Annotated in this window: 44 protein-coding genes (2 of these 44 only partly in view); 17 read left to right on the top strand and 27 right to left on the bottom strand. The window is 63.3% G+C overall.

From position 1 onward, the window contains the following. On the top strand, nucleotides 1-560 hold the 3' portion of the coding sequence (locus tag NAV27_RS11150; protein ID WP_102828356.1) for an SDR family oxidoreductase. 208 nt of this gene lie to the left of the window's left edge; 560 of the gene's 768 nt are visible here — the last part of the coding sequence; its start codon lies beyond the left edge, outside the window; it ends in the stop codon at nucleotides 558-560. A gap of 64 nt (nucleotides 561-624) precedes the next feature. Here the strand turns inward: NAV27_RS11150 and NAV27_RS11155 are convergent, their stop codons facing one another. After that, complete coding sequence (locus NAV27_RS11155; protein WP_102828355.1) at nucleotides 625-1,269, bottom strand: hypothetical protein; 645 nt, start codon at nucleotides 1,267-1,269, stop codon at nucleotides 625-627. A 198-nt stretch (nucleotides 1,270-1,467) separates the two neighbouring features. Between NAV27_RS11155 and NAV27_RS11160 the strand changes: the two genes are divergently transcribed. Then, nucleotides 1,468-2,256 carry a TSUP family transporter gene (locus tag NAV27_RS11160; RefSeq protein ID WP_102828354.1) on the top strand — a complete coding sequence of 263 codons (789 nt, stop codon included), beginning with the start codon at nucleotides 1,468-1,470 and terminating at the stop codon, nucleotides 2,254-2,256. Here NAV27_RS11160 and nudC read toward each other — a convergent pair. The 7 genes from nudC to NAV27_RS11195 form a co-directional block, all read right to left on the bottom strand. Then, entirely contained in the window at nucleotides 2,224-3,057 is an 834-nt protein-coding gene (gene nudC, locus NAV27_RS11165; protein WP_008567872.1) for an NAD(+) diphosphatase, read from the bottom strand. The two genes, NAV27_RS11160 and nudC, sit on opposite strands and share 33 nt — an antisense overlap. Beyond that, entirely contained in the window at nucleotides 3,057-4,739 is a 1,683-nt protein-coding gene (locus tag NAV27_RS11170) for a FimL-related protein (RefSeq protein ID WP_102828353.1), read from the bottom strand. Before NAV27_RS11170 ends, nudC begins: the two co-directional genes overlap by 1 nt. A gap of 37 nt (nucleotides 4,740-4,776) precedes the next feature. Then, nucleotides 4,777-5,589: a crotonase/enoyl-CoA hydratase family protein gene (locus tag NAV27_RS11175; RefSeq protein WP_102828352.1), complete on the bottom strand. Its 813-nt coding sequence runs from the start codon at nucleotides 5,587-5,589 to the stop codon at nucleotides 4,777-4,779. A gap of 204 nt (nucleotides 5,590-5,793) precedes the next feature. Then, on the bottom strand, nucleotides 5,794-8,046 hold the full coding sequence (locus NAV27_RS11180; protein ID WP_102828351.1) for an Orn/Lys/Arg family decarboxylase: 2,253 nt from the start codon (nucleotides 8,044-8,046) through the stop codon (nucleotides 5,794-5,796). Between the two features lie 66 nt (nucleotides 8,047-8,112). After that, nucleotides 8,113-8,841 carry a DNA polymerase III subunit epsilon gene (gene dnaQ, locus NAV27_RS11185; protein WP_008567878.1) on the bottom strand — a complete coding sequence of 243 codons (729 nt, stop codon included), beginning with the start codon at nucleotides 8,839-8,841 and terminating at the stop codon, nucleotides 8,113-8,115. A gap of 12 nt (nucleotides 8,842-8,853) precedes the next feature. Continuing rightward, a complete protein-coding gene (rnhA, locus tag NAV27_RS11190; RefSeq protein WP_008567879.1) occupies nucleotides 8,854-9,309 on the bottom strand; it encodes a ribonuclease HI in 456 nt (151 codons plus the stop codon). Nucleotides 9,310-9,366: 57 nt separating this feature from the next. Then, the gene (locus tag NAV27_RS11195; RefSeq protein WP_102828350.1) at nucleotides 9,367-10,122 is read right to left on the bottom strand and encodes a class I SAM-dependent methyltransferase; all 756 of its coding nucleotides are present in this window, start codon (nucleotides 10,120-10,122) and stop codon (nucleotides 9,367-9,369) included. A gap of 107 nt (nucleotides 10,123-10,229) precedes the next feature. Here NAV27_RS11195 and gloB point away from each other — a divergent pair, with 107 nt between their 5' ends. Beyond that, entirely contained in the window at nucleotides 10,230-11,009 is a 780-nt protein-coding gene (gene gloB, locus NAV27_RS11200; protein WP_102828349.1) for a hydroxyacylglutathione hydrolase, read from the top strand. Nucleotides 11,010-11,109: 100 nt separating this feature from the next. Next, a complete protein-coding gene (locus NAV27_RS11205) occupies nucleotides 11,110-12,660 on the top strand; it encodes a lytic transglycosylase (protein WP_180981423.1) in 1,551 nt (516 codons plus the stop codon). 7 nt (nucleotides 12,661-12,667) lie between these two features. On the opposite strand, the gene NAV27_RS11210 is transcribed toward NAV27_RS11205, so the two are convergent. Further along, a complete protein-coding gene (locus tag NAV27_RS11210) occupies nucleotides 12,668-14,113 on the bottom strand; it encodes an HDOD domain-containing protein (RefSeq protein ID WP_102828347.1) in 1,446 nt (481 codons plus the stop codon). A gap of 142 nt (nucleotides 14,114-14,255) precedes the next feature. Here NAV27_RS11210 and NAV27_RS11215 point away from each other — a divergent pair, with 142 nt between their 5' ends. The 6 genes from NAV27_RS11215 to fabI are packed head-to-tail and all read left to right on the top strand — an operon-like array spanning nucleotide 14,256 to nucleotide 22,460. Further along, a complete protein-coding gene (locus NAV27_RS11215) occupies nucleotides 14,256-16,082 on the top strand; it encodes an extracellular solute-binding protein (protein ID WP_102828662.1) in 1,827 nt (608 codons plus the stop codon). Further along, nucleotides 16,079-17,941 (top strand): extracellular solute-binding protein, encoded by a 1,863-nt coding sequence (locus tag NAV27_RS11220; protein WP_102828346.1) that lies wholly within the window; start codon nucleotides 16,079-16,081, stop codon nucleotides 17,939-17,941. Before NAV27_RS11215 ends, NAV27_RS11220 begins: the two co-directional genes overlap by 4 nt. Nucleotide 17,942: 1 nt before the next feature. After that, nucleotides 17,943-19,016, top strand: coding sequence for a microcin C ABC transporter permease YejB (locus tag NAV27_RS11225; RefSeq protein WP_102828345.1), 1,074 nt, complete (start codon nucleotides 17,943-17,945; stop codon nucleotides 19,014-19,016). Nucleotide 19,017: 1 nt separating this feature from the next. Then, a complete protein-coding gene (locus tag NAV27_RS11230; protein ID WP_043295650.1) occupies nucleotides 19,018-20,037 on the top strand; it encodes an ABC transporter permease in 1,020 nt (339 codons plus the stop codon). A gap of 1 nt (nucleotide 20,038) precedes the next feature. Next, on the top strand, nucleotides 20,039-21,685 hold the full coding sequence (locus NAV27_RS11235; protein ID WP_102828344.1) for an ABC transporter ATP-binding protein: 1,647 nt from the start codon (nucleotides 20,039-20,041) through the stop codon (nucleotides 21,683-21,685). Continuing rightward, complete coding sequence (fabI, locus tag NAV27_RS11240; protein ID WP_102828343.1) at nucleotides 21,666-22,460, top strand: enoyl-ACP reductase FabI; 795 nt, start codon at nucleotides 21,666-21,668, stop codon at nucleotides 22,458-22,460. Before NAV27_RS11235 ends, fabI begins: the two co-directional genes overlap by 20 nt. Before the next feature lie 63 nt (nucleotides 22,461-22,523). Here fabI and NAV27_RS11245 read toward each other — a convergent pair whose 3' ends face one another. The 9 genes from NAV27_RS11245 to moaA form a co-directional block, all read right to left on the bottom strand. Then, nucleotides 22,524-24,368: a SurA N-terminal domain-containing protein gene (locus NAV27_RS11245; protein WP_102828342.1), complete on the bottom strand. Its 1,845-nt coding sequence runs from the start codon at nucleotides 24,366-24,368 to the stop codon at nucleotides 22,524-22,526. A 201-nt stretch (nucleotides 24,369-24,569) separates the two neighbouring features. Next, nucleotides 24,570-24,842 carry a nucleoid-associated protein HU-beta gene (hupB, locus tag NAV27_RS11250; protein ID WP_003282502.1) on the bottom strand — a complete coding sequence of 91 codons (273 nt, stop codon included), beginning with the start codon at nucleotides 24,840-24,842 and terminating at the stop codon, nucleotides 24,570-24,572. A 133-nt stretch (nucleotides 24,843-24,975) separates the two neighbouring features. Further along, the gene (gene lon, locus NAV27_RS11255; RefSeq protein WP_102828341.1) at nucleotides 24,976-27,372 is read right to left on the bottom strand and encodes an endopeptidase La; all 2,397 of its coding nucleotides are present in this window, start codon (nucleotides 27,370-27,372) and stop codon (nucleotides 24,976-24,978) included. Between the two features lie 123 nt (nucleotides 27,373-27,495). Next, on the bottom strand, nucleotides 27,496-28,776 hold the full coding sequence (clpX, locus tag NAV27_RS11260; RefSeq protein WP_008567895.1) for an ATP-dependent Clp protease ATP-binding subunit ClpX: 1,281 nt from the start codon (nucleotides 28,774-28,776) through the stop codon (nucleotides 27,496-27,498). 97 nt (nucleotides 28,777-28,873) lie between these two features. Next, nucleotides 28,874-29,512, bottom strand: coding sequence for an ATP-dependent Clp endopeptidase proteolytic subunit ClpP (gene clpP / locus NAV27_RS11265; RefSeq protein WP_037019733.1), 639 nt, complete (start codon nucleotides 29,510-29,512; stop codon nucleotides 28,874-28,876). An 88-nt stretch (nucleotides 29,513-29,600) separates the two neighbouring features. After that, a complete protein-coding gene (gene tig / locus NAV27_RS11270) occupies nucleotides 29,601-30,911 on the bottom strand; it encodes a trigger factor (RefSeq protein ID WP_102828340.1) in 1,311 nt (436 codons plus the stop codon). A 193-nt stretch (nucleotides 30,912-31,104) separates the two neighbouring features. Further along, nucleotides 31,105-31,926: a cell division protein ZipA gene (gene zipA / locus NAV27_RS11275; protein WP_102828339.1), complete on the bottom strand. Its 822-nt coding sequence runs from the start codon at nucleotides 31,924-31,926 to the stop codon at nucleotides 31,105-31,107. Nucleotides 31,927-32,116: 190 nt separating this feature from the next. Beyond that, entirely contained in the window at nucleotides 32,117-35,605 is a 3,489-nt protein-coding gene (gene smc, locus NAV27_RS11280; protein WP_102828338.1) for a chromosome segregation protein SMC, read from the bottom strand. A gap of 197 nt (nucleotides 35,606-35,802) precedes the next feature. After that, nucleotides 35,803-36,798, bottom strand: coding sequence for a GTP 3',8-cyclase MoaA (gene moaA / locus NAV27_RS11285; RefSeq protein ID WP_008567902.1), 996 nt, complete (start codon nucleotides 36,796-36,798; stop codon nucleotides 35,803-35,805). 170 nt (nucleotides 36,799-36,968) lie between these two features. Here moaA and NAV27_RS11290 point away from each other — a divergent pair, with 170 nt between their 5' ends. After that, nucleotides 36,969-37,382 (top strand): CopD family protein, encoded by a 414-nt coding sequence (locus NAV27_RS11290; RefSeq protein WP_102828661.1) that lies wholly within the window; start codon nucleotides 36,969-36,971, stop codon nucleotides 37,380-37,382. Nucleotides 37,383-37,434: 52 nt separating this feature from the next. Here NAV27_RS11290 and NAV27_RS11295 read toward each other — a convergent pair whose 3' ends face one another. After that, nucleotides 37,435-37,902 carry a DUF2231 domain-containing protein gene (locus NAV27_RS11295; protein WP_102828337.1) on the bottom strand — a complete coding sequence of 156 codons (468 nt, stop codon included), beginning with the start codon at nucleotides 37,900-37,902 and terminating at the stop codon, nucleotides 37,435-37,437. Nucleotides 37,903-38,049: 147 nt separating this feature from the next. Here NAV27_RS11295 and coxB point away from each other — a divergent pair, with 147 nt between their 5' ends. From coxB to NAV27_RS11315, 4 genes are read left to right on the top strand one after another with little or no spacing between them, the layout of a single operon-like run. Then, nucleotides 38,050-38,940: a cytochrome c oxidase subunit II gene (gene coxB / locus NAV27_RS11300; protein ID WP_102828660.1), complete on the top strand. Its 891-nt coding sequence runs from the start codon at nucleotides 38,050-38,052 to the stop codon at nucleotides 38,938-38,940. Continuing rightward, nucleotides 38,937-41,465: a cytochrome c oxidase subunit I gene (ctaD, locus tag NAV27_RS11305; RefSeq protein WP_102828336.1), complete on the top strand. Its 2,529-nt coding sequence runs from the start codon at nucleotides 38,937-38,939 to the stop codon at nucleotides 41,463-41,465. Before coxB ends, ctaD begins: the two co-directional genes overlap by 4 nt. Beyond that, complete coding sequence (locus tag NAV27_RS11310) at nucleotides 41,465-41,824, top strand: hypothetical protein (protein ID WP_043295669.1); 360 nt, start codon at nucleotides 41,465-41,467, stop codon at nucleotides 41,822-41,824. The genes ctaD and NAV27_RS11310 overlap by 1 nt, the downstream gene beginning before the upstream one ends. Continuing rightward, nucleotides 41,815-42,639, top strand: coding sequence for a cytochrome c oxidase assembly protein (locus NAV27_RS11315; RefSeq protein ID WP_369805848.1), 825 nt, complete (start codon nucleotides 41,815-41,817; stop codon nucleotides 42,637-42,639). The genes NAV27_RS11310 and NAV27_RS11315 overlap by 10 nt, the downstream gene beginning before the upstream one ends. Here NAV27_RS11315 and NAV27_RS11320 read toward each other — a convergent pair. From NAV27_RS11320 to NAV27_RS11335, 4 genes are read right to left on the bottom strand one after another with little or no spacing between them, the layout of a single operon-like run. Then, on the bottom strand, nucleotides 42,627-44,090 hold the full coding sequence (locus NAV27_RS11320; RefSeq protein WP_102828334.1) for an efflux transporter outer membrane subunit: 1,464 nt from the start codon (nucleotides 44,088-44,090) through the stop codon (nucleotides 42,627-42,629). The two genes, NAV27_RS11315 and NAV27_RS11320, sit on opposite strands and share 13 nt — an antisense overlap. Further along, nucleotides 44,087-47,191: an efflux RND transporter permease subunit gene (locus NAV27_RS11325; RefSeq protein ID WP_102828333.1), complete on the bottom strand. Its 3,105-nt coding sequence runs from the start codon at nucleotides 47,189-47,191 to the stop codon at nucleotides 44,087-44,089. The genes NAV27_RS11320 and NAV27_RS11325 overlap by 4 nt, the downstream gene beginning before the upstream one ends. 31 nt (nucleotides 47,192-47,222) lie before the next feature. Continuing rightward, a complete protein-coding gene (locus tag NAV27_RS11330) occupies nucleotides 47,223-50,303 on the bottom strand; it encodes an MdtB/MuxB family multidrug efflux RND transporter permease subunit (protein ID WP_102828332.1) in 3,081 nt (1,026 codons plus the stop codon). Beyond that, nucleotides 50,300-51,541 (bottom strand): MdtA/MuxA family multidrug efflux RND transporter periplasmic adaptor subunit, encoded by a 1,242-nt coding sequence (locus NAV27_RS11335; RefSeq protein ID WP_077683415.1) that lies wholly within the window; start codon nucleotides 51,539-51,541, stop codon nucleotides 50,300-50,302. The genes NAV27_RS11330 and NAV27_RS11335 overlap by 4 nt, the downstream gene beginning before the upstream one ends. 273 nt (nucleotides 51,542-51,814) lie before the next feature. On the opposite strand from NAV27_RS11335, the gene murJ reads away from it, so the two are divergent. Further along, nucleotides 51,815-53,281 carry a murein biosynthesis integral membrane protein MurJ gene (gene murJ / locus NAV27_RS11340; protein WP_102828331.1) on the top strand — a complete coding sequence of 489 codons (1,467 nt, stop codon included), beginning with the start codon at nucleotides 51,815-51,817 and terminating at the stop codon, nucleotides 53,279-53,281. 12 nt (nucleotides 53,282-53,293) lie between these two features. On the opposite strand, the gene NAV27_RS11345 is transcribed toward murJ, so the two are convergent. From NAV27_RS11345 to pedF, 4 genes are read right to left on the bottom strand one after another with little or no spacing between them, the layout of a single operon-like run. After that, nucleotides 53,294-54,226 carry a quinoprotein relay system zinc metallohydrolase 1 gene (locus tag NAV27_RS11345; RefSeq protein ID WP_102828330.1) on the bottom strand — a complete coding sequence of 311 codons (933 nt, stop codon included), beginning with the start codon at nucleotides 54,224-54,226 and terminating at the stop codon, nucleotides 53,294-53,296. Nucleotides 54,227-54,268: 42 nt separating this feature from the next. Beyond that, a complete protein-coding gene (locus NAV27_RS11350) occupies nucleotides 54,269-55,018 on the bottom strand; it encodes a quinoprotein dehydrogenase-associated SoxYZ-like carrier (protein WP_102828329.1) in 750 nt (249 codons plus the stop codon). A gap of 46 nt (nucleotides 55,019-55,064) precedes the next feature. Continuing rightward, nucleotides 55,065-55,982, bottom strand: coding sequence for a substrate-binding periplasmic protein (locus tag NAV27_RS11355; protein ID WP_102828328.1), 918 nt, complete (start codon nucleotides 55,980-55,982; stop codon nucleotides 55,065-55,067). After that, a complete protein-coding gene (gene pedF, locus NAV27_RS11360) occupies nucleotides 55,982-56,419 on the bottom strand; it encodes a cytochrome c-550 PedF (protein WP_077683417.1) in 438 nt (145 codons plus the stop codon). The genes NAV27_RS11355 and pedF overlap by 1 nt, the downstream gene beginning before the upstream one ends. A gap of 322 nt (nucleotides 56,420-56,741) precedes the next feature. On the opposite strand from pedF, the gene exaA reads away from it, so the two are divergent. Continuing rightward, nucleotides 56,742-57,671, top strand: the 5' end (the start) of a protein-coding gene (gene exaA / locus NAV27_RS11365) for a quinoprotein ethanol dehydrogenase (RefSeq protein WP_102828327.1). It continues 930 nt past the right edge of the window; the window shows 930 of its 1,860 coding nt (coding positions 1-930); it begins with the start codon at nucleotides 56,742-56,744; the stop codon falls past the right edge of the window.

Below are 57,671 nucleotides of genomic sequence, written 5' to 3' on the forward strand. Positions count from 1 at the left end.
GCGAAATGGAGCAGATTCAGGCAGTCTTCGCCAGGATTCGCGAAGAGTTCGGCCGTCTCGACATACTGGTGAACAACGCGGCCACCAACCCGCAGTTCTGCCACATCCTCGATACCGACGTGGCGGCGTTCCAGAAGACCGTCGACGTCAACGTGCGCGGCTACTTCTATATGTCCGTCGAGGCCGGCAAGCTGATGCGCCAGCAGGGTGGCGGCAGCATCATCAACGTCGCCTCAATCAATGGCGTCTCGCCGGGTGATTTCCAGGGCATCTATTCGATCACCAAAGGCGCTGTGATCAACATGACCAAGGCCTTCGCCAAGGAGTGCGCGCAGTTCGGCATCCGCTGCAACGCCCTGCTGCCAGGCCTGACCGACACCAAGTTCGCTTCGGCACTGGTCAAGAATGACAGCATCCGCGAGGCGGCCTTGCAGCACATCCCCCTGCGCCGCGTTGCCAATCCCAGCGAAATGGCCGGCGCCGTGCTGTACCTCGCCAGCGACGCGTCCAGCTACACCACCGGTGTGGCACTCAACGTCGACGGCGGCTACCTGGCCTGATCGGCGATACAACAACAACAAAAAAGGGAGCGATCAGGCTCCCTTTTTTGTTGCGCGTTGCGCGCTACCAGTCTTTCAGCGCCTGGCGCGCTTCGGCGTTCACTGGCGATGCGAGCAAACCGGTCGCCGTCTGTTCGATCTGGAAGGCCGCGCCATCAACCAGCGGCATGAAACTCACGCGCTGTGTCTGCGGCTCGATGAACGGGACGCTCCAGTCCAGGCTCCTTAACCAATCCCAGACCGGCACGGCTGTACTGTTTGACAGCGGTACCCGCGTATGGCGCGCCTGTTCCTGCTGCTCCACCGAGAGATAGCGCCCTGACAACGCCTGCAGCCGATAACCTGGCTCCAGCCCGATCAGCGCAGCCAGTCCGCTCCAGCGCAGCATGTGCACCTCCAGTTGCCACAAGTCCCCCTCTACAACCGCCGAGCGCTGCTGGGTGGCCTGCTGAAGCTCAACCTCGTAGCGCTGCTTGCCCTGTGCATGGAAAACGACTGTCGCCAGCGGAGTGCCGTTCGCTATGGCCTGGTAGTCGCGAACTTCGTACGCGATGAGGCCGATCATTGCAGTGAGTACGACCAGCAGCATGCCGAACGTGCCTCGCAGCCAGCCGAGCAGCCAACTGCCACCAAACAGCACCCGCAACGCCACCAACAGAACCACCAGCGCGAGTAACGCCACCACCAACGCAAGCCCGAGATATTGCATGAATGCTGCCTCTCCCAACGAGTGCGGCATTATCCGCAGCGTTCGGGCAGGCATCCAGCATGGTGGTGGGACATCCATCACGCCTCGGCAACTTCGCTGCGTGCGATCTCAGCCCATCGTCGGTATGGGTCTATTCGCTGACTTGTTGCAGGCATCGTCTTATGCTGGAGGCCCTTTTCCCGGCCTCACGAGTACCCGATGCCATTCGCGTTCGAACTCGCACTCGATCCTCTTTCCCTGCTGCCACTGATTGTCGTGGCGTTCATCGCCGGCTTCATCGATGCGATCGCTGGTGGCGGCGGGCTGCTGACCATTCCTGCGCTGCTAACCGCAGGGCTACCACCGCATCTGGTGCTGGGCACCAACAAGCTCTGCGCAACCTTCGGTTCAGCCACGGCAAGCTACACCTTTTATCGGCGACGCCTGTTCGATCCGCAGCTCTGGCGACGGGCGCTGCTCGGCACGGCAATCGGAGCCACGCTTGGCGCTGCCGTTGCCCATCGGTTGCCGGCAAGCTGGTTGAATCAGATGCTGCCGCTGGTGGTCTGTGGCTGCGGCTTGTACCTGCTGTTCAGTCGTACGCCAACCGGTACGGCCGCGACTACCCCGCTACTCATCGCTCCGCGTCGCCAATGGCCGCAAGGCTTGGGGCTGGGTTTCTATGACGGTGTCGCGGGGCCAGGCACCGGGGCATTCTGGACGGTCAGCAGCCTGCTGCTTTACCCACTGGATCTGCTGCGCGCCAGTGGTGTGGCGCGCAGTATGAACTTCGTCAGCAATGCTGCTGCCCTTGGCGTATTCATCGTTGCCGGACAGGTCGCCTGGGTGCTGGGCATCGGCATGGGGCTTGCCCTGATGAGTGGGGCGTACTTCGGCGCACGCACAGCCATCCATGGCGGCGCAAAGTTCATCCGTCCGGTGTTCATTCTGGTGGTGCTGGCGCTGAGCGTGCGTCTAGCCTGGCAGCACTGGGTCATCGCGGCCTAGGCGCCGCGCGAGGTAGAGCTCGATCAGATAACGGGCAATCGACTGGCGCGCCGGCAGTTCCGGCAGGCGGTGGATGGAAAACCAGCGCGCATCCTCGATTTCTTCGGGCTGCGGAACAATCTCGCCCGCCGCGTATTCGGCGTGGAAACCCAGCATCAACGAATGCGGGAACGGCCAGCCTTGGCTGGTGATGTAGCGTGGCGAGTGGATCGACACACCGACCTCTTCGCGCACCTCACGCTCGACGCATTGCTCGACCGACTCACCCGGCTCGACGTAGCCGGCCAACGTGCTGTACACCCCAGGAGCAAAACGCGGCGAGCGCGCGAGCAACAACTCGTCACCACGCGTGATCAGCACGATCATGCTGGGTGAAAGACGCGGGTAATGATGGATGCCGCAGTCCGGGCAATGCATGGCGCGCTCGCGTGCATGCTGCTGCATACGCGCCCCGCAATGACCGCAGAAGCGATGCTGCGTCGCCCAGGTTCCGATTTGCGCGGCGTAGCCAAGCATGCGAAACAGATCGCGGTCGTCGTTGTGCAGCATGAACTGCCGCAGTCCCTGCCAGCTCGCACCCGGTACGGCGACCGGGCGGTCCAGCTCGAAAAGGAACACCGCATCGCCATCGAAGTAGCCCAATCCCTGCTCGCTCAGCAGCGGCAGCTCCAGGCGCTTGAGCCAATCACGCGGAAACAGCACGCCGTTGCTGTCGAAAAGGAACTGCTGCTGGCAATGCACCACGGCCCAGCCTCCCGGCGTAGCGGGATCGAGCAAGGCAGCGTGCCAGCGCAAGCTCATCAGGCGGCGACCGGCATTCCAAGCGCCCGGACGCTTTCGCTGGCCAGATCGAGCACGCTGGCGCGCGAATCGTCACGGCGCAGTATCGCACCGCCGTCCAGATAATATTCCAGACTGGTCAAAGCGTCGGCGAGCGTCTCGAGCATCTGTTCGGCCGGCATCTGAGTGGATTCGAGCATCTGTTTCTGGATGAAATCCGCGCATGCGCCGATCAGCTCTGCGGCACGCTCCTGCTCGAGAAAGCGTAGGCCTCCACGCACGGCCTGCAGACTGAAGGGCACATTGGCCAGGTGCAGTTTTTCACCGTTGGATTCCAGATAGGCGGTGATCGCACGTTTCGCCAATGCCAGACCGGCGGACGCCTCATCGATAACCACGATGTACGCCTCGGTCAGCTGGTGATTCGCAAACGCCTCGGCCTCAAGACCTGGCGCCACCGGCGGCAGCCGCCCCTCCCGGCGCTCACCCTTCTCCAGGCTGGCGACCATGCTTTCCACGTAGAGCACCGCGTCGGCCAAGCGAAGCAGCTCCTGCGCCTGCGCAGGCTGCTCCTGCGTCCAGCCCAAGACCACGGCAAGCTGCGCATGCAGCGTGTTGGCGGCCGAAGACAAACCGACCATGCCGAGCGTCTTGGCCAGTTTGCCAAGCAGCGTGTGCAGGTTGGCGAAGGCCTCGGCGGGTGCCGTCCCGCGTTCAATGAGATCCAGCAAATCCTTCAGGCTGGCCAGCTCTTCGCGGATGGCGGAGGACAGCGAACGCATAACCCCCTGACCGGGGCCAGCCAGACGCTGGGACTCTTCCTCGAGCATGTGATCGGTGAACGGCAACGCCCCGAGCGCAAACACCTCTCGCACCTGCATCGCGAGCGGCCCGGCGCTGTCGGCCAGCGCAACCAGATACAGCAACTCCTTGAGCAGGCTGCGCGAGGTTTCATAGTCAGGATTGCCGAGCAGCTGCTTGAGCTCACGATCCAGACGGGAAAACAGCTGCTTGCGCGATTTGCGCGGCAGTAACTGGCCGTCGAGCTGACTCTCAAGCGCCGCACCACCGATCCAGCACAATCGTCCGGCCGGCAGGTGGGCATAGAGCTGCTCAAGCCGCCCTAGCGCCCGGGCCATCAATCTCAGGCTGGCAGCCAGGTTCTCCTCGCGGAGGAAACCTAGCAGACCGATCTGGTACATGTGCCGCATGCGTCGCGTCTCGGCATTCAAGTCCGCGACAGGCCGCGCGTGCGACAGGCTCACCGGACGCGCATGATCCAGGCGCGCACTGAAAAAGAAGCTCTCTGGCAGCAGCGGTTGCGAAGCCGCCAGGCGCAAGGCATTGATCGCCGGAAGCAAGAGCTCGGGCATCTCCTGCCGGCTCGCATCGACACTTTCGAGATAGCGCCGCAGCACATACAGGCCGTTGCTCATCGCCGCCATCTGGCTGTCACGCTCTTCGCTCGCCCCTACCGGGATGTCCATCGCGAGCTGCAGCACTTCCTGTGCCAGCAGCTCCGCTCCGACCAACTCGATGAGGTTGAGCGTTCCACGAACCTGCTTGAGATTCTCCACCGCCTGCTGCAGCAAGCCGCCATTGTTGCGATCGATGATGAAGTGTTCGAGGCTCTGCTCCGCCTCTTCCATCGTGGCGAACAGTTCGTCGCGAACCAGACCGAGCGATGTAGCTCCAGTAACCATGCCTAGTGCGCCTCCCGCGCAGCGTTGTTGTGACGCATCAGTCGGCAAAGTCCGGCTTCTGTTTGGTCATGTGGGCGGTGACCGCGACCCGAAGATCGGCCGCCTGCAGCATTGCGGCGTTCCAGGTGGCAATGTACTCCAGGCCGTCATCGACCCGATGGTCGCGCATGTAGCGGATCATCTCCTTGGTGCCGCGAATCGCCAGAGGCGACTTTTCCGCAATCTGTCGCGCCAAGTCCTGCACGCCGTCCTGCAATGCCTGCTGATCGGCGTAGCTACGGTTGACCAGGCCAATCGAGCGCGCCTCTTCACCATTGATGGTGCGGCCGGTAAAGGCGAGTTCGCGCATCATGCCGTCGCCGATGATGCGCGGGAGCCGTTGCAAAGTACCGACATCGGCCGCCATGCCCATGTCGATCTCCTTGATCGAGAACTGCGCATCGCTGGTGCTGTAGCGCATGTCGCACGCGGAGATCAGGTCAATCGCACCGCCCAGGCAGTAGCCCTGAATCGCCGCGATGACCGGCTTGCGACAGTTGTCGACCGCGTTGAACGAAGCCTGGAGCGAGAGAATCTTGCGCCGCAGTTTTTCGGCGTTGCGCCCGACATCCTTGCCCAGCTCGCCACCCACCTGCGCCAGCAACTGCAGATCGATACCCGAGGAAAAATGTGCGCCCGCTCCGCTGAGCACCACCACGCGAACGTCGTCGGTTTCGTCGATCCACTTGAAGATATCGATGATCTCGGTCCAGAAGGCCGCATTCATCGCATTGATCTTCTCCGGCCGATTGATTACGACATTTGCGACTTTATCAGCCAGCTCGACACGAAAGGCTTGGTATTGGTTCACGCAATGATCCTCGGCAGCCGATGCAGCAAGCGCGGCAGGCGGCATGGAAACTTTTTGTCTGACGGCCCGTTTCTAGCGGCGCAACTATAACAAGCAGCCCGCAGGCCGGTGCATGTCGATGCGGACGATGTGAAACAGACCACGCATGCTCAGCGCCCAATGAACGCTAGCCATAACCTACTGAACAGCTTGTAAAAAAGCCGCTCAAGCTTCGCGCACGCAATCCACGGTATACAAGGTGCCCGTCGCAGCCTGCTCTTTCTGCAGACCATGCACATCGGCATCGAAGCCCGGGAAGCGCTCGGCGAACGCGCGAGCGAAGCGAAGATATTCCACAATCGAACGGGTCTGCGGCGTAAAGCGTTCGCCTGGCATGATCAGTGGGATTCCCGGCGGATACGGCACCAGCATGACCGCACAGACACGCCCTTCCAGTTCGTCTATGGACACCGCTTCGACCTCCCCGCGTACCAGCTTGTCGTAGGCATCGGCAGGCTTGAGCGCGAGCTCCGGCAGAACCGTGTACATCCGCCGCATCGCCCGCGCAGTGGCATTCTCGCGATAACAGCGATGCAGTTCGTCGCACAGATCGCGCAACCCCATGCCCTCGTAGACGACGCCCCCGGCACGCGCGATGGAAGGTAGCGCCTCGCAGAGCGGACGATTGGCGTCATAGTGACGCTTGAACTCCAGCAACTCGGTCAGCAAGGTGCTCCACTTGCCCTTGGTGATTCCCATGGAGAACAGCACCAGCATCGAATACAGGCCGGTTTTCTCCACCACCAGGCCGCGCTCCCAGAGGAACTTGCTCACCACCGCTGCAGGGATGCCCCGGTCGCTCAGCATGCCGGCGGCATTGAGGCCCGGAGTCGCCAGCGTCACTTTGATGGGATCGAGCAGCACGTAGTCCTCTGCCATCTCGCCGAAACCGTGCCACTCGGCCTCCGGCTCCAGCAGCCAGTCGGCCGTTGCCGGCGCTTCGGCGCCGTCGACCTTGGGCGGCTGCCAGATGGTGAACCACCAGTCGTCCTTGGCAATGTGCTGGCGCAGGTTGGCCAGTGCACGGCGAAAGCTCAGCGCTTCATCGAAGGTTTCCTGGATCAGCGACCGCCCCGCCGGCCCTTCCATCATGGCCGATGCCACGTCCAGCGATGCAAGGATGCCGTACTGCGGCGAAGTGGAGGTGTGCATCATGAACGCCTCGTTGAAACGGTCACGATCAAGCTGCCGTGTGCGGCTGTCGAGCACGTGAATCATCGAGGCCTGGCTGAATGCGGCTAGCAGCTTGTGCGTCGAGTGGGTGGTGAACACCAGCGGGCCTTGCTCGCGCGTGTCCATCCCGTAGCGGCCGTCATAGAACTCGTGAAACGCGGCATAGGCAAACCAGGCCTCGTCGAAATGCAGCACCTCGACGCTGTCGACCAGCGCGCGCTTGATCAGGTTGGCGTTGTAGCACAGGCCGTCGTAGGTCGAGTTGGTGATGACCGCGAGCTTCACCTTCGGCGCGCGGCCGCGGGCCAGCGGGTTGGCGTCGATCTTGGCTGCGATCGACTCGCGGCTGAACTCCGACAGCGGGATCGGACCAATGATGCCCAGTTCATTGCGCGCCGGCGAGAGATACAGCGGAATCGCGCCGGTCATGATGATCGCGTGCAGGATCGACTTGTGGCAGTTGCGGTCGACCAGCACCAGATCGTCGCGCGCGACCATCGAATGCCAGACGATCTTGTTCGCCGTCGAGGTACCGTTGATGACGAAGAAGGTATGGTCAGCGCCGAAATTGCGCGCCGCCCGCGCCTCCGCGGCTGCCAGCGGACCGGTGTGATCGAGCAGCGAACCGAGTTCTGGCACCGAGACCGAAAGGTCGGAACGCAACGTGTTCTCGCCGAAGAACTGGTGGAACGCCTGCCCCACGGGGCTCTTGCGATAGGCCACACCGCCGCCGTGTCCGGGCGTGTGCCAGGAATAGTTGGAGTCATGAGTGTGCTGCACCAGCGCACGAAAGAACGGCGGCAGCAGATCCTCAAGGTAGCTGCGCGCAGCACGCGCCACCTGGCGGGCGAGAAACGGCACGGTGTCTTCGTACAGGTACAGCAGGCCGCGCAGCTCGTTGAGATCGGCCATCGCCTCGGCCGGCGCGTTCTCGATCGTGATCTGCTCGCCGAGCGCGAAGATCGGCAGCTTCGGCGCACGACGGCGCGCCACCCGAATCAGCTCCACTACATCGTGCAGCAGCCGCTGGTTTTCGCCGGCGCCTTCGGCCGCCACCAGAATGCAGGCCAGACCGTGGTGAGTTGAAGCAACGATGCGGCCTTCGGCCGAACTAGCAGTTGGCAGGATGGCGAAGCCGTCCTGCTCGAGCTCCGCGGCGATGCCGCGAATGCGTTCGCCGGCAACGGTGTCGGCCTTGATGTCACGATGAACGATGAGAACCGGAAACTTCAGGTCTTTGTACATGAGCGCTTCCCTAGGAGAATCCACTTCAGGGTAGAAGCGCCGCCGCCAAAACGATAGGGGAAACCGTCAGCCGTCCAGCTGTGCCCACAACGGCGCCGCGCCGCTGGCCTTCTCGATCACCGCAAGACGCGCCGCATGCGCGGCCATCTCCTCATCGCTGGCGCGCAGCACGATGGTGCGCTGCCGATCGGCCGGCAGCCGGCGAATCGGGCTCGGCTGCGGTCGGCCACCGTTGCCGGTGTCGGCGCCGTCGCCAGCCAGCGAAAGGTTGGTCTGCCCGCCGGTCATAGTCAGCCAGACGTCGGCGAGAATCTCGGCGTCGAGCAGTGCGCCGTGCAGGTCGCGGCCCGAGTTGTCTACGCCATAGCGCTTGCACAACGCGTCCAGGCTGTTGCGCTGGCCCGGGTGGCGCTCTCGGGCCATCAGCAGGGTATCGAGCACCGAGCAATGATCGGTGATCTCGGCGCGCTCCTGCTGACCAAGCAGGGCAAATTCGTTGTTGATGAACCCGATATCGAACGCCGCGTTATGGATAACCAGCTGCGCGTCCCGGATGAACTCAAAGAACTCATCGGCGACATCACGGAAACGCGGCTTGTCGGCGAGAAACTCGTTGGTGATGCCGTGAACGGCGATCGCGCCCTCGTCTACCTCGCGGTCCGGCTGCAGGTAGACATGGTAGTGCCGTCCGGTCAGGCGCCGGCCGATCACTTCGACGCAGCCGATTTCGATGATCCGGTGACCATCGGTCACCGGCATGCCCGTGGTTTCGGTATCCAGCACTACGCTACGCATGTCATCACTCGCTTACACAATCGGTTGACGTTTGGCCTGCACCACGCCGCGGTTGGCCAGCAGATCGGCCTGTTCGTTGCCCGGATGGCCGGTATGCCCGCGCACCCACTTCCAGCTGACCTGATGACGATTGACCTGCTCGTCGAGCTGTTGCCAAAGATCCGCATTCTTTACCGGCTGCTTGCTGGCCGTCTTCCAGCCGCGTTTCTTCCAGTTCGGCAGCCAATCGTTGATGCCCTGCATCACGTACTGGGAGTCGGTCACCAGACACACCTGGCAGGGACGCTTAAGCTCGGCAAGCGCACGAATTGCCGCCATCAGCTCCATACGGTTGTTGGTCGTCTGCGCTTCGCCACCCCAGAGCTCGCGCTTGACACCTTTATATATCAGTAGCGCACCCCAGCCACCGGGGCCCGGATTACCTTTGCAGGCGCCATCCGTATAGATTTCGACCAGCTCGTCGCTCATGAGAAAGTGCTTACCCTGTCAATCGGAATGGCGTGGTGCAAGGGTGCCGACGCTCGATTACTCAGCATCCCGCCGGCTGACCTTGGCCACCGGCAGCGGCAGCAGTTTACCCATGCGCTCGCGGCGCTGTTCACGTAGCGGGCGCAAGCCGATCATCAGCTTACGCGCCACCAGGACGTAGAATCCGCCATTTGGCGCCTGCAAACGCTGCCCCAGCGACTCCAGCCGCAGCAGGCGCGATTGCCACTCGCCCGAAGAAAGCGGCGGACAATAGCACCCGAAACGCCGATTCTCCAGCGCAAATCCGAGCAGGTTGAGCCAGTCCGCGACCCGTGTCGGACGAATGCAGCGCGCCTGCCGCAACGGCTCGCGCGACACCAGACGACGGGCACCCCACAGGCTCCAGGGATTGATACCGACGATCAGCAAATGCCCGCCCGGACGCACGCTTCGCGCCGCTTCCCGCAGCAAGGCGTGGGGGGACAGACTGAAATCCAGGCCGTGTTGCAGCAGCACCACGTCGGCCGCGTGCTCGCCGAGCGGCCAGGCCTGCTCCTCGCAGACAATTTCCACCCCGGCAAGCGCCGCCCCGAGCCTGACGCTACGTTTGATCTTCGGCGGCACGACCGAGGCGCCGGAAAACGGGCCGTAATGCACCAGATAGCTGCCGAAGCAGCGATTCAATTCATCACCGAGTACGCGCTGCTCCTGCTCGAGCAGCTGACGCCCCAGCGGGCCGGCGAACCAGTCGTTGGCCTCTGCGATCATGCGCAGCCACTGGTCGTTTGCCTGGGCGCAAGGTTGCGGTTTCATCGTTGGGCTCCTTTGCTCGGTCCTGCCTTCGATGTCAGTTTCGCTAGGTTTACGCTCGCCGATGTCCTGCTAGGATGCGCCTTTGTCACTGTCTTGGCGACCCGACCATGCTGAAGATCGAGGCACTGCCCGCGTTCACCGACAACTATATCTGGCTGCTGCAGGATGACACGCAACGCCGCTGCGTAGCGGTCGATCCCGGCGATGCTGCGCCAGTACTGGGATGGCTGGCGGCCAATCCGGACTGGCAACTGACCGATATCCTCGTCACCCATCACCATCATGACCACGTCGGCGGTATTGCCTCGCTGAAGGCGGGCACCGGCGCTCGCGTTCACGGCCCAGCCAACGAACGTATTCCCGGTTGCGATCACGCCCTGCAAGACGGCCAGCGAATTCGGATTCTCGGCCATGAGTTGCTCGTATTGGCGGTTCCGGGCCATACCCTTGGACATATTGCCTATTACCATCACGATGACGAACAGCCGTGGCTGCTGAGTGGTGACACGCTGTTCGCCGCTGGCTGCGGGCGCCTGTTCGAGGGCACGCCACAGCAGATGCACGAATCGTTGCAGCGTCTGGCGGCATTGCCGGAACGCACACTCGTCTACTGCACCCATGAGTACACGCTAAGCAACCTACGCTTCGCCACGGCGGTGGAACCGAACAATTGCGAGATCGGCAAACGCTTGCAGGATGTTACCGAGCGCCGCGCGGCAAACCGCACTAGCCTGCCCACGCGAATCGACCTCGAGTTGGCGACCAATCCCTTCCTACGCTGCGAAATAAGCGCCGTACGCACGGCCGCGCAAGCACACAGCGAGACCGAATTGAAAGCGTCAGCAGAGGTTTTTGCGGCACTGCGCGCCTGGAAAGATCGGTTCTGAACAACCTCGACGGGTTCCCGAAACGCGGCAGCGCGCTTGACCCACCGGAACCCGGTTTCTAGAATCCGGCGAATTTTATTTCCCGGAAAACCTCCAGCCAATGCCGCCAGCGCCCAGAAGACGCTGCGTTCCAGACGCCTTGGCAGCCTCTGGACGCGCACTCGCCGCCGCCCTCTGCGTGGCCCTTGCGGGCTGCCAGAGCAACGCGCCGCAGGATTACTCATCCACTCGTTCGGTGACCCCGCTCACCATCGAGCAGGATCCTCTGTGGCTGTCGGACAAGTCCGTGGCGCCGGAGCACGAGGACATCTGGGAACGCATTCGCGATGGTTTCATGCTGCAGGAGCACCTGGACAGCAATCCGCGCATCGAACAGCAGCGCCTTCTGTTTGCGAGCCGTCCCGGCTCCGTTCAAACGGCGACCGCCCGCGGTGGGCCGTACATTCATTACATCGTCGAACGACTGGAAGAGCGCGACATGCCGCTGGAGCTGGCGCTGCTACCAGTAATCGAAAGCGCCTACGACCCCTTCGCCTACTCCCCAGCCCACGCGGTAGGCCTGTGGCAGTTCATCCCCTCTACCGGCCGCCATTTCAACCTGCGTCAGACCAATTGGTACGACGGCCGACGCGACATCACTGCCTCGACCAATGCAGCCCTGCGCTACCTGAGCTATCTGCACGGTCTGTTCAACGGCGACTGGCTGTTGGCCCTCGCGGCCTACAACGCTGGCGAAGGAACCGTCAGCCGTGCCATCGAACGCAACCAGAAGCTCGGTCTGCCGACCGATTACTGGAACCTGCCACTGCCGCGCGAAACGCGTGACTACGTACCCAAGCTGCTTGCGCTGTCGCAACTGGTCAACGCGCCGGAAGCCTACGGCATTACGCTCAGCCCGATCGCCAACGAGCCCTACTTCGAGGTAGTGACGCTCAAGCAGCGCATGGACCTGGCACAAATCGCGCAGATGGCGGACCTTGATGAAGACGAGCTCTATCAGCTGAATCCGGCATTCACCCGGCGCATCACGCTCGACGGCCCGCAGCAGCTGTTGGTACCGCTGGACAAGGCCGAAATGCTGACTGCCAACCTGGCGCTGATGAAGCCGCAGGACATGGCCAACTGGCAGCAGTACAGCGTACGACCGGGCGACACCCTCAGCAGCATTGCCGAACGCCATCAGGTCAGTGTCACCACGCTGCGCGACCTCAATCGTCTGCGCAGCAACCGGCTACGCATCGGTCAGGTCCTCAGCATTCCCTCGCGCATTGGCAGCGAACCGGCAGGTGAGTTGCTCCAGGCAGTCGCGCGCCGCACGCCTAGTGCGCCGCGTAGCTATCGCGTCAAGGCCGGCGACAACCTATGGGATATTGCCAAGGCCCAGCGGGTGTCGGTACGCGATCTGCAGCGCTGGAACAAGCTCTCCGGGAGCAGCCTGAAGGTAGGTCAGGCGCTCTTTCTGCAGGGCCCGTCGCCCGCGAGCGCCACCAAGGCAGCGGCACCGACTTACTACAAGGTACGCAAGGGCGATTCGCTGTATCAGATCGCCAAACGCTTCAACGTCCACGTCAGCAAGTTGAAGACCTGGAACCCCAAGGGGACACAGGTGCTGCGCCCCGGACAGCTGCTCACGCTCTACCTGCCGAACTGATCGCGCGTCAGCTGCGCCGCGATAGCGCCGCGAGGCAACGCCCGACCAGCTGGGTGAAGCGCTGGAACGCCACGAACTGCTCATGCTTGAGCGCGCGCCCCGATATTCGACAATCGGCGTACAGCACACCGATCTCATGGGTTCCCGCCATGAGCGGTGCAATGAAGAACATGCCTTTGCCCAGCCACTGCCGGATCGGTTGCGTCACCAAGTCCTCAAGGTTGTAACTGGCCGGCACCCCCATCCAGAGCGATTGCCGCTGACGCAGGGCGTAACTGAAGATGTGCGGCTGTTCGGGCTGCTCGGCCGGAAGCAGGAATTCTTCCGTCCACTTCTGAGTGCCCTCGCCAATCGCGCCACGTACTCGGAAGCACGTCTGCCGGTCGGCCAGCACAGCGACCATCACCCGCTCCAGCCCGGCGCCATGATGAAGCCCGTCGAGCAGCGTTTGCAGAATCAGACCGACATCACCACCACGCGTCGCCATCAGCCCCAGATCCTGCAAGGCCTGCTGCATCTTTAGCAGATTCGGTTGCAGCAGACTGACCTGGCGCTGCGACTGCTGCAGCTGAATCTGTTCCGGATCGGTGCTGGGAATCAGTCGACACAGCCTGTCGGCGCCGAACGTCGAGGCGACCTCCACCGCCTCATCGGCGCTGGCCAGGATCAGTCGCAGCGCATCCTCTTCGGTCACGCCGGTAAAGGCGGCGTACTCGCTGATAAGTCCGCTCATGCGTGACGATCCCCAGCCCTCCAGCGCCGCCTCGCTGATCCGCACACCGAGCGACACCGAGCGCACCCCGGCATCGCTGCTGCTGGCTGCACTGTGCGCGAGTGAGATCAGCTCGCCGAGGTTCCAGCTCTTGGTCAGCCCCAGCGTCAGTTGGCGGAAACTTGTACCCAGCACCTGTTGTACGGCCTCCTCGGCCTTCACTCCGGGCTGCGCAAGCATCGCCGCCAGTTCGTCAGCCTGCTCGCCACCGCAGCCCCAGAACGCCAACTCGCCGACGTTGAACAGCAGCGCGGCGATGAACACCTCTTCCTCGTGGCGCGGCATCACATAGCCGGAAACATTGCGTGCCTGTACCGCTGCATGAAAGGAGCGAGCCAGCAATTCCTGCAGTTGGTGTCGCGGCGCCCGATCGAGCAAGCCGTCAATCAGGCTCACCGACAGGCTGATCAGGCGGACGTTGTCGAAGCCGATCATAACGATCGCGCGGGTGATCGTCTTGATGGCCTCCTGCGAGGGGTTGTAATAGCTGCTGTTGCCGATCCGCAGGACCTTCGAGGTGAGCGCCGCGTCGCGCAACAGGACATCGGCCAGTTGTTGCACCGAAGCATGCTGCTCCCGGGTCAGCCGCTGCAGGTCCTGGACCACCCCGGCCAGCGCCGGCAATTCGGATTGGTTCAGGCGTTCGATCCAAGCCTGCAAACCCTGACTACGTACACCCAACGCAGGCCACCTTGCCGCTTCGACGGCATATTTAATTAGCTGGCAGTTTGCCCGACTCCATCTGCCTTTTTCCAGCGCAGACAAGCTGTTACTGTACCCGGCCGAGAAGCCCGAAAGCGCCATGGATCGGATTCCCAGCCTGATGCGATGCCTGTTCCCGTTACTCACCTGCCTGGTCTTGAGCTTTCCCGCCCTCGCAACCATCAGCGAAAGCCACGGTTATGCGCAGTTCGGCGTCCTCAAGTATCCGGCGACATTCACCCATTTCGATTGGGTGAATCCCGAAGCGCCCAAGGGCGGCCTCCTCAAGCTGATGGCATTCGGCACGTTCGACACGCTCAATCCCTATACCTTCAAGGGCACCAGCCCGAGCGCCACTCCGGATTTCCTCGAATATGGCATCAGCGAGCTGAACGAGCCGCTGATGGTTGGCACTGGCTTCTACGACCCGTCCGGAGACGAGCCGGCGTCGAGCTACGGACTGATCGCCGAATCGATCGAGTACAGCGAGAACCCAAGCTGGGTGGTGTTCAACCTGCGCAAGCAGGCGCGCTTTCACGATGGCCAGCCGATCACCGCCTATGACGTCGCCTTCTCCTATCGGCTACTGACCCGCGACGGCCACCCGCGTTATCGGACCAACCTGCAGGGCGTCAAGCGGATCGACATCCTCTCGCGCCATCGCATCCGCTTCGTCTTCGAGCAGCCGAATGCGCTGCTCATCCAACGCATCGGCGAGCTACCGGTACTGCCGCAGCACTACTGGAAGGGTCGCGATTTCAAGGCAACCACCTTCGATCCGCCGCTCGGCAGCGGACCTTATCGCCTGGTCAAGGTGGCGCCCGGGCGCAAGCTGGTCTTCGAGCGGGTAAAGGATTGGTGGGGCAAGGACCTGGCGGTCAATCGCGGCAAGTACAACTTCAACCGCGTCGACGTGGAGTTCTATCGCGACAACACGGTGGCGTTCGAAGCGTTCAAGGTCGGCGAGTTCGATTTCTTCATCGAGCATCAGGCCAAGAACTGGGCCAATGGCTACCAGTTCCCGGCGCTGGCGCGCGGCGAGATCATCCGGGCCGAGATACCTCACCGGATTCCCAGCAACACCCAGGCGCTGTTCATGAACAACCGCCGTCCGGCATTCGCCGACCAGCGCGTGCGCGAAGCGCTGGGCATGCTGTTCGATTTCGAATGGACCAACCGGGCCTTGTTCTACTCCGCCTACCAGCGCAGCGAGAGCTACTACCCCAACAGCGAATTCGCCGCGGTCGGTAAACCGGAAGGCAGCGAGTGGCTGCAGCTCTCGCCGTTTCGCGAACAGTTGCCGGCCAGGCTCTTCAGCGAACCATTCCAGCTGCCACGCACGGACGGCCATGGCATCCCGCGCGACACGCTGCGCCAAGCGCTGGCGTTGCTCGCCGAAGCCGGCTGGAAACTCTCGGGCGAGTACCTGCTCGATCGCAGCGGACGGCCGCTAAGTTTCGAGATTCTCCTGGTCAACCCGCGCCTGGAGCGAATTCTGCAGCCCTATGTGGCGAATCTCGCGCGCATCGGCATCCAGGCGCACCTGCGCACCGTCGACGGCGCCCAGTACAAGCAGCGTCTGGACCAATACGATTACGACATGATCCTCACCACCCTGGCGCAGAGTCTCAGCCCCGGCATCGAGCAGTGGCTGTACTTCCATTCCAGTCAGGTCGATGTGAAGGGCGGGCGCAACTATGCCGGTATCGCCAACCCGGTGGTCGACGCCCTGCTGGAGAAACTCCTTGCTGCCAGCACACGTGACGAGCAGGTGGCGATCAGTCGTGCCATCGATCGCGTCCTGCTGTGGAATCACTACACCATTCCCAACTGGTTCATCAGCAATCATCGCCTGGCCTACCGCAACCGGTTCGCCCATGCCGCCACGCCGCCCTACACACTGGGGCTGCGCACCTGGTGGCTGAAGGACCTGGAGACAGCCAAATGATCACTTACATCCGCCCCGCCCTGCTTCGCAGCGGACTGTTCGGTCTGCTTTGCGTCGCCGCGCTTTCCGACGCCGCGCCCCGTCATGCGCTGACGCTCTATGACGAGAAGCCGAAATACTCGGCCGACTTCAGCCACTTCGAGTACGCCAATCCCGATGCCCCCAAGGGCGGCACGCTGCGTCAGGCCGGATTCGGCAGCTTCGACTCGCTCAACCCCTTCATCAACAAGGGTGTCGCCGCCGACGACATCGGTCTGATCTACGACACGCTCACCACCAACAGCCTGGACGAGCCATTCACCGTCTATGGCCTGCTTGCCGAGAAGATCGAAAAGGGCCCGAACAACAGCTGGGTGCGCTTCCATCTGCGCCCGCAAGCGCGTTTCCACGATGGCCAGCCGGTGACCGCGGAGGACGTGGTATTCACCTTCGAGACCCTGATGAGCCAGGGAGCACCGCATTACCGCGGCTATTACGCCGATGTGGCGAAGGTGACAGCCGAAAGCCAGCGTCGCGTGCGCTTCGATTTCAAGCATGCCGGTAACCGCGAGTTGCCGATGATCCTTGGCCAGCTGCCGGTGCTGCCCAAGCATTGGTGGGAAGGTCGCGACTTCGCCTCCGGCAGCCTGGAGCCGCCGTTGGGCAGCGGCCCGTATCGCGTCGAGGAAGTCCAGGCGGGCCGCACCATCCGCTACGCCCGGGTGAATGACTACTGGGGCAAGGATCTGGCGGTCAATCGCGGCTTCTACAATTTCGACCGCCTGGTCTTCGACTATTACCGCGACAACACCGTGGCTTTGCAGGCATTCAAGGCCGGGCACTTCGACTACTGGCTGGAGACCAGTGCGAAGAACTGGGCAACCGCCTATGACATCGCTGCGGTGCGTGATGGACGGATCATCAAGGAGGAAATTGCCAATCGCAATCCAACTGGCATGCAGGGCTTCATCTTCAATATCCGCCGCCCCCTGCTGCAGGACCGTCGGGTTCGTGAGGCGCTGGCATTGCTGTTCGATTTCGAATGGACCAATCGCCAGCTGTTCAATGGCGCCTATACGCGCACCCGTAGCTATTTCGACAACTCCGAGCTGGCCTCCAGCGGCCTGCCGGACAAGGCAGAGCTGAAACTACTCGAGCCCCTGCGCGGCAAGATCCCGGACGAAGTCTTCGATCAGCCCTTCGACCTGCCCAAGACCGACGCCAACGGCATCATTCGCGAGCAGCAACGCCGCGCCTACCGCCTGCTCACCGAAGCCGGCTGGCAGGTGCGCGACGATCGGATGGTCGATGCCGATGGCAAGCCGATGAAGCTGGAATTTTTGCTGGTACAGGCCGAGTTCGAGCGTGTCCTGCTGCCGTACAAGCGCAACCTGGCCGATCTGGGGATCGAGCTCGAAATCCGCCGCGTGGACGTCTCGCAGTACATCAATCGGCTGCGCTCACGCGATTACGACATGATCGTCAGCGGCTTCGGTCAGTCCAATTCGCCCGGCAACGAGCAGCGCGAATATTGGCATTCGGCGAGCGCCGACAACCCCGGCAGCCGCAACTTCATCGGTTTGAAGGACCCGGCCATCGACAGCCTGGTGGAGCAGCTGATCGCCGCCGACTCGCGCCAGGAACTGGTGACCCGCACCCGCGCGCTGGACCGTGTCCTGCTCTGGGGGCACTACGTGGTTCCCAACTGGCATATCAAGACCTGGCGCGTCGCCTACTGGAATCACCTTGCGCACCCTGAGACCACGCCGCGGCAGGATATTGGCCTGACGACCTGGTGGAAGAAACCCGACGCAGCCGCCCCGGTCGCCAAGCCTGTCGACGAGCGCAGCGGGAAGCCGGCCGGCGAGGCGGAGCACTGAAATGCTGGCCTATATCGTTCGCCGCCTTTTGCTGATTATCCCGACACTGTTCGGCATCCTGCTGATCAACTTCATCATCATCCAGGCTGCCCCCGGCGGGCCGGTCGAACAGGCCATCGCCAAGCTGGAGGGCTTCGAAGGTGCCACCAGCCGGATCGCCGGTGGCGGCTCGGAGGTTTCCGTAGCGGGCACCAGTTACCGCGGCGCGCAAGGCCTGGATCCCGAGCTGGTTGCCGAGATCGAGCGTCTCTACGGCTTCGACAAACCGCCCGCCGAGCGTTTCTGGATCATGCTCAGCAATTACCTGCGGCTGGACTTCGGCGAGAGCTTCTTTCGCGATGCGTCGGTCACCGAGCTGATCATCGAGAAGATGCCGGTATCGATCTCGCTCGGGCTGTGGAGCACGCTGATCATGTATCTGGCGTCGATTCCTCTCGGTATCGCCAAGGCCACGCGCCACGGCAGTACCTTCGACGTCTGGACCAGTTCGGCGATCATCGTCGGCTACGCGATTCCAGCATTCCTCTTTGCGATCCTGCTGATCGTGCTGTTCGCTGGCGGCAGCTACTGGAACTGGTTTCCGCTACGAGGTCTGACGTCCGGCAACTTCGAGGAACTCAGTCTGGGCGGCAAGGTTCTCGACTATTTCTGGCATCTGGCTCTGCCGGTGACCGCACTGGTGATTGGCAACTTCGCCACGCTGACGCTGCTGACCAAGAACAGTTTCCTCGACGAAATCAACAAACAGTACGTGATCACCGCCCGCGCCAAGGGCCTGAGCAAGAACCGTGTGCTTTACGGCCATGTGTTCCGCAATGCCATGCTGATCATCATCGCCGGCTTCCCGTCGGCGTTCATCGGCATGTTTTTCACTGGCTCGCTGCTGATCGAGGTGATCTTCTCCCTGGACGGCCTCGGCCTGCTGAGTTTCGAGGCAGCGATCAATCGCGACTATCCGGTGGTGTTCGGCACCCTCTTCCTCTTCACCCTGCTCGGCCTGGTGGTGAAACTGATCGGCGACCTGACCTACACCTTGGTCGATCCGCGCATCGACTTCGAAAGCAGGGAGGCCTGATATGCAGTTGTCTCCCCTCAATCAGCGCCGGCTGGCACTGTTCAAGGCGCACAAACGTGGCTGGTGGTCACTGTGGATCTTCCTCGCGCTGTTCGTGCTCAGCCTGGGCGCGGAGCTGATCGCCAACGACAAGCCGATTGTCGTGCGCTATGACGGTGAATGGTTCTTCCCGGTATTCAAGCGTTACCCGGAAACGACTTTTGGCGGCGAATTTCCGCTGCAGGCCAACTACAAGAGTCCATACATCCGCGAGCTCATCGAGGCCGGCGATGGCTGGATGATCTGGCCGCCGATTCCGTTCGACTATTCGAGCATCAACTATGACCTGCAGGTTCCGGCACCCGCGCCGCCCTCGCTGCACAACTGGCTGGGCACCGACGATCAGGGCCGCGACGTACTGGCGCGGGTGATCTACGGGTTTCGTATTTCGGTGCTGTTCGCCTTGACTCTGACGCTGATCAGCTCGGTCATCGGCGTCATCGCCGGTGCGCTACAGGGCTTTTATGGCGGCTGGGTGGACCTGGTCGGCCAGCGAGTGCTGGAAATCTGGTCGGGCCTGCCGGTGCTTTATTTGCTGATCATCCTGGCGAGCTTCGTGCAGCCGAATTTCTGGTGGCTGCTGGGCATCATGCTGTTGTTCTCCTGGATGAGCCTGGTAGACGTGGTGCGCGCCGAGTTCCTGCGCGGGCGCAACCTGGAGTACGTCCGCGCGGCCCGCGCGCTGGGCATGCAGAACGGTGCGATCATGTTCCGCCACATCCTGCCCAACGCCATGGTTTCGACCATGACCTTCATGCCGTTCATCCTCACCGGCGCCATCGGCACCCTGACGGCTCTGGATTTTCTCGGTTTCGGCCTGCCCCCGGGCGCGCCGTCGCTCGGCGAACTGGTCGCTCAGGGTAAATCCAACCTGCAGGCGCCGTGGCTGGGTATCAGTGCCTTTGTCGTGCTGGCGCTGATGCTGACGCTGCTGGTGTTCATCGGCGAAGCCGCCCGCGATGCCTTCGATCCGAGGAAATAGGATGGCTGAGAATCTGATTGAAGTACGCGAACTCGCCGTCGAGTTCACCCACGGCAGCCAGGCCCAGCGTGTAGTCGAGGGCGTCAGCTTCGATATCCGCCGGGGCGAGACACTCGCGTTAGTCGGTGAAAGCGGCTCGGGCAAATCGGTCACCGCACATTCGATTTTGCGCCTGCTGCCCTACCCGCTGGCGCGCCACCCAGCGGGGCGGATTCTCTATGGCGGCGAAGACCTGCTGCAGGCCGACGAGAAGCGTATGCGCGGCATTCGCGGCAATCGCATTGCGATGGTGTTCCAGGAGCCGATGACGTCGCTCAACCCGCTGCATACGGTCGGCAGGCAGATCAACGAAGTGCTGGAAATCCATAAGGGTCTGCGCGGCAAGGCCGCTACCGCTCGGACCCTGGAGCTGCTCGAGCTGGTAGGCATTCCCGATCCGCGCGAGCGCATCCGTGCCTATCCGCACGAACTTTCCGGCGGGCAACGGCAGCGCGTGATGATCGCGATGGCGCTGGCTAACGAGCCGGAACTGCTGATCGCGGACGAGCCGACCACCGCGCTGGACGTCACTGTTCAGCTGAAGATCCTGGAGCTGCTGCGCGACCTGCAGAACCGCCTGGGCATGGCCATGCTGCTGATCAGTCACGATCTCAATCTCGTGCGGCGCGTGGCGCATCGCGTATGTGTCATGCAGCGCGGTTGTGTCGTCGAACAGGCATCGTGTGAAGAGCTGTTTCGCTCGCCGCAGCATCCATACACCCGCGAACTGCTGGCGGCAGAGCCTAGCGGCAGTCCGCTGGCGGTCGAGGCGGCAGAGCCACTGCTGGAAGTCGACGACCTGCGCGTCTGGTTTCCAATCAAGAAGGGCTTGCTGCGGCGCACCGTGGACCATGTGAAAGCCGTGGATGGCGTCAGTTTCAGCCTGCCGAAGGGGCAGACACTGGGCATTGTCGGTGAAAGCGGTTCCGGCAAGTCGACGCTGGGTCTGGCTATCCTCCGTCTGATCGGCAGTCGCGGAGCCGTTCGTTTCCAGCAACGCGATCTGCAGTTGCTTTCGCAGCGTGAAATTCGCCCGCTGCGACGGCAGATGCAGGTGGTATTCCAGGATCCGTTCGGCAGTCTGAGTCCACGCATGTCAGTGGGCCAGATCATCGGCGAAGGATTGCGCATCCACCGCATGGGCAGTGCGGCCGAGCAGGAGCAGGTGATCATCGATGCACTGCGGGAGGTAGGCCTGGATCCGGAAACCCGGCATCGCTACCCGCATGAGTTTTCCGGCGGGCAGCGGCAACGTATTGCCATTGCCCGGGCTCTGGTATTGAAACCGGCGCTGATACTGCTCGACGAGCCCACCTCGGCGCTCGATCGAACGGTGCAACGCCAAGTGGTTGAGCTCCTGCGCTCGTTGCAGGCCAAGTACAACCTGACCTACCTGTTCATCAGCCATGATTTGGCGGTAGTCAGGGCGCTGAGCCACCAGATGATGGTGGTCAAGCAAGGTCAGGTGGTGGAACAAGGTGCCGCCGCCGATATTTTTGCTGCACCGCAACATCCATATACACAGCAGTTGCTGGAATCCGCCTTCATGGCGCCCGGCACTGCCGAACAACCAGAAGAGGGACAAGCACATGGGTTTTCTCACCGGTAAGCGCGTACTGATCGTCGGCGTTGCCAGCAAACTGTCGATCGCCTCGGGCATCGCCGCCGCCATGCACCGTGAAGGCGCCGAACTGGCGTTCACTTATCAGAACGACAAGCTCAAGGGTCGCGTCGAGGAGTTCGCCGCCGGCTGGGGCTCCAGCGCCGAGATGTGCTTCCCCTGCGACGTCGCCAACGACGCGGATATCGCCAAGGTATTCGAGGAGCTGAGCAAGAAGTGGGATGGCCTGGACTGCATCGTCCACTCCGTCGGCTTCGCCCCAGGCGACCAGCTCAATGGCGATTTCACCGAAGTCACCACCCGCGAAGGCTTCAAGATTGCCCACGACATCAGCGCCTACAGCTTCGTGGCACTGGCCAAGGCGGGTCGCGAAATGATGAAAGGCCGTAACGGCAGCCTGCTGACCCTTTCCTACCTGGGCGCCGAGCGCACTATGCCCAACTACAACGTGATGGGCATGGCCAAGGCCTCGCTGGAAGCGGGCGTGCGCTACCTGGCCACCAGCCTCGGCCCGGAAGGCACCCGCGTGAACTGCGTCTCCGCAGGCCCCATCCGCACCCTCGCTGCGAGTGGCATCGCCAGCTTCCGCAAGATGCTCGCCGCCAACGAGAAGCAGACCCCGCTGCGTCGCAACGTGACCATCGAGGAAGTCGGCAACGCCGGCGCCTTCCTCTGCTCGGATCTAGCCTCGGGTATCAGCGGCGAGATTCTCTATGTCGACGGCGGTTTCAACACCACCGCAATGGGCGCCCTGGAAGACTGATCGCTTCGCGAGATACAAAAAACCCGCGTTAAACGCGGGTTTTTTGTATTTGCAGATCGTGTGTCAGTAGCGTTCGATTTCGGCCTGTTCCTGCAGCTTCTGGCGATAGGCGGCAAAGTCCTGCTGGCCAGCCCGCGAAGCCAGGAAGCGCCGATAGTTATCGCGCTCCGCATCGGAAAGCGCTTGCTCCGGTTCATTCACGCCATTGAGTCGCAGCAGCACGAAGTCCCCGTTGGCCAATGACATTCCGGCATAGGTCGGCTGATCCTTGGCGGCAGGTTTGGGCATACGAAAAACAGCCTGCAACACGGCCGGCTGCACACCTTCCTGATTACGGGTAGCAGCCTCGACGACCTGCCACTGCCGCTCAACAACCTGACCGTCGCGCAGTTTCGTCAGCAACTCCTCGCCTTCGCTACGTGCTTTCTCGGCAGCTTTGCTACGTTGCAGCTGCTGCACGATCGCGTCACGCACCTGATCGAGCTCCAGTGCTTTTGCTTCAAGGTGCTGCTTGACCCGCACGACAACCGTGGTGTTCGGGTCAAGCTCGATTACCGAGCTGTTCGCGCCGTCGACCAATACCTCGTCGCTGAACGCAGCCTGAATGACCTGCCTGTTGGCAGCGATACCTTCTCCACCTTCACGCGGAAACGCTGGCGTGGTCTGTACAGTAAGGCCCAGTTCCTGCGCTGGCTGCGCCAGGTCCGAAGCTTCGAATGCCGAATCTTCCAGCTGCTTGCTCGCCTCGACGAATCGCTGCTCGACTTGCTGCGCCTTGAGCTCCCGCACCAGCTCCGGCTTCATGCTGTCGAAACTCGGAATCTCCGGCGATTGGACGCCGAGTAGCTTGATCAGGTGCCAACCGAACTCAGTTTGCACGGGAGCGGACACCTGGCCCTCCTGCAGCGCATACAGGGCTTCTTCGAAAGCCGGGTCATACACGTCGCGACCGGCAAAACCGAGATCGCCGCCCTCGCTGGCCGACCCCGGATCCTGCGAAAATTCCTTGGCCAGCGCTGCGAAGTCCTCTCCGGCCTGCAGGCGCTTGGAGATGTCCTCAAGCGTACTCTTGGCCTTGGGATCGTTACCTTCGATCAAGATGTGCGCCGCCCGGCGTTGCTCTGACAGGTTAGCAATCTGCTTCTGGTAGAGCTCCTGCAACGCCTCGTCAGATACCTCTACCTGATCGAAAAACGCTTCTTTATTCAGCTCGACGTATTCGAGAACAACCTGCTCGGGCGAACGAAAACGCTCGGCGTTCGCGTCGTAGAACTTGCGAATCTCATCGTCGGCAGGGGTAACTGCGCTCGAGTCCGCGGGTACGATTAGGCTGGAGAAATCGCGCGTCTGCATTTCCAGACGGGCGAAATTGTCGACTTGCTGCTCTGTCACGAACCCCGTACCGGAAATGCCGGCACGCAGTTGACCGATCAGCATCTCCTGTTTGAGCAGATCGCGAAACTGCAGGCGCGAATAGCCCATCTGCTGGATCACCTGATCGAAGCGAGCAGCATTGAAGACGCCGTCAACTTGAAACTCCGGTGTCTGCAGGATCAACTGATCCAGCGCTTGGCTCGAAAAGTCGAAGCCGTTTTTCTGTGCGCCCTGAAGCAGCAACGTGCGCTCAACCAACGAACTCAGAGCTGCATCACGAAGCAGCTTATCGTCCAGCAGCGAGGCATCGAAATCACCGCCAAGCTGCTGAGCGAGCTGACGACGCTGCATATTCACTGCCTGATCGAGATCGTAGCGAGAAATCTTCTCGCCATTAACCTCGGCCGCGCTGTTGTCATTGCCTGCGCTATTGAATATCGCGTCGAAGCCCGTCAGTGCCAGAAGCACGACGATGACTCCGATGATGGTCTTGGCGATCCAGCCTTGTGAGTTGTCCCTGATGTTCTGAAGCATGCGTCCCCCAAGGAGTCTGCGGCGCGATGGGTTGCGCAGCACGCGGGTCGAACTGGATAAAAGAAAGGCGCATCCAGGGATGCGCCTTCTCGGAGTTTTGCGGCAGTTGGGAATCCCAACGCTTAACCCACAGATCGTAACTGTCGGCAACCGCCTCGCCAGCGTGACATGTGTCAGCCGCCAGCCGGATAGAAAAGACGCTTAGTTGACGGCGTCCTTCAGAGCCTTGCCGGCCTTGAAGCCCGGAATCTTTGCGGCAGCGATGTTGATCGGCTTACCAGTCTGCGGGTTGCGGCCAGTGCGCGCAGCGCGCTCCTTGACAGCAAAGGTACCGAAACCAACCAGTACGACGGAATCACCAGCCTTCAGGGCACCGGTGACGGATTCGATCACTGCATCCAGCGCGCGGCCAGCAACAGCTTTAGGAATATCAGCAGATGCAGCGATAGCATCGATCAGTTCCGACTTGTTCACTCTAAGTCCCCTTATTTCTGTTGAGTCGTATCTTTAATTTTCGGGTGTAAGCAAAGCGGTGCTGGAACGGCACTGACATAAAGGGCCGTTTTATAACAAGGGCCCTGAAAATATGTCAAGGAAGCCTCCCCGGCTAATGCGTGCTGATTCGCTCCTTGGAATCAGACTCGCGCGTATCTTCCTTTGCAACAATCTCGGGAGCCGCATCAGGCAAGGGCTCCGGCGCGTATTGCAGCGCAATTTGCAGGACCTCGTCAATCCACTTGACCGGTTTAATCTGCAGGTCCTGCTTAATATTTTCAGGAATCTCTTTCAGATCACGCTGATTTTCTTCCGGGATGATTACCGTCTTGATCCCGCCACGATGAGCAGCAAGTAGCTTTTCCTTTAAGCCACCGATGGCGAGCACTTGCCCCCTGAGGGTAATCTCACCGGTCATCGCGACATCAGCCCGTACCGGGATCTGCGTCAGCGCTGAAACCAGAGCCGTGCACATGCCGATACCAGCGCTGGGGCCGTCCTTCGGAGTTGCACCCTCGGGTACGTGAATGTGAATGTCCTGCTTCTCGTGGAAATCCGGAGCAATACCCATCGCCCGCGCACGGCTGCGCACCACGGTCAAGGCTGCCGTGATCGATTCACCCATCACCTCGCCCAGCGAGCCAGTCTTGGTGAGCCGCCCCTTGCCCGGCACAACCGCCGCTTCGATGGTCAGCAGCTCGCCGCCGACCTGGGTCCAGGCCAACCCCGTGACCTGTCCAACCTGATCCTGCAGCTCCGCGAGTCCGTAGCGGAACTTACGGACCCCAAGAAAATGCTCCAGCGAATCAGCCGTCACGTCGACATGGAAGCTTTTTTGCGTCGCATGCTCCTTGACCACTTTACGGCACACCTTGGCCAGCTGTCGCTCCAGGCTCCGCACACCCGCTTCCCGGGTGTAGTAGCGGATGATGTCGCGAATCGCTGATTCATCAATGCTGAGTTCGCCTTTCTTCAACCCGTTAGCCTGGATTTGCTTCGGCGCCAGGTAGCGGGTAGCAATGTTGATCTTCTCGTCCTCGGTGTAACCCGGCAGACGGATCACCTCCATACGGTCGAGCAGCGGCGCAGGGATGTTCATCGAGTTGGCCGTACAGATGAACATCACATCCGAAAGATCGTAATCCACCTCAAGGTAGTGATCGTTGAAATTGTGGTTCTGCTCGGGATCGAGAACCTCCAGCAACGCCGAGGCCGGATCGCCACGCATATCGCTGGCCATCTTGTCGATTTCATCGAGTAGGAACAGCGGGTTACGCACACCAACCTTGGTCATTTTCTGGATCAGCCGCCCGGGCATCGAGCCGATGTAGGTGCGTCGATGCCCACGAATCTCCGCCTCGTCACGAACCCCGCCGAGGGCCATGCGCACGAACTTGCGATTGGTCGAGCGCGCAATGGACTCTGCCAGCGAGGTCTTGCCGACGCCGGGCGGTCCGACGAGGCATAGCACCGGCCCCTTCAGCTTCTTGACCCGCTTTTGCACGGCGAGATATTCAAGGATGCGATCCTTGACCTCATCCAAGCCGTAATGGTCGGCATCCAGAACCTCTTCAGCCTTGGCCAGGTCAAGGCGCACCTTGCTGGCCGCCTTCCAGGGCACATTTACCAGCCAGTCGATATAGGTGCGCACGACCGTGGCTTCGGCAGACATCGGTGACATCTGCTTGAGCTTGTTCAGCTCCGCCTGGGCCTTGGCGTAGGCATCTTTGCTCAGACCAGCGTTCTCGATGCGCTTTTTCAGATCATCGATCTCGTTGTGCCCTTCATCGATGTCGCCGAGCTCTTTCTGAATGGCCTTCATCTGCTCGTTCAGATAGTACTCGCGCTGGCTGCGCTCCATCTGCTTCTTCACGCGACCACGAATACGCTTTTCCACCTGCAACAGGTCGATTTCCGCATCCAGCAATGCGAGGACGTGCTCGACGCGAGCCGCAAGGTCGGTGATCTCCAGAATAGCCTGTTTCTGCTCGATCTTAAGCACCATGTGAGCCGCCATGGTGTCCACCAGGCGCGCCGGATCATCAATGCCGGTCAGGGATGTCAGCACCTCTGCCGGCACCTTCTTGCCCATCTGTACGTACTGCTCGAACTGACTAAGCAGACTGCGGATGAAGACTTCCGCCTCACGAGCATCCGCCTCGGTTTCGTCGATCAGCCGAACCTCGACGCGGCAATGCTCATCCACGTCGAAGAAACGTTCGATGACGCCACGCTGCTCACCTTCCACCAGAACCTTCACCGTTCCATCGGGTAGCTTCAGCAACTGCAGCACGGTCGCGATCGTACCGACCCGGTACAGCGCTTCTTCGGCCGGATCATCGTCGGCAGGGTTTTTCTGTGCGACGAGCAGAATCTGCTTGTCACCAGCCATAGCCGATTCGAGCGCTTCAATAGATTTTTCACGGCCAACGAAGAGCGGGATCACCATGTGCGGGTAAACCACGACGTCGCGCAGCGGCAAAAGGGGCAATTCGATGGTTGTCTTCATAAATTCTGCTCTACGACGGCCATACGGCGAAAACGGGCGGGTTGCCCAGGCAACAAGATGGGGGCATGCCCGATGAAAAACAAGCTGCCCAAAATGCGAAGGGGCCCGCAGGCCCCTTGTTCATCATGCGTCAGGCGCAGCCTTTGCGGGCGGCTCATTATTTTCGTAGATCAACAACGGCTTGGACGCACCTTCGATCACGCTCTCATCAATGACGACCTTGCTGACATCCTTCTGCGAGGGAATTTCATACATGGTGTCCAGCAATACACCTTCCAGAATCGAGCGCAAACCGCGTGCACCGGTCTTGCGCTCAAGCGCACGACTGGCGATCGCCTTGAGCGCGTCCGGACGGAACTCCAGATCAACGCCCTCCAGCTCGAATAGCTTGGCGTACTGCTTGGTCAGCGCATTCTTGGGCTCGGTGAGAATCTGGATCAGTGCTGGCTCATCGAGCTCATCGAGCGTAGCGATCACAGGCAAGCGCCCCACGAACTCGGGAATCAGACCGAACTTGACCAAATCATCCGGCTCGACCGAACGCAGAGCCTCGCCAATCTTCTTGCCGGGATCCTTGCTGCGCACCTCGGCACTAAAGCCGATACCGCCTCGCGTCGATCGCGCTTGAATGACTTTCTCCAGACCGGCAAACGCCCCACCACAGATGAACAGGATGTTGCGCGTATCCACTTGCAGGAATTCCTGCTGCGGATGCTTGCGCCCACCCTGAGGCGGAACGGAGGCAACGGTGCCTTCGATCAACTTGAGCAGTGCCTGCTGCACACCTTCGCCCGAGACATCGCGCGTGATGGAAGGGTTGTCGGATTTGCGAGAAATCTTGTCGATCTCGTCGATATAGACGATACCCATTTGGGCTTTTTCGACGTCGTAATCACACTTCTGCAGCAGTTTCTGAATGATGTTCTCGACATCTTCGCCCACGTACCCCGCTTCAGTCAGGGTTGTAGCATCGGCGATGGTAAACGGAACGTTCAGCAACCGAGCCAGTGTCTCGGCCAGCAGAGTCTTACCCGACCCCGTCGGGCCGATCAGCAGAATGTTGCTCTTGCCCAGCTCGACTTCTTCTTTTTTGTCGCGCTGGTTGAGACGCTTGTAGTGATTGTAAACCGCTACCGCCAGGATCTTCTTCGCGCGCTCCTGACCAATGACATACTGGTCAAGAATGCCGCTGATTTCCTTGGGCGCAGGCAGCTTGTGCGCGCTGCTTTCCGCCTGGGCTTCCTGCACCTCCTCGCGGATGATGTCATTGCACAGGTCGACGCACTCGTCGCAGATGAAAACGGAGGGACCAGCGATCAACTTGCGCACTTCGTGCTGGCTTTTGCCACAGAAGGAGCAATAGAGCAGTTTGCCGGAATCCTCGCCGTTGCGGGTGTCAGTCATTCGAACAATCCAATCGGGAAGGCTTGAAACACAAGATGAAGGCAATCGTGGGCTTTTTCAAGCCCACGGAGCAGCCGCATATCGCGGGCTGTGGAGATCAGACAGCCAGCTGGCGCTGCGTCAGAACCTGGTCGATCAGCCCGTACTTGACGGCCTCGTCACCACTCATGAAGTTGTCGCGGTCGGTATCGCGGGCAATCACATCCATCGGCTGACCGGTGTGGTGCGCAAGCACCTTGTTCAGCCGCTCGCGGATGGTGAGGATCTCACGGGCGTGAATCTCGATGTCTGATGCCTGCCCCTGAAAACCGCCCAATGGCTGGTGGATCATCATTCGCGAATGCGGCAGGCAGTAACGCTTGCCGGCAGCTCCGCCAGTCAACAGCAGAGCGCCCATGGAACAGGCTTGCCCGATGCAAATCGTTGAAACATCCGGTTTGATGAACTGCATGGTGTCGTAGATCGACATGCCTGCAGTGACCGAACCGCCTGGCGAGTTGATATACAGGTGGATGTCCTTTTCAGGATTTTCTGCCTCGAGGAACAACAACTGGGCCACGATCAGGTTGGCCATGTAGTCCTCGACTTGGCCAACCATGAAGATCACCCGCTCCTTCAGGAGGCGAGAGTAGATGTCATAAGCCCGCTCGCCGCGTGCGGACTGTTCGATCACCATCGGGACCAGACCGCCAGCGGCCTGAATGTCCGGAACTTGCATAAAAGGATTGCGGGACATGTTCCAACGATACTCCCTTGTCATGCCTCAAAAGACACAAGCCAGCACGAGGGCTGGCTTGCGTTTGTGCACTCGAACGTTTTGAAGATCAGGCTGCTTGCGGAGCTTCCGCAGGCTTGATGGCTTCTTCGTAAGAGACCGATTTGTCGGTCACTTTCGCCTGCTGCAGAACAGTATCTACAACTTGTTCTTCGAGTACAACCGAACGGACTTCGTTCAGTTGCTCGTTGTTCTTGTAGTACCACGCAACAACCTGCTCGGGCTCCTGGTAGGCCGACGCCATTTCCTCGATGAGTTCGCGAACACGCGCCTCGTCGGGCTTCAGCTCTTTCTGCTTGACGACTTCAGCGACGATCAGCCCCAGAACAACGCGGCGCTTGGCCTGCTCCTGGAACAGCTCTGCCGGCAGCTGGTCAGGCTTGATGTTGCCACCGAACTGCTGGACTGCCTGCACACGCAAACGATTGACTTCGTTGTCGATCAGCGCTTTCGGAACCTCGATCGGATTGCCGGCAACCAAACCTTCCATTACCTGGTTCTTCACCTTGGTCTTGATGGCCTGGCGCAGTTCGCGCTCCATGTTCTTCTTCACTTCGGCGCGGAAGCCTTCGACTCCACCTTCCTGCACGCCGAACTGGGCGAAGAATTCATCGTTCAGCTCCGGCAGCTGCGGTGCCGCAACGCTGTTCACGGTGACGGTGAACTCCGCGGTCTTGCCGGCCAGATCAAGGTTCTGGTAATCCTCGGGGAAGGTCGGATTGATCACGCGCTCTTCACCTGCTTTGGCGCCGATCAGAGCGTCCTCGAAACCGGGAATCATACGACCTGAACCCAGGACCAGTTGGGTGCCCTTGGCTGAACCACCAGCAAAGGCTTCGCCATCGATCTTGCCTACGAAATCAATGTTCAGCTGGTCGCCGTTCTCAGCCGCACGATCGACATTTTCGAAACGAGTGTTCTGCTTGCGCAGGATTTCCAGCATGTTGTCGACGTCGCTATCGGCCACTTCCGCTTGCAGACGCTCGACTTCGATGGCTTCGAAGCCGCCGACTTCAAATTCCGGGAACACTTCGAACGTAGCGACGTACTCGAGATCCTTGCCCTTTTCGAACACCTTCGGCTCGACGGACGGAGCGCCGGCCGGGTTCAGCTTCTCGGCGACGATGGCTTCATAGAAGGTCGACTGGATCAGGTCACCCAGGGCTTCCTGGCGAGCGGCTTCCTCGTAGCGCTGACGAATAACGCTCATCGGCACCTTGCCGGGGCGGAAACCGGGGATCTTGGCACGACTGGCGGTCTGTTGCAGACGCTTGTTGACTTCGGTCTCGATGCGCTCGACCGGCACGCCAATGGTCATGCGGCGCTCAAGAGCGGAGGTGCTTTCAACAGAAACTTGCATGGATTTTCCTCGTTGCACAGACATAAGCCGGGCGTTCCGGCCCCAGAATGGGCAAGCATTCTAGTGGCTCAATAAAGAGAAGTCACCCCGTCGTGGGGCAGAGGCCGCGGGCGCTCTACCGCACGATTGGATTACGGCAAAGCGCCGGACTGGAGGCGACGCGGGCAGTTGAGAAGTAAGAGTGACGGCTCGTTCAGCGCTTGAGCGTCATCTGCCGACGTTCGAATTCGACGATACGCTGGCGATAGTGCTCGATGGTCTGAGCAGTCAGGACACTGCGCTGATCGTCCTTCAGTTCGCCATTCAGCTCAGCGGAAAGTTTGCGGGCAGCCGCAACCATCACATCGAACGCCTGCTTCGGATGGCGCGGGCCGGGTAGACCAAGGAAGAAGCTCACCGCCGGCGTGGTGAAATGATCGATATCATCCAGATCGAAAGTGCCGGGCTTGACCGCGTTAGCCATCGAGAACAGCACCTCACCGTTGCCGGCCATGCTCTCGTGGCGGTGGAAGATATCCATCTCGCCGAAGCGCAGACCGCTTTCGAGAATGTTCTGCAGCAGCGCCGGACCACGGAACCCCTGGGGATCGCGGCATATCACGTTGATGACCAGTACCTCCTCCACCGTTGCCGGGTCACGCGGCTCGTCGTTCGCCTCGTCTTCCTCATCGAGCACCGGATCGAGCAATGTCGGAACCGGCTCATCCGCCGCAAAATGCAGATCGCCCTGGCGCGGCTCGGCTGGTGCGCGCCGCTTGGCAGGTTCACGGGCACTCATCGATGGCATGTCAGTTTCATCGAGCGATGGCTCGCCGGTGCGGCTGACCACTCTGGACGGCCCGAGCAGCTCTTTCGAATCTTCATCGAGCTCGGGCAGGTTTGCAGTCAAATTGCGGTCCAGCTTGAATTTCAGCTTTCCCTTGCCGCCTCGCATACGGCGCCAGCCATCGAACAGAATGCCCGCGATGACAATGATGCCGATGACGATCAGCCACTCGCGCAGACCGATATCCATTAATCCGTTTACCTCTGAACTCGATGATAACGACGGGAATTCAACCACTTAGGTCAACTTTGCCCGCATCATAAAAAATTGTGCATTAAGCTAGCACGACGAACGGTAGGTTTGCACTGTGCGCCCGTTCTCTTTGTATCGACGAATGAGAAATGCCGAAGCGCCGTTGCCGTACCACGGTTCACCCCGTTCATGCTTCCACCAGCGCTACCGCCTGCTCCACATCCACTGTCACCAGCCGCGAGCAGCCGGGTTCGTGCATGGTCACGCCCATGAGTTGGTCCGCCATTTCCATAGCGATCTTGTTGTGGGTGATATAGATGAACTGCACCTTCTCCGACATCTCCTTGACCAGTCGCGCATAACGGCCGACGTTCGCGTCATCCAGCGGCGCATCGACTTCGTCGAGCATGCAGAACGGCGCTGGATTCAATTGGAAGATCGCGAACACCAGCGCCAGGGCAGTCAGCGCCTTCTCGCCACCGGAGAGCAGATGGATGGTGCTGTTCTTCTTGCCAGGCGGGCGCGCCATGATCGCCACCCCGGTATCGAGTAAATCTTCCCCGGTAAGTTCCAGATAGGCGTTGCCGCCGCCGAAGACTTTCGGGAACAGCGCCTGCAGCCCGCCATTGATCTGATCGAAGGTCTCCTTGAAGCGATTGCGCGTCTCCCGGTCGATCTTGCGGATGACGTTCTCCAGTGTATCCAGCGCCTCGACGAGATCGTCGTTCTGCGCATCGAGATAACGCTTGCGCTCGGACTGCTGCTGGTACTCGTCGATCGCCGCCAGGTTGATCGGACCGAGACGCTGGATGCGCTGAGCAAGGCGTTCCAGCTCCCCTTCCCAGCCCTGCTCGCTGGCTTCGGCTGGCAAGGTCGCCAGAACGCCGTGCAGGTCGTAGCCATCCTGGTGCAACTGATCCTGCAACGCCTTGCGCCTGACGTTCAATTCCTGCCAGCTCAGCCGCTGCTGTTCCAGCTGGCCACGCAACACCTGCGCCTGCTGTTCCGCCTGAGTACGGCGCCGCTCGGCCTCGCGCAGTTCGCGATCGGCATCCTCCAACGCCAGGCGCGCGTGCTTGAGTTCATCCTCGACCGCCATACGCCGCTCGAGCAGCTCTTCGAGCTTCATCCGCAGCTCTTCCAGCGGCGCCTCGCCCTCCTCCAGATTCAGGCTCAGCTGTTCGCGCCGCTCGACGGTGCGCTCGAACTGCTGCTGCAGGCGCTCCAACGCCTGGCGGGTGGAGTCATGCTGCGCCCGGAGCGAGCCGACCCGCAGTGCCAGCTGGTGCGCGTGGTCCTTGTGCTGACGCGCGTCCTGACGGATGCGATCGAGCTGTTCTCGCAGGCCGTCGCGACTGGCCAGCAGCGCTTCGCGCTGCTCGGTGTCCTGCGACATGGCATCCAGCGCGTCCTGCAGCTGCAGCCGCGCTTCGCCCAGCTGCTCGATCTCTAGCGCGCGCTGCTCGTGCTGTTCGGTCAGCTCCTCATCCAGGCGCCGACGTCGCAGCGCCAGTTGCTCGACCTTGGCCTGCCGTGCCGACAGCTGGGCCTTGAGCTCGCCGTGCCGGCGCGCCTCGTCCTGCTGCTGGCGACGTCGCACCTCACGCTCCTGTTCGAGCCGCTGCTGGTCCGTCTGCGCCTGCTGCAGGCTCTGCTGCAGATCGTCGAGACTCGCCTCACGCTCGTCGCGCTCGGCCTGCAGGCGCTCCAGTTCCTGGCCGCGCGCAATCAGGCCGGACTCCGCCTCGCCGCCGCGGCGCACGCGCAGAAAGTGCCGGCCGACCCAATAGCCTTCACGACTGATCAGGCTTTCGCCCTCGCCCAGCTCGGCACGAGCGGCCAACGCCTGCTCCAGCGACTCCACCGCGCGCACGCCGGCCAGCCACGGCGCCAGATCGTGCGGGCTCTCGACCTTATCGAGCAGGCTTCCCGAGCGCGCGGCAGCGCGATCGGTCGAGCAGACCAAGCGCAGTTCGCCCTGTTCCAGATCGTCCAAACTCAGCCCGGCGAAATCGTCCAGCACCACCGCCTGCAGATCGGCACCGAGCACGGTCTCCACCGCCCGCTCCCAGCCCGGCTCGACGCGCAGGCCCTCGGCCAGCCGCGGCAGCTTTTGCAGTTGCTGCGTCTGCAGCCAATCGGCGACGCCTTTGCCCGGGTCCAGCGCGGCCTGCTGCAGGGTTTCCAGTGAAGCGATCCGGCCATTGAGCCGCTGCAGTTCGCCATGCGCCTGCTGCTGCGCCTGCATCAGGTGCCGCACCTGCTCGCGCTGCTGCTCCAACTGCTCGTCGAGCAGTTCGCCCGCCGCAAGCAGTTCCTCCAGATTGAGCTCGCCGATCGCCAGCTGCTCGCCGAGTTCAAGAATCGCCGCATCCTCAGGATCAGCGGCAAGCACGGCGCGCTCATCATCCAGCCGTCGCTGGCGCTCGGCCAGCCGCTCCAGACTCTGCTCGAGCTGGGCAATACGGGCCTGCTGTACTTCAGCCGCCCGACGCGGCTCGGCACTGCGCTGGTTGAAGCGCTCCCATTGCTCCTGCCAGGCCTGCATCGAGGTTTCCGCTTCTTCCAGCTGAGCCGCGGACTCCTCGGCCGCCGCGCTGGCCAGCTCCTGTTCCGGTTCGAGCATGGCCAGTTCTTCATCGAGCGTCGCCAGCAAGGTGCGGTCGTGGCCCAGATGCGATTCGGTTTCCAGTCGTGCCTGTTCGGCCTCGCGCAAATCGTCTTGCAGCTGGCGCAGGCGCTGCTGGCCGTGCTGAATGCTCTGCTCGACGCGCGCGATGTCGCCACCGACCGAATAGAACCGCCCCTGCACCTGATTGAAACGTTCGGACAGCTCATGATGACCGTCACGCAGGCGCTCGATGCTAGCGTCGGCATTGCGTTGCTCGGCCACCAGCGCCTCGAAGGCGACCTCCTGATCGCCGATGACCTGCTCGCGCTGCCCCACCTGCTCGTTCAGCGCCTGCCAGCGCAAGGCCGACAGCTGCGCTTTGAGCTGGCGCTCCTCGGCCTTGTACTCCTGGTACTTTTCCGCCGATTGCGCCTGGCGGTGCAAGCGTTCGAGCTGGCGCTCCAGCTCCTCGCGCAGGTCAGTCAGGCGCGCCAGGTTCTCGTGAGTACGACGGATGCGGTTCTCGGTCTCGCGACGGCGCTCCTTGTACTTGGAAATGCCGGCCGCTTCCTCGATGAAGTTGCGCAGGTCCTCCGGCTTGGCCTCGATCAGCTTGGAGATCATTCCCTGCTCGATGATCGAATAGCTGCGCGGGCCGAGGCCGGTGCCGAGAAAGATGTCGGTGATGTCGCGCCGACGGCATTTGGTGCCGTTGAGGAAGTAGGTGTTCTGCCCGTCGCGGGTAACGCGGCGGCGGATGGAGATTTCGGCGAAGGCCGCATACTCGCCGGTCAGGCTGCCGTCGGAGTTGTCGAATATCAGCTCGATGCTGGCCTGCGTCACCGGCTTGCGGGTGTTGGAGCCGTTGAAGATGACGTCCGTCATCGACTCGCCGCGCAGGTTCTTCGCCGAGCTTTCACCCATCACCCAGCGCACGGCGTCGATGATGTTGGACTTGCCGCAGCCGTTAGGCCCGACCACCGCCGACATGTTGCTGGGAAAACTCACCGTGGTGGGGTCGACGAAGGATTTGAAGCCGGCGAGTTTGATGCTTTTCAGTCGCATGCGGCCTGTCCGTGGCGGTCAGCGTGAGAAGAAACGAGCAGGGTCGCCGCGAGCATCGGATGTCCTGGCATCGAGTAGTGGGTGCAAGGCGGCGGAGTTTATCACGCGGTTTCGCGGCCACGGCACGGACGATGCGCAGCCGTTCGCAACGCTGATGCGGCGCGCGGACGAGCGTCGCGCGCCGCATCCGGGGCAGATCAGCCGCCGGTCATACTCATGAAGCGCACCACCTGGACCTGATCGTCGGTATTGAAATGGTGCTTCTCCGGCTTGAGCTGCAGCGCATCGACCAGCGCATTGCGCAGGCGCTCGGCGTCGCCCGGATGGGCACGCATCAGGCTTTTGAGGTCCAGCGCGCCCTCATGCCCCAGACAGAGCACCAGCTTGCCCTCGGCGGTGACCCGCACGCGGTTGCAGCTGCCGCAGAAGTTGTTGCTGTGCGGGGAGATGAAACCGACCTGAGTCTGCGTCCCGGCCACCTGCCAGTAACGCGACGGCCCGCCGGTGGCATGGCTGCTGCGCACCAGCGGGTAGCGCGTTTCGATGCGTTGGCGCACTTCGTCGCTGGAGCAGAAGGTGACGTGCCGCTCGTGGCTGGACACGCTGCCCAGCGGCATCTCCTCGATGAAGCTGATATCCAGCCCGCGGTCGATGGCGAACGTCACCAGATCGATGATTTCGTCGTCGTTGCGACCCTTCAGAATCACGCTATTGAGCTTGATGCGCTTGAAGCCCGCCGCGCGTGCCGCCTCGATGCCGACCAACACGCGCTCCAGGCGATCACGCCGGGTCAATTCGGCGAAACGCTCGCGCTTGAGCGAATCCAGGCTGATGTTCAAGCGCTTCACGCCCGCCTCGCGCAGCGTCGAGGCCAGCGCGTGCAACTGCGAGCCGTTGGTGGTGATGGCCAGATCTTCCAACTCCTCGCGCGCACCGAGCCGCGCCAGCAGCGTCGGCAGCCCCTTGCGCACCAGCGGCTCGCCGCCGGTCACGCGAATGCGCTTCACGCCCAGGCTGATGAAGGCATCGGCGACGGCGTACAGCTCTTCCAGGCTGAGGATTTCCTCGCGCGGCGCGAAGACCATGTCCTCGCTCATGCAGTAGGTGCAACGGAAATCGCAGCGATCGGTCACCGACAAGCGGAGGTACGTGATACGCCGGCCGAACGGGTCGACCAACTGTGAATCGGACATGAGCGTCTCCAACTGCCTTGCTGTCCCCTTGTGCCCAGCCTATGCGCTCGGAGCGATTCAGGCAAAGTCTTAAGCCCACCGTTCGGCGCCGGGAGCGCCAGCAATCATCCCGAACGGCATCGGCAGCGGGCTGTCACAGCTTCAGATTCGCTACCAGCGGGACGATGCGCATGCCTTTGCTGAAACTGCTGCATTTCGCAGCCCTGCTCTGCTGGTGCGGGTCGCTGCTGTACCTGCCGGCGCTGATTAGCGCCGGAACGCGGTCGGGCGACCGGCTGTTCTACCGCGACCACGCGCACCTCACCCGCCTGGTTTTCACCCTGATCAGCACCCCGGCGGCCCTGCTGGCGATCGGCTCCGGTACGGCCCTGTTCCTGCGCGACGGCACGCTCGCTGGCTGGCTGATCATGAAACTCACGGTGGTCACCGCGATGGCGCTCTGCCACGCGCTATGCGGCGTGCTGGTGCTGCGCGTGGAACGCGCGCCCGAGCGCAGCGTGACACGCCAGTGCCTGGCCATCGGCGTGCTGGTACCGCTGCTGATCGTCATCACGCTCTGGCTGGTGCTGGCCAAACCGTTCTGACCGAGGAATGACCGTCCGCATGACCGCTAAACCGGCGTCGCCCGAAACGATCCTAGCTATCGAGCTCGACGCCCACGGCATGCTCGTACACCAGCCTTCCGCCGAGAAACGCGGCCAGCGAAATGAGCACGGCCGTCAGCAGCGAGAGGAACAGCCCCCACAGCGCATCGCTGTCGCCGCCATCGATGCCCTTGTAGCGCAGCAGCCAGTTCAGCGACGCCAGCGAGAGCATCATCACGGCAAGGATCGCGTGGCACCAGGCAGTGACCTTGCGGCGTATCTGAGCCACGCTGAGCAAATCGACCACCCCGGCGATACTCGCCAGCCAGCCACCGATGGCGCCGACGCCGGCCAGCCAGAGGCCGGCACGCGACCAGAACGGATCGAGCGTCCACAGGAAGGCGAGATCGACCGGCACCAGACCAAGCAGGGCAGCAACCGGAAAGTGGATCATCATCGGATGCAACGGATGGCCGGCAATCGCGGCGTTGCTGCTGATGGACTCGCGATCGATGGCCATCCGTCCCTCCCAGGCGTTGGTCTTGTCTGCACCGCCGATAAGGTGAAGCGCGGTGGCGAATTCAAGCAATGGACAACTCTGGTGCTGGCAGTTCCGGTGCTGGCGGGTTGCCAGGGCCAGCAATCGGCGCTCGACCCGGCCGGGCCGATGGCGCGCGACGTGGCGAACGTGTGGTGGGCGATGTTTGGTTTCTCCGCACTGGTGCTGCTGGTCGTCTGCGCACTTTGGATACACGCCATGCTTCGCCAGCCGCGCGAGGTCGATGCCGCGCGGGCCAGGCGCATCAATCGGAACTGGCTGGTCGGTGGCGGCCTGATATTACCGACCGCCAGCATCCTCGCCCTGCTCGCCTTTGGCGTGCCCGCCGGCCGCGGCATGCTGCCGTTACCGGTGCCCGGCGAGCAGCCGCTGCGTATCGAAATCACCGGCCACCAATGGTGGTGGGAGGTGCGCTACCCGGACAGCGGTGTGGTGACGGCCAACCAGTTCATCCTGCCGGTCGACCGACCGCTGGACGTGGTGGTGACCAGTGCCGACGTGGTCCATTCGTTCTGGGTGCCGCGCCTGGGCGGCAAGCTGGACATGATTCCGGGCCGGAGCAACACCCTGCGCCTCGCCGCCAGCGAAACCGGTGTGATGCGCGGGCAATGCGCCGAATTCTGCGGTAGCCAGCACGCGCACATGATCCTGCATGTCGAGGTGCTGGAAGCGGACGCCTTCGACCGCTGGCTGGCCGCACGCGGTTCGCTGGCACACAGCCCGGCGCCTGGCGCTGCCGGTCAGGTCTTCGACGAGCGCTGCGGCCAGTGCCACCGCGTCGCCGGTGTCAGTGAAGGTACGCGCGCGCCGGATCTGAGCGATCTCGCCAGCCGACCGACGCTGGGCGCCGGCGTTATCGCCAACGACGCGGAAGCCCTGCGCCGCTGGCTGCGCGAGCACCAGAGCCTCAAGCACGGCAATGCCATGCCGAACCACGACGATATTCCCGCCGAGACGCTCGACCAGCTCGCCGACTGGCTGGAGACCCTTGCACCATGAACACGCGATCCAACAGCGCCGCGCCCGCAACCGATCCCGACCAGCTGCATGACCAGTTCAATGAAGTCTGGGGCAACCCGCGCGGCTGGCGCGCGCTGACCATCGTCAACCACACCACCATCGGCCTGCGCTTCCTGGTCACCGGCGCCTTCTTCTTCCTGGTCGGTGGGCTGCTGGCGATGCTGATCCGTACCCAGCTCGCGCTGCCCGGCTATCAGCTGATGGAGCCGGACGTCTACAACCAGGTCTTCACCATGCACGGCACGGTGATGATGTTCCTCTTCGCGGTGCCGATGATGGAGGGGCTGGCGGTCTACCTGATCCCGAAGATGCTCGGCGCACGCGATCTGGTGTTTCCCCGGCTCTCCGCGCTGGGCTACTTCTGCTACCTGTTCGGCGGGCTGATCCTGCTGTCGAGCATCTTTCTCGACGTCGCGCCCAAGGCGGGCTGGTTCATGTACACGCCGCTGTCCAGTTCCGCCCATACGCCGGGCGTGAATTCGGACTTCTGGCTGCTGGGCATCACCTTCGTCGAGATTTCCGCGGTGAGCGCGGGCGCCGAACTGGTGGTGTCGATCCTGCGCACCCGCGCCAGCGGCATGGCGCTGCACAAGATGCCGCTATACGCGTGGTACATCCTGGTGATGGCGATGATGATCGTCGTCGGCTTCCCGCCGCTCATCCTGGGTTCGATCCTGCTGGAGCTGGAACGCGCCGCCGACATGCCGTTCTTCGACGTCGCCCGCGGCGGCGATCCGGTGCTCTGGCAGCACCTGTTCTGGCTGTTCGGCCACCCGGAGGTGTACATCATCTTCCTGCCCGGCGCCGGGATCGTCTCGACACTTATCCCGGTGTTCTGCCAGCGCCCGCTGGTGGGTTATCGCTGGGTCGTGCTGGGCGTGCTGACCACCGGTTTCATCAGTTTCGGGCTGTGGGTACACCACATGTTCACCGTCGGCATCCCGCAGCTGGCACAGGCGTTTTTTTCGGCGGCGAGCATGCTGGTGGCGATCCCGACCGGCGTGCAGATCTTCGCCTGGATCGCCACGCTCTGGCTGGGCCGGCCGGTGTACCGGGTGCCGATGCTCTGGCTGGTGGGCTTTCTGCTCGTCTTCGTTGCCGGCGGGCTGACCGGGGTGATGCTGGCGCTGGTGCCGTTCAACTGGCAGGTGCATGACACCCACTTCGTCGTCGCGCACATGCATTACGTATTGGTCGGCGGTATGTTCTTCCCGTTGATGGCGGGGCTGTACTACTGGTTGCCGCACTTCTCCGGGCGCATGCCTTCGGAACGGCTCGGCCGCTGGGGTTTCTGGCTGTTCTTCATCGGCTTCAACGCGACCTTTCTGATCATGCACTGGACCGGACTGATCGGCATGCCGCGGCGGGTCTATACCTACGACACGGGCCTGGGCTGGGACATGCCCAACCTGGTGTCGTCGATCGGCAGTTTCATCATGGCTGCCGGCGTCGCCACCATCCTGCTGGATATCCTGTTGCACTTTCGCTTCGGCGTTCCCGCGCCGAAGAACCCGTGGAAGGCCGATACCCTGGAGTGGGCGACCAGTCTGCCGCCCAGCGCGTACAACTTCGTCAGCCTCCCCGATGTCACCGACCGCCACCCGCTGTGGCAGGACCCGGACCTGCCAGACAGCATCGCCCGCGGCGAGCATGCGCTGACGGTGATCGACCATGGCCGGCGGGAAACCTGGGGCGTCGACCCGCTGACCGGCAGAATCCGCGAAATCATCCATCTGCCGGGCAACAGCTGGCTGCCCTTCATCACGGCGCTGTTTCTGACTGTCCTGTGCCTGAGCCTGTTGAACAAGGCCTACTGGCTCGCCCTGGCGGCAACCATCGCCACCGCAGTGGTCGTGCTGCGCTGGTCGTGGGAAAACGGCGCGCATCCTGCCGCCGCACCGGATGCCCGCACCCAGCCTGGCGAGCCGCCGCTGCACTCGCGCACCTTCGACGGGCCGGGGCTGTGGGGCATGGGCGTCACGCTGCTGGCCGATGGCGCGCTGTACCTGTCGTTGCTGTTCGGTTGGTTCTACCTGTGGACCGTATCGCCGCAATGGCGCGTGCCGGACGATCAGCTGAACGGCGGGCCGATGCTGGTGAGCGCACTGCTGCTCAGCGCTGGCACCTTCTGGCTGCATCGCCTGATCAAACGTCTGCGCGCCGGCGATCATCGTGGCCTGCTAGGACAACTGGCGCTGCTCGCGCTGCTGGCCCTGGTGCAGTCGGCGCTGCTGCTTTGGCTGTTGCTCGACGCGGAACTGGCGCCAACCGAAACGGCCCACGATGCGGTGATCTTCGTCCTGCTCGCCTACAGCCTGTTCCATTGCGCGCTGGCGGCAGTCGTCACCGGCCTGCAGGCCTGGCGGGTGAGCTACGGCTATGTCGGCGAAGCCGCGCCGTACGAGCCGGTGGTGGTCGAACAGCTCTGGTACTACAACCTTGGCGTGCTCTGGGTCAGCTATGCGGCGATCGTACTGTTCCCGTCGACCTGGGGAGGCGTTTGATGAAACCTGCGCTCGGCTCGCCGTTCCACCCGCTGCAGATCATCGTCGGCCTGGTCGTCTGGAGCCTGTGGTTCGTGGCGATCTACGGCGGTCAGGCGATTGCCTGCCGAGTCAGCCCACCCGACCCCGCAGAGGGGGTGTGGAACTGGCTGAACGGCAGCCTCGGCCTGCTGACGTTGCTGACCCTTGTGCTGCTGCTTGGCCTGATGCGCTATTTCTGGCGGCTGTCTCGCCAGCGTCCGTCATTGAACGAGCGCGAGCTGTTCGTGACGAAACTGGCCGCCGGCGTGCACCTGATTGCCGCGCTGGCGACTGCGTTCGTCGGCGCACCGCTGCTGCAGCTGCCGCCGTGTCTGTGAGCGCGTGGGCGCTGGTACCGCTGCTGGGCCTGTCGACGCCGGCCCTGGCCCACGGCTTGTTCGACGCGCAGCTGAGCGAACGTGCCCCGCTGCTGTTGAGCGCGCTGCTCATTGGCAGTGCCTGGCTGCTCTACGCGCTCGGTGCGCGCCACGTGCCGCCCAGGCGCAGCGAAGCGTTCTGCCTTCACAGCGCCATGCTGGTGGCCGCGTTTGCCGTCTTCGGCCCCATCGACGACTGGGCGCAACGCAGCACCAGCTGGCACATGACCCAGCACATGCTGTTCATCGTAGTGATCGCGCCGTTGTGGGCGCTGGCGCGCCCGCTGCCGCAGTGGCGCGGCGTCACCGGCCGCTTCGCGCAACCGCTGTGGACGTCCATCCTGCGCGCCGGCCGCTACCCGACCCTGCTGGCGCTGCTGCATGGCGCGGTGATCTGGATCTGGCACACGCCGAAACTCTATGTGCTGGCGCTGGACAACCTGTGGTGGCATGCCGTCGAGCACGCCTGTTTCCTGTTCAGCGGCTGGCTGTTCTGGTGGTCGGTGCTGCGCGCCAATCCGAAGCAGGTGCCGCAGGCGCTGATGGCCGTGGTGCTGACGCTGATGCACACCGGCCTGCTCGGCGCCCTGCTTACCTTCGGCACAGTCTCGTTCTACGGCACGGGTCGTGCGGTGGAGGATCAGCAGCTGGCGGGGCTGCTCATGTGGGTGCCGGGCGGGTTGGTCTACCTGCTCGGTGGCGGCTGGATCGCCTGGCGCTGGCTGACGCGAATCTGGCGACGCCAGCCGGCGCACCGGCTCGATCAATCATCCTGACCACGTTCGCTCGACAGCACCGGCTCCTGCTGCAGTTGCTCGATCTGCCAGCCGCCACCCAGCGCGGCGATCAGCTGCACGCTGGTCACGAGGCGGTCGCCCAGCAGCGTCAGGTTGGTGCGCTGGTTGTTCAGCGCGGTGGTCTGCACCGTCACCACGCTCAGGTAATCGACGGTGCCGGCGCGATACTGGTTCTCGATCAGCCGCAGCGACTCCTGCGCGGCGTCCAGCGCTTCGCGTTGCACCACGGCTTCCTCATCGAGCACGCGCAGCTGCACGAGGTAATCCTCGACCTCGCGGAAGCTGTCGAGCACCGTTTGCCGGTAGGTCGCCACGGTCTGGTCGTAGGCCGCCTCGGCACGCTCCAGTTCGGCACGCCGGCCGCCGAAATCCAGCAGCGTCAGCGCCAGCTGCGGGCCGAGCGACCAGAATCGGTTCGGCACCTCGAACAGCTGGTTGAAGCTGCTGTTGCGATAGCCACCGCTGGCCGACAGGGTCAAGTCGGGATACCAGGCCGCCTCGGCGATGCCGATCTCGGCGTTGGCGGCCATCACCTCGCGCTCGGCCGCGGCGACATCCGGGCGCCGCTCCAGCAGTTGCGACGGTAACGCCAGCGGCACCTCGGGCAGCGATGGGATGTCATCGCGCACGGCGATGCTCAGCTCGGCAGGCGGCACACCGATCAACACCGCGATGGCATGTTCCAGCTGTGCCCGCTGCCACTTCAGATCGATGGCCTGCGCCTGCGTGCTCTTGAGCTGAGTCTGCGCCTGGGCAACGTCGGATTTGGGCACGATGCCGGCGCGGTACTGATTCTCCGTGAGGCGCAGCGAGCGCGCGTAGGCAGCAACCGTCTGATCGAGCAGGCGCTGTTGCTCGTCCATCACCCGCAATTGCAGGTAGGTCTGCACCAGCTCGGCCTGCAAACTCAGACGGACCGCCGCGAGATCGGCCGCGCTGGCCTGCATGGTTGCGCGATTGGCTTCCAAACCGCGGCGCAGCCGGCCCCAGAGATCCAGCTCCCAGGATGCACTGAGCCCCGCCTCGTAGCTCTCGCTTACACCGGCACTGACATTGGACGAACTGCTGCCAGTGGTCTGCCGCGAGCGCGTCACCCCGGCATTACCGGACAGCGTGGGGAACAGCTGCGAGCGCGCGCTGCGCACAAGCGCGCGCGCCTGGCGATACTGCGCTTCGGCCACGGCGAGGTTCTGGTTGGACACGTTCAGTCGGCTCACCAGCGCATCCAGCTCGGCGTCGCCGTACAGCTTCCACCAGTCGCCGCGCTGCAGGGCGTCGGCCGGTGCCGCGCTCTTCCAGCCTTCGGCCTGCTTGAACGCGTGGGCATCCGGCAGCTGCGGGCGCTGGTAATCCGGGCCGAGGGTGCAGGCGCCAAGCGCAAGGGACATGACGATCACGGCCAATGGACGGAGGGTGCAGCTCGGACTCATAGCGGATTTTCCATGGCGGCATCGGTACGCACACCGCGCCAGTTATTGAAGCGATGACGCAGGCGGTCCAGGTACAGGTAGACCACCGGCGTGGTGTAGAGGGTCAGGATCTGACTGAGCACCAAGCCGCCGATGATGGTCAGACCTAGCGGCTGGCGCATCTCCGCGCCTTCCGAGCCCCCCAGCAGCAGCGGCAATGCGCCGAGAATCGCCGCCAGCGTGGTCATCAGGATCGGCCGGAAGCGCAGCAAGCAGGCCTTGTGAATCGACTCGGCCGGCGGCAGGCGGTCGTTGCGCTCGAACTGCAGCGCGAGGTCGATCATCAGGATGGCGTTCTTCTTCACCACGCCGATCAGCAGGAACAATCCGAGCAGCGAGATCAGGCTGAATTCGTCGCCGGTGACGATGATCGCCAGCAGCGCGCCGACCCCGGCCGACGGCAGCGTCGAGAGAATCGTCAGCGGATGGATATAGCTCTCGTAAAGCACGCCGAGCACGATGTACACCAGCAGCAGCGCGCCGAGGATCATGAACGGCTGGCTTTCCTGAGCGGCCTTGAACACGTCGCCGGTGCCGCCCAGGCGACCCTGCACCGAACTCGGCAGGCCGATCGCGGCCACCGCACGTTCGATGGCGCGTGTGGCCTGGTCCAGACTGACGCCCGGAGCGAGGTCGAAGTCGATGTTCTCCGCGGCGAACTGTCCCTCGTGCGTGACGCGATCTTCCTCCAGGCTGCGCTCGTAGCGGGCGAAGGCGGACAGCGGCACGCGGCGACCATCTTCGGTGACCACGTGGATCTGCTCCAGCACCTCCGGGTGCTGCGCGTAGCTCGGATCGATTTCCATCACCACGCGGTACTGGTTGAGCGTCTCGTAGATGGTGGAAATCTGCCGCTGACTGAAGGCGTTGTTGAGCAGCGTGGTCACCGTGCTCATGTCGACGCCCAGCCGCTTGGCGGCGTCGCGATCGACCTGCAGGCTGATCTGCTGCGCGCCCTCGCCTTCGTTGGCATCGATGCTGGTCAGCTCGGGCAGCGCCATGAGCGCCTGGGTGACCTTCGGCAGCCAGGTGCGCAGGTCGGCCAGATCGCCCGCCAGCAACGAATAGGCATACGCCGAACTGCTCTGCCGACCGCCGCCGAATTGCAGGTCCTGGTCGGCCATGAGGAACAGCCGTCCACCCGGCACCTGCGGCTGATTCTTGCGGATGCGCTCGATCACCTGCTGCGCGGACAGCTCGCGTTCCTCCAATGGCTTGAGCCGCACGATCATGAACGCGTTGTTGATGCCGCCCTGCCCGCCGATGAAGCCGGCCACGCTCTCCACCGCCGGATCGGCGAGGATCGCCTTGCGGAATATCTCCATCTTCGGCTGCATGACCTGGAACGACAGACCGTCGTCGCCACGGATGAAGCCGGTCAGCTGGCCGGTGTCCTGCTGCGGCAGGAAGGTCTTGGGCACCTGCACGTAGAGCACCACGTTGAGTGCGATGGTTGCCAGCAGGCTCAACAGCGTGATGCGCCGATGCCGCAGCGCCCAGCTCAGCGAGCGGTCGTAGTAACCGAGCAGCCACTGGTGCGCGTCGTGGCTCCAGCGATGCAGGCGGCTGTCGCGCTCGGCTTGGTAGGGTTTGAGCCAACGCGCACAGAGCATCGGCGTCAGCGTCAGCGACACCAGCAGCGAAACCAGAATCGCCGCCGCCAGCGTCAGCGAGAACTCGCGGAACAGCCGCTCGACGATACCGCCCATGAACAGGATGGAGACGAACACCACCACCAGCGACAGGTTCATCGACAGCAACGTGAAGCCCACCTCGCGGGTGCCGATGTAGGCCGCGCGCAGCGGCGGCACGCCATCGTCGATATGCCGGGCGATGTTCTCCAGCACCACGATGGCGTCGTCCACCACCAGCCCCGCCGCGAGGATCAGCGCCATTAACGACAGGGTATTGAGCGAAAAGCCGAACAGGTACATCACGGCGAACGTGCCAACCAGCGACACCGGCACCGCCAGCGCCGGAATCAGCGCGCTGCGCACATGGCCGAGAAACACGAACACCAGCACGATCACCAGCACCACGGCGATCAGCAGCGTGCGCTCGGCCTCGTGCAGGGTGGCGCGAATCACCGGCGAGCGGTCCATCGCCACATTCAGCTCGACGCTGCCCGGCAGGATCGCCTGCAACGCCGGCAGCTCGGCGCGAATACCGGCGATGGTCTCGATGATGTTGGCGCCGGCCTGGCGGTTGACGATCAGCAGCACCGCCTGCTCGTTGTTGAAGAACCCGCTGTTGTAGCGATCCTCCACCGCGTCCTCGACCTTGGCCACATCGCTCAGGCGCAGCGTCGCGCCATCCTGATAGCGCAGGATCAGCGGCATGTAGTCGGCGGCCGCGTGCAACTGGTCGTTGGCGCGCACCTGCCAGTGCCGCTCGGCGTCCTCGACCATGCCCTTGGGCCGGCGCACGTTGGCGTTGGCGATGGTGCTACGCACGTCGTCCAGCGAGACGCCGTACTGCTCCAGCTGCTGCGGCTGCAGCTCGACGCGCACGGCCGGCAGCGAGCTGCCGCCGACCTGCACTTCGCCGACGCCGGGCACCTGCGAGAGCTTCTGCGCAAGGATGGTCGAGCCGATGTCGTACAGCTGGCCCTTGTCGAGCACCTCGGAGGTCAGCGACAGCACCATGATCGGCGCCTGCGAAGGGTTGATCTTGCGGTAGGTCGGCATGCTGCGCATGCCGCTGGGCAGCAGGTTGCGTGCAGCATTGATCGCCGCCTGCACGTCGCGCGCGGCGCCGTTGATGTCGCGCTCCAGATCGAACTGGATGATGATCCGCGTCGAGCCCTGGCTGCTGCGGCTGCTCATCTGGCTGACGCCGGCGATGCTGCCCAGCGAGCGCTCCAGCGGAGTTGCCACGCTGGAGGCCATGATCTCCGGGCTGGCGCCGGGCAGGCTGGCCTGCACGGTGATCACCGGGAAATCCATGTTCGGCAACGGCGAAACCGGCAGCAGGCCGAAACTCACCCCGCCCAGCAGCAGAATCGCCAGGCTGAGCAGCATGGTCGCCACCGGCCGGGCGATGAACGGCGCCGACAGGTTCATCGCGCCGTGCCCACTGGCCTGCGACCGCCGTTCACGCCTGCGCCTCGCTCGGCACCGCGCCGCGACGGCCGAAGCGCTGGCTCAGGCGATCGAAGAACAGGTAGATCACCGGCGTGGTGAACAGCGTCAGTAGCTGGCTGAGCAGCAGGCCGCCGACCAGCACCAGACCCAGCGGCTGGCGCAGTTCGGCACCCGAGCCGGTGGCCAGCATCAGCGGAATGGCGCCAAACAGCGCGGCCAGGGTGGTCATCAGGATCGGCCGGAAACGCAGCAGCGCGGCGCGGTAGATCGCCTGCTCCGGCGTCATGCCCTGGTGGCGTTCGGCCTCCAGCGCGAAGTCGATCATCATGATCGCGTTCTTCTTGACGATGCCGATCAGCAGGATGATGCCGATGATCGCGATCAGCCCCAGATCGTTACCGGTCAGCAGCAGTGCCAGCAGCGCGCCCACCGCCGCCGACGGCAGCGTGGAGAGGATGGTGATCGGGTGGATGTAGCTCTCGTAGAGCACGCCGAGCACGATGTACATGGTCACCACCGCTGCCAGGATCAGCAGCAGCGTGCTCGACAGCGACGCGCGAAACGCCTCGGCGGCGCCCTGGAAATGGCTCTGGATGCCAGCCGGCAGGCCGATCTCCTGCTTCACCGTCTCGATCACCTCCACCGCCTCGCCCAGCGAAACGCCCGGCGCGAGGTTGAACGACAGCGTCACCGCCGGGAACTGGCCGATGTGATTGATCAGCAGCGGCGCGGAATGCTGCTCCAGCCGCGCCAGGCTCGACAGCCGCACTGGCGTGCCGCCCTCGCTCTGCACGAACAACTGCTCCAGCGCCTGCGGTCCCAGGCGGTTGCCGGCCTCGGCCTCGAGCACCACGCGGTACTGGCTGGACTGGGTGAAGATGGTGGAAATCTGCCGTTGACCGAAGGCGTCGTACAGCGCATTGGTGATCGCCGAAACCTCGATGCCCAGGCGCGCGGCGGCGTCGCGGTCGATGTCCAGGTAGATCTGCAGGCCGTCGTGCTGCAGGTCGCTGGCCACATCGGTGAGTTCCGCCCGCGCGCGCAGGGCCTCGACCAGCCTGGGCGTCCACTCCTGCAGCAGCGCGCCATCCGGCGACTCCAGGCTGAACTGGAACTGCGTGCGGCTGACCCGGTCCTCGATGGAGAGGTCCTGCACCGGCTGCAGGTACAGCGCGATGCCCGGCAGCTTGGCCAGTTCCGGGCGCAGGCGTTCGATCACTTCGCTGGCGGTGACGTCGCGCTCGGCGTGCGGCTTGAGGTTGATCAGCAGGCGGCCGCTGTTGAGCGTGACGTTGTCGCCGTCCACACCGATGTAGGACGACAGGCTGGCAACCGCCGGATCGTCGAGGATCACCCGGCTCAGCGATTGCTGACGCTCGCTCATGGCGCGGAAGGAGATCGACTGCGGCGCCTCGCTGATGCCCTGGATCACGCCGGTGTCCTGCACCGGGAAGAAGCCCTTGGGCACGGCGAGATAGAGCACCACCGTCAGGCCGAGGGTGGCCACCGCCACCAGCAGTGTCAGCGTCTGATGACCGAGCACCCAGGTCAGCCAGCGCGAATAGCCGCCGATCAGCCGCTCGACCCAGTCCGGGCGCGCCGGATCATGGCTCACCGGCTTGAGCAGGCGCGCGCACATCATCGGCGTCAGCGTCAGCGACACCACCAGCGAGATCAGGATCGCCACCGCCAGGGTGATGGCGAACTCGCGGAACAGCCGGCCGACCACGTCCTGCATGAACAGCAGCGGAATCAGCACGGCGATCAGCGAGAAAGTCAGCGAAATCAAGGTGAAGCCGATCTGCTTGGCGCCCTTGAGCGCAGCATTCAGCGGCGTCTCGCCCTCCTCCAGATGCCGGGCGATGTTCTCCAGCATGACGATGGCGTCGTCGACCACGAAGCCGGTGGCGATGGTCAATGCCATCAGCGTCAGGTTATTCAGCGAGAAGCCGCACAGGTACATCACCGCGAAGGTACCAATCAGCGACAGCGGCACGGCGATCGAAGGGATGACGGTGGCCGAGAGCTTCTTGAGGAAGATGAAGGTCACCATCACCACCAGGATGGTGGCGAGGATCAACTCGTGCTGCACGTCGGTGACCGCAGCGCGGATGGTCTGGGTACGGTCGGTGAGAATGGTCACGTCGAGCCCAGCCGGCATGCTGGCGGTGATTTCCGGCAGCAGCGCCTGGATACGCTCGACCACGTCGATGACGTTGGCGCCGGGCTGACGCTGGATGTTCAGCAGCACCGCCCGGTTTTCGTTGGCCCAGGCCGCCAGCCGCTCGTTCTCGGCGCCGGCAATGATGTCGGCGACATCCTTGAGCCGCAGCGCGGCGCCGTTTTCATAGGCAAGGATCAGCTCGGCATATTCCTCGGGCGTCTTCAGCTGATCGTTGGCGTCGAGCATGGAGACCCGCGTCGGACCGTCGAAGTTACCCTTGGGCTGGTTGACGTTGGCGTTGCCGATCAGCTCGCGCACGTCGGCCAGCGACAGGCCATAGGCGGCCAGCGCCTCGGGATTGGTGCGGATGCGCACCGCCGGCCGCTGCCCGCCGGCGATGCTGACCATACCGACGCCGCTGATCTGCGCCAGCTTCTGCGCCATGCGCGTGTCGACCAGATCATGCAGTTGCGGCAGCGGCAGCGTCGCCGAGGTCACCGCCAGGGTGATCACCGGTGTATCGGCCGGATTGACCTTGTTGTACACCGGCGGCGCCGGCAGGTCGCTCGGCAGCAGGTTGTCTGCCGCGTTGATCGCCGCCTGCACCTCCTGCTCAGCGACATCCAGCTCCACGTCAAGCGAGAAGCGCAGGGTGATCACCGAGGCGCCGCCTGAGCTGCTCGAGGACATCTGCGTCAGCCCCGGCATCTGCCCGAACTGGCGCTCAAGCGGTGCAGTCACAGCGCTGGTCATCACCTCCGGACTGGCACCGGGATACAGCGTCAGCACGCGGATGGTCGGATAGTCGACCTGCGGCAGCGCCGCGACCGGCAACAGCTTGTAGGCGATCAGACCGGCCAGCAGGATGGCGACCATCGTCAGGGTGGTCGCTACCGGCCGCAGGATGAACAGCCGCGAGATGTTCATTGCGCCGGACGCTCCCCGGCGCTCTCACCGCCCACCTTGGGTTGCTGCGCCGCCTCTTCGGCCATCGTCGCGCGATCGACGACTTCCACTTCGCTGCCGTCGCGCAGGCGATCGGTGCCTTCCATGACAATGCGCTCACCGGCCGTCAGGCCCTTGGCGATCACCGTGGTCTCGCCGTTGCTCGGGCCGACCTCGACGCTACGCAGCTGCACCTTGCTGTCCTCGCCAACGACGTAGGCGAAGTTGCCCCGCGAGCCGAACTGCAGCGCCGCCGAGGGAATCAGCGTGGCGTCCTCGAGGGTTTCCACCCGCAGGCGCACGTTGACGAACTGATTGGGGATGAGCATTTCGGTTTCGTTGTCGAACCGCGCCTTGAGCTTCAGCGTACCGGTGGTCACATCGATCTGGTTGTCGACGCTCTCCAGCACGCCCTCGCCCAACAGCAGTCGCTCACCACGATCCCACGCCTGCACCTTCAGCTCGGCGCCCTGACGAAAACGCGTCAGCACCGGCAGCAGATCGCCCTCCGGCAAGGTGAAGGTGACCGCCATCGGCTGGCTCTGGGTGATCACCACCAGCGGTGTGGTGTCGCTGGCCGAGACCAGGTTGCCGATGTCCAGCTGGCGCAGGCCGAGGCGGCCGTCGATCGGTGCGCGGATCTGGGTGAATTCCAGGTTGAGCTTGGCTTCGTTGACCGCCGCCTGATTGGCCGCCAGCGTGCCTTGGTACTGGTTCACCAGCGCCTGCTGGGTATCGAGCGTCTGCTTGGCAATGCTGTCGTCGGCGTATAGCCCGCGGTAGCGCTCCAGATCGACCTGGGCGTTCTGCAGCAGAGCGCGATTCTGCTGCAGCGTGCCCTCGGCCTGCTGTAATGCGACCTTGTATGGCCGTGGATCGATCACCGCCAGCAGCTCACCGGCCTTGACCCGTTGCCCCTCCTCGAAGCGCACCTCGACCAGTTCGCCGCCGACGCGGCTGCGCACGTTCACCGTATTCAGCGGCGTCACCGTGCCGAGCGACTTGTAGAACACCTCGAACTCGCCCTGCTTCACCGCCGTCACGCGTACCGGCACCGGCCCGCTGAACGCGCCGAAGCCCGGTCGACCGCCCGGTTGCGGCGACTTCGCCGAAGGGCTCGGCCATAACCACCAGGCAAGCAAGGCGATGGCCAGCACGGCAAGACCGATGATCAGCCAGCGACGACGGGTAGCAGCAGGAGACGAATGCGCGACGGACATGAACTGGGTTCGCTCGGGAAGGAGCGTGAACCTTAAGCAGTCGCGCCCGCCTCGCAAAGGGGCTTTACGGCATTTTTACGTATCGACGCTTGTCCACCCGCGCGCGAACGGCCGGAACCATGCCGCGCCGGCCCAGTCTATGTAAGCGTTCGACCAGGGGCCAGCATCTCGCCAGCCCTGGCAGACGGAACTGTCCCAGGCTCGCCACCCAACCGAACGGCGGCGCGCCGTATTACCGGAGTACCGCAGGCTGGCCTGCTACAGGATCAAGGAATGAATGCATCACTGGTCATCCTGGCGTTGACCGTCGCCAGTTTTCTGCTCGGTTTCCTGCGCGATCTGTTCATCGCCCGCGCCTTCGGCCTGAGCTGGGAAGCCGACCTGATCTTCGTCGCGCTGATCCTGCCGCTGTTCTTCGAGAACTTCCTCGGTCTCGCCCTGCGCGACACCATGATTCCCTACCTGCAAAAGCTGCGCAGCCAGTCGGAGACGCTGTTCGAGTCGGTCAGTCGCTGGCTGTACTGGCGCGTAATGCTGATGGGCGTGGCGGCCAGCGCCCTGGTGATCGTCGCCAGCTACTGGATTCTCACCCTGCTGGCACCGGGCTGGAGCGCTGAGCAGGTGGCGACAGGGCAGGTCGTGTTCTGCGTCGGCGCGCTGCTAATCGCCGTGCAGGCGACGCTGTACTGCCAGGGCGCACTGCTCAACATGGATAGCGTATTCATCCTGCCGATGACGCGCACCGTGCTGCTCAACGCGGGAGCGATCATCGGCATTCTGCTGTTCGAGCCGACCGGCATGGTGATTTTCATCGGCATGCTGCTGCCGCAGTTCGGCCTGATCGTCGCCCAGCACCGGCGCCTGGCCTATCTGCGCGGCGAACGGCACCCTGTGGCCGAAGGACACGGCAGCGCCTTCGGCCTGGCCTTCGCGCCGGTATTGCTGGCCGCCGGCGCGCAGCAGGCGTGCATCCTCGCCGAACGGATGTTCGCCTCGTTCCTCGATGAGGGCAGCATCACCATGCTCTCGTTCGCCTTCCGCATCGTCACCATTCCGCTGACGCTGTACGCGATGTCAGTGCTCTCCGTGCTGTTCCCGCAATTCTCGGCGAGCTGGAACGATAACGACCACGGCGCCCACGCCGCGGTGATTCGCAAGGGGCTGCTAGCCACGCTGCTGTTCCTGGTGCCGGCGGCTGTGGTGCTCTGCTCGTTTCCGGACACCGTGGTCGCCGTGCTGCTCGAGCGCGGCCAGTTCGGCGCGGCGCAGACCAGCGCCACCGCCTCGCTGGTGATCATCTATGCGTTCGGCCTGCCGGCGATGGGGCTCGCCCTGCTCTGGGGCCGCGCCCTGCTCGCCCAGCATCAGGCCCGGCTGTTCCTGGTGCTCACGCTGATCAGCTCGGCGCTGACCATCGGTCTCGATGCAGCGCTGTATCGCCCCTACGGCGCCGAAGGCCTGGCCATTGCCTTCTCCAGCGGCGCGACGTTGCAGGCGCTGTTCATGGGCATGTACGTCTATCGCGCGTCGCCCAAGGGTCTGGGCATCGCGCTGCTGCTGCGCTGGGCGGCCACCGCCGCGGCGCTGGCGGTGGCGTTGCACTGGCTGCCCGAGCCGCAGGGCTTCCTCGAACTGTGCCTGTACATCGCATTGGTGCTGGCGGGCTTCGCCTTCGGCGTGGTGCTGCTGGGCGAGCGTGACCTGTTCCGCCGCAGCTACTGGTCGATGCGCCGCGCCTGATCTGCGCTTCGGCTATTGCTGGTCGACGCGCTGCAGCTGCTGCGCCTCGTATTTCGGATAGAGATGGGTGACGCTGCGGATCAGCTCGAAGCGCGTCAGGCTGATGCCGGAGAAGCGCTCGGGAATCGGACTGTCGATCACCTCGTTCATGTCCGCACCGCTGGCCGCAGCGTCGCGCAGCAGACCGTCGAGCCAGCCGAGGTAATCGCGCATTTGCACGAAAGGCGCAGCGTCACTGGCGACCGGCCCATGACCGGGCACCAGCAGCTTCCACGGCTGGGCCTGCAACTCGTCGAGATCGGCCAGCCAGATGTCCAGCCCCGGGCTGTTGGGCGTGGTCAGCGCGCGCTGGTAGAACAGGATGTCGCTGGCGAACAGCACACCACTGTTCTCATCGAGTACCGCCAGATCGGCGCCGGTATGCCCGCGCAGGGCGAGCAGGCGCAGCCTGTGGCCGCCGATTTCCAGCGTGCCGGGCTGCAGCGTCTCGTTCGGCAACACCACTTCGGTGCCACGCATCCAGTCGCCCACCAGCCGGTACATGTTTTCCGCCATCGCGTCGCCCTGCTCGCGCAGCAGCTCGGTGGTGCCGGCCAGCGCGGCGATGGGCACATCGGCGAACGCCTGATTGCCGAGCACATGGTCAGGATGATGATGGGTGAGCAGCAGCTTGATCACCGGACGGTCGGTGACGCCCGCGATGGCTTCGCGCATGGCCTCGCCGTAGCGTTTCGACGGCCCGCTGTCGATCACCACCACACCCGCCTCGGTGACGATGAAGCCAGTGTTGACGATGTTGCCGCCGTTGCGCTGCTCGAAGTTGTCGGTCGAGCCTTCGAGCAGCCAGACATTCTCGGCAATCTGTTTGGGCTGCAGGTCGTAGCGCAGCTCGGCCTGCGCCGGCAGCGCCAGGCAGCAGGCAAGGATCAGGGTGAAAAGGCGCATGACGTCTCCTTGGCTGGGTGAACGAACGCAGGCGCGGTAGCGCTACAGCGCCGCCTCGAACTCATTGCCGTTGTTGTCGCGCAGCCACAGGCGGGTTTCCTCCTGGCCCTCGACTTCCAGGCTCAGGCTGGGGTTCTCGCCGACTGCAGGAAACAGCTCCAGCGTCGCCAGCACCTCGCCATCGACGGTGCGCAGTTCGGCCTGGTTGACGAAGAACTCCGGAATGCCGCCCACCAGGCCATTGTCCATCGGGTGCGAGACCTGCATGCGCAGCCGGCTGAATTCCCCGCGGGCGAAGCGTGCGCCGTGGACCTGGCCGAGACGGTCTTCCCAGCCCGGCTGGGCCCGTACCACGCTGGGCGCCGTGCAGCCGCCACCGGCCGCATCGACCTTGGCGCCACCGACATGCCAGACACCGTCGCGCGTAAGTACCGCCGCGCGGATCGGCGTGGCCTGCTCGACGCGAATGCGGATGGCCACCAGCGACTCGACCCGCTCGCCGGGCGTGAAGGTAAAAATGCGCGGAATCGGATTGAGATCGGCCCAGGCCTCGATACGCACCACCTGGTCGCCGAGGGCGCGGGCATCGATATGCACCGGCACCTGCCGGGCATCCTCGGCGAACGGCGGGACCTGCACCTGCACGCGCTCGTCGAACACGTAGGGCTCGCCGTTGAGCAGGTTGCGGTGATGGTGTTCCCACATCACCGATTGCAGCGGATCGGGTTCGCCAGCCAGCAGGCCGCCGGCCTGGGCGAACGTCAGAAGCAACAGCAGAACGCGCATGCTCATCTCGAACTCCTCGGGCGTGGCCCGGCGGCCCGCTGAAAGGATGGCGTCAGTTGCCAGCCGCCATCTCGTTCTCTACATCCTGGTAAAGCCCGGGCAGCTCGTAGCGCAGCCCATAGCCAGCATAGATCTTCGCCAGCCGCCCTTCGGTGATCATCGGCTCCAGCACGCCTTCCAGCGCGTAGGCCAGCTGGCGGTTGGACTCGTGCACCGCCATGCCCAGATCCCAGACCTGTTTGCCCATGTCGGGGTAGGCGTTCTCCGCGAGCTTCAGATGGCTGTCGTTGGCCTGCTTGAGCAGCCAGTCGATCTCCCCACGCATGGCCATCGTCGCGTCCACCTCACCGGCCTGCATGGCAGCGAACGCGGCCTGCGGGCTGGGATAGTGATGCAGCATCTTGCTCATGCGCCCGCCGAACACCGACGACAGGTAGAACGACGGCACGCTCTCGACCTCGACGCCCACCGGGTGGTACTGGAACACCGCCACGGTCGGCACCTCTTTCAGACGGCGATCATCGAAGGCGGACTGCCAACGTTCGCGCTGATAAGGCCCGAACATCACCACCAGCTCATTGATCAGCTCGCCCAGCTCGTTGCGCTTGTAGGAGAACTCGCGGTCGTACGGCACGCGCAGCATCACATCAGCCAGCACGTTGGGGCGCAGGTAGTGCCCCTTCCAGATGAAGTTGCGCAGGTCATCGTCCAGCGTTTCGTCCGGCGCGACCCACAGCACGTCCAGCTTGAGGCCGAGGCCATCCGCCAGCTCGCGCGCCATCTCCACGTCGACGCCGCGTGGCTGACCGTCGACGACGAAGCTGTATGGCGGGAAATCCTGGTACATCGCCACCTTGAGCACACCCGAGGCGATGATGTCGTCGTAAGCGCGCACCCGCACCACCTCGGCCTGCGCCAGTACGCAGCAGGCCGACAGGCACAGCGCGACGAGCCAGCGGCCGAGGCGCATCACCGCTTGGCCGCTTCGCTTTCGATATAGGTACGGATCGCCCACAGCGCTTCCTGGCTGAGGGTGTCAGCCATGCGCGGCATGTACACCGCACCGTCGCGCACCGCGCCGTTGATTACACGCTCCTTGAACCACTCGTCGCCGTCGTAGCTGGCTTCCAGATCGCGCAGATCGGGCGCGATACCGCCGGAGATTGCTTCCAGGCCGTGGCAACGGGCGCAGTTCTGGTTGTAGGCGGACGAACCGATCTGCACGGCCAGATCATGGTGTTCGCTCGGGGCGCGATAGGGGTTTTCTTCTGCCCACTCCTCGCCAAGGGATGGCAGGCCCTTGGTATCCACCGCCTGCGGCGTCACATCACCATGCGCCAGGACCAGGCCGGACATACCCAGGACACCCGCCGCCAGCAGCGAGCGCAGAAAGTTCTTGTTGTTCATGACTACCACCTCTGTTCGGAACCTGTACAAGGCAGCCCCATCGGAGCGCATGGTGGCCATGTTGGCGGCGCGACCCGGTCGGCAGAATCCTGCTTTGGATGCCTGCATCTCCTCCCTTGGTACTAGGTTTTATCCCCGTCTTTTGCAGCGGGTCGTGGTGGCACCGCGGTAGCAAGGCGAAAACAGCGCACCGATGGGAAGTTTTCCCGGCATCGGCGGGCGTTTTTCCGTGTCGGCGCACGCGGGCGCGCTCCCACTATTCGTATCGCCAGGCTACCGGCAGACGGCGGCCTCGTCCGAATCGACCAAGGGAATCGCAACCATGACAACAAGATCGCACCCCGGCACAACCCGCCCGCTCGCCCTCGCCGTGCTGTTCGGCAGCTTCGCGCTGGCCGGCGTTGCACAGGCCAAGCCGGTCAGCTGGAAAGATATCGCCAACGACCATCTGTCCACCGAGAACGTCCTGCAGTATGGCCTGGGCACCCACGCACAGCGCTGGAGCCCGCTGGCCCAGGTCAACGACAAGAACGTGTTCAAGCTGACCCCGGCGTGGTCGTTCTCCTTCGGTGACGAGAAACAGCGCGGCCAGGAATCCCAGGCCATCGTCCACGACGGTGTGATCTACGTGACAGGCTCCTACTCGCGCGTGTTCGCCCTGGATGCGAAAACCGGCAAGCGCCTGTGGAGCTACGCCCACCGCCTGCCCGACGACATTCGCCCCTGCTGCGACGTGGTCAACCGCGGCGCGGCGATCTACGGCGACAAGATCTACTTCGGCACACTGGACGCCCGCGTCGTAGCGCTGAACAAGGACACCGGCAAGGTCGTCTGGAACAAAAAATTCGGCGATCACGGCGCCGGTTACACCATGACCGGTGCGCCGACGCTGGTGAAGGACGGCAAGACCGGCAAGGTGCTGCTGGTTCACGGCAGCTCGGGTGACGAGTTCGGCGTGGTCGGCAAGCTCTTCGCGCGCGACCCGGACACGGGTGAAGAAGTCTGGATGCGTCCCTTCGTCGAGGGCCACATGGGTCGCCTGAACGGCAAGGACAGCACGCCGACCGGCGACATCAAGGCACCCTCCTGGCCGGACGATGCCAACTCGCCGACCGGCAAGGTCGAAGCCTGGAGTCAGGGCGGCGGCGCACCGTGGCAGAGCGCGAGCTTCGATGCCGAGACCAACACCATCATCGTCGGCGCCGGCAACCCCGCGCCGTGGAACGGCTGGGCGCGCACCTCCAAGGACGGC

The organism is Stutzerimonas degradans, from assembly GCF_024448505.1.
GTDB classification, from domain to species: Bacteria; Pseudomonadota; Gammaproteobacteria; order Pseudomonadales; family Pseudomonadaceae; genus Stutzerimonas; species Stutzerimonas degradans.

Excerpts from the sequence above, each read along its gene's own strand:
- NAV27_RS11225 (WP_102828345.1), top strand. The coding sequence starts at position 17,943 with ATGCTGGCCTATATCGTTCGCCGCCTTTTGCTGATTATCCCGACACTG.
- ctaD (WP_102828336.1), top strand. The coding sequence starts at position 38,937 with ATGAACACGCGATCCAACAGCGCCGCGCCCGCAACCGATCCCGACCAG.
- pedF (WP_077683417.1), bottom strand. The coding sequence starts at position 56,419 with ATGAACAACAAGAACTTTCTGCGCTCGCTGCTGGCGGCGGGTGTCCTG.
- coxB (WP_102828660.1), top strand. The coding sequence starts at position 38,050 with ATGGCGCGCGACGTGGCGAACGTGTGGTGGGCGATGTTTGGTTTCTCC.
- NAV27_RS11355 (WP_102828328.1), bottom strand. The coding sequence starts at position 55,982 with ATGCGCCTCGGCCGCTGGCTCGTCGCGCTGTGCCTGTCGGCCTGCTGC.
- murJ (WP_102828331.1), top strand. The coding sequence starts at position 51,815 with ATGAATGCATCACTGGTCATCCTGGCGTTGACCGTCGCCAGTTTTCTG.
- smc (WP_102828338.1), bottom strand. The coding sequence starts at position 35,605 with ATGCGACTGAAAAGCATCAAACTCGCCGGCTTCAAATCCTTCGTCGAC.
- NAV27_RS11245 (WP_102828342.1), bottom strand. The coding sequence starts at position 24,368 with ATGCTTCAGAACATCAGGGACAACTCACAAGGCTGGATCGCCAAGACC.
- NAV27_RS11230 (WP_043295650.1), top strand. The coding sequence starts at position 19,018 with ATGCAGTTGTCTCCCCTCAATCAGCGCCGGCTGGCACTGTTCAAGGCG.
- zipA (WP_102828339.1), bottom strand. The coding sequence starts at position 31,926 with ATGGATATCGGTCTGCGCGAGTGGCTGATCGTCATCGGCATCATTGTC.
- NAV27_RS11295 (WP_102828337.1), bottom strand. The coding sequence starts at position 37,902 with ATGGCCATCGATCGCGAGTCCATCAGCAGCAACGCCGCGATTGCCGGC.
- NAV27_RS11290 (WP_102828661.1), top strand. The coding sequence starts at position 36,969 with ATGCCTTTGCTGAAACTGCTGCATTTCGCAGCCCTGCTCTGCTGGTGC.
- nudC (WP_008567872.1), bottom strand. The coding sequence starts at position 3,057 with ATGAGCTTGCGCTGGCACGCTGCCTTGCTCGATCCCGCTACGCCGGGA.
- clpX (WP_008567895.1), bottom strand. The coding sequence starts at position 28,776 with ATGACTGACACCCGCAACGGCGAGGATTCCGGCAAACTGCTCTATTGC.
- tig (WP_102828340.1), bottom strand. The coding sequence starts at position 30,911 with ATGCAAGTTTCTGTTGAAAGCACCTCCGCTCTTGAGCGCCGCATGACC.
- NAV27_RS11330 (WP_102828332.1), bottom strand. The coding sequence starts at position 50,303 with ATGAACATCTCGCGGCTGTTCATCCTGCGGCCGGTAGCGACCACCCTG.
- NAV27_RS11170 (WP_102828353.1), bottom strand. The coding sequence starts at position 4,739 with ATGGTTACTGGAGCTACATCGCTCGGTCTGGTTCGCGACGAACTGTTC.
- gloB (WP_102828349.1), top strand. The coding sequence starts at position 10,230 with ATGCTGAAGATCGAGGCACTGCCCGCGTTCACCGACAACTATATCTGG.
- NAV27_RS11220 (WP_102828346.1), top strand. The coding sequence starts at position 16,079 with ATGATCACTTACATCCGCCCCGCCCTGCTTCGCAGCGGACTGTTCGGT.
- NAV27_RS11205 (WP_180981423.1), top strand. The coding sequence starts at position 11,110 with ATGCCGCCAGCGCCCAGAAGACGCTGCGTTCCAGACGCCTTGGCAGCC.
- NAV27_RS11310 (WP_043295669.1), top strand. The coding sequence starts at position 41,465 with ATGAAACCTGCGCTCGGCTCGCCGTTCCACCCGCTGCAGATCATCGTC.
- NAV27_RS11345 (WP_102828330.1), bottom strand. The coding sequence starts at position 54,226 with ATGCGCCTTTTCACCCTGATCCTTGCCTGCTGCCTGGCGCTGCCGGCG.
- NAV27_RS11180 (WP_102828351.1), bottom strand. The coding sequence starts at position 8,046 with ATGTACAAAGACCTGAAGTTTCCGGTTCTCATCGTTCATCGTGACATC.
- NAV27_RS11335 (WP_077683415.1), bottom strand. The coding sequence starts at position 51,541 with ATGTCCGTCGCGCATTCGTCTCCTGCTGCTACCCGTCGTCGCTGGCTG.
- clpP (WP_037019733.1), bottom strand. The coding sequence starts at position 29,512 with ATGTCCCGCAATCCTTTTATGCAAGTTCCGGACATTCAGGCCGCTGGC.
- NAV27_RS11320 (WP_102828334.1), bottom strand. The coding sequence starts at position 44,090 with ATGAGTCCGAGCTGCACCCTCCGTCCATTGGCCGTGATCGTCATGTCC.
- dnaQ (WP_008567878.1), bottom strand. The coding sequence starts at position 8,841 with ATGCGTAGCGTAGTGCTGGATACCGAAACCACGGGCATGCCGGTGACC.
- NAV27_RS11325 (WP_102828333.1), bottom strand. The coding sequence starts at position 47,191 with ATGAACCTGTCGGCGCCGTTCATCGCCCGGCCGGTGGCGACCATGCTG.
- NAV27_RS11160 (WP_102828354.1), top strand. The coding sequence starts at position 1,468 with ATGCCATTCGCGTTCGAACTCGCACTCGATCCTCTTTCCCTGCTGCCA.
- NAV27_RS11155 (WP_102828355.1), bottom strand. The coding sequence starts at position 1,269 with ATGCAATATCTCGGGCTTGCGTTGGTGGTGGCGTTACTCGCGCTGGTG.
- NAV27_RS11235 (WP_102828344.1), top strand. The coding sequence starts at position 20,039 with ATGGCTGAGAATCTGATTGAAGTACGCGAACTCGCCGTCGAGTTCACC.
- moaA (WP_008567902.1), bottom strand. The coding sequence starts at position 36,798 with ATGTCCGATTCACAGTTGGTCGACCCGTTCGGCCGGCGTATCACGTAC.
- NAV27_RS11195 (WP_102828350.1), bottom strand. The coding sequence starts at position 10,122 with ATGAAACCGCAACCTTGCGCCCAGGCAAACGACCAGTGGCTGCGCATG.
- lon (WP_102828341.1), bottom strand. The coding sequence starts at position 27,372 with ATGAAGACAACCATCGAATTGCCCCTTTTGCCGCTGCGCGACGTCGTG.
- NAV27_RS11215 (WP_102828662.1), top strand. The coding sequence starts at position 14,256 with ATGCGATGCCTGTTCCCGTTACTCACCTGCCTGGTCTTGAGCTTTCCC.
- rnhA (WP_008567879.1), bottom strand. The coding sequence starts at position 9,309 with ATGAGCGACGAGCTGGTCGAAATCTATACGGATGGCGCCTGCAAAGGT.
- NAV27_RS11350 (WP_102828329.1), bottom strand. The coding sequence starts at position 55,018 with ATGAGCATGCGCGTTCTGCTGTTGCTTCTGACGTTCGCCCAGGCCGGC.
- fabI (WP_102828343.1), top strand. The coding sequence starts at position 21,666 with ATGGGTTTTCTCACCGGTAAGCGCGTACTGATCGTCGGCGTTGCCAGC.